This window comes from Pedobacter cryoconitis (assembly GCF_014207135.1).
In the GTDB taxonomy this organism is placed as follows: Bacteria; Bacteroidota; Bacteroidia; order Sphingobacteriales; family Sphingobacteriaceae; genus Pedobacter; species Pedobacter cryoconitis_D.
Genome location: NZ_JACHCC010000002.1, coordinates 230,686 through 288,356 on the forward strand (window position 1 = coordinate 230,686; position 57,671 = coordinate 288,356).

Annotated in this window: 49 protein-coding genes (2 of these 49 only partly in view); 24 read left to right on the forward strand and 25 right to left on the reverse strand. The window is 40.0% G+C overall.

Annotated features, from left to right (window positions below; genetic code table 11):
* The 4 genes from HDF25_RS03985 to HDF25_RS04000 form a co-directional block, all read left to right on the forward strand.
* Window positions 1-1,010: the final stretch of a TonB-dependent receptor gene (locus tag HDF25_RS03985; RefSeq protein ID WP_184623006.1), read on the forward strand. It extends 1,366 nt beyond the left edge of the window; only the last 1,010 of its 2,376 coding nucleotides appear in the window; its start codon lies beyond the left edge, outside the window; the stop codon is at window positions 1,008-1,010.
* A 16-nt stretch (window positions 1,011-1,026) separates the two neighbouring features.
* On the forward strand, window positions 1,027-1,893 hold the full coding sequence (locus HDF25_RS03990; protein ID WP_184623008.1) for a DUF4249 domain-containing protein: 867 nt from the start codon (window positions 1,027-1,029) through the stop codon (window positions 1,891-1,893).
* 470 nt (window positions 1,894-2,363) lie between these two features.
* Window positions 2,364-3,710, forward strand: coding sequence for a PAS domain S-box protein (locus tag HDF25_RS03995; RefSeq protein ID WP_184623010.1), 1,347 nt, complete (start codon window positions 2,364-2,366; stop codon window positions 3,708-3,710).
* A gap of 71 nt (window positions 3,711-3,781) precedes the next feature.
* On the forward strand, window positions 3,782-4,243 hold the full coding sequence (locus HDF25_RS04000) for a GNAT family N-acetyltransferase (RefSeq protein ID WP_184623012.1): 462 nt from the start codon (window positions 3,782-3,784) through the stop codon (window positions 4,241-4,243).
* On the opposite strand, the gene HDF25_RS04005 is transcribed toward HDF25_RS04000, so the two are convergent.
* Together HDF25_RS04005 and HDF25_RS04010 are read right to left on the reverse strand one after the other, a co-directional pair.
* On the reverse strand, window positions 4,238-4,885 hold the full coding sequence (locus HDF25_RS04005) for a phosphatase PAP2 family protein (protein WP_184623014.1): 648 nt from the start codon (window positions 4,883-4,885) through the stop codon (window positions 4,238-4,240). The genes HDF25_RS04000 and HDF25_RS04005 overlap by 6 nt on opposite strands.
* The gene (locus HDF25_RS04010) at window positions 4,886-5,776 is read right to left on the reverse strand and encodes a cation diffusion facilitator family transporter (RefSeq protein WP_184623016.1); all 891 of its coding nucleotides are present in this window, start codon (window positions 5,774-5,776) and stop codon (window positions 4,886-4,888) included.
* A 336-nt stretch (window positions 5,777-6,112) separates the two neighbouring features.
* Here HDF25_RS04010 and HDF25_RS04015 point away from each other — a divergent pair, with 336 nt between their 5' ends.
* Window positions 6,113-6,619, forward strand: coding sequence for a helix-turn-helix domain-containing protein (locus HDF25_RS04015; RefSeq protein ID WP_184623019.1), 507 nt, complete (start codon window positions 6,113-6,115; stop codon window positions 6,617-6,619).
* Window positions 6,620-6,669: 50 nt separating this feature from the next.
* On the opposite strand, the gene HDF25_RS04020 is transcribed toward HDF25_RS04015, so the two are convergent.
* Complete coding sequence (locus HDF25_RS04020; protein WP_184623021.1) at window positions 6,670-7,812, reverse strand: histidine decarboxylase; 1,143 nt, start codon at window positions 7,810-7,812, stop codon at window positions 6,670-6,672.
* Between the two features lie 184 nt (window positions 7,813-7,996).
* On the opposite strand from HDF25_RS04020, the gene HDF25_RS04025 reads away from it, so the two are divergent.
* Window positions 7,997-8,467 carry an Lrp/AsnC family transcriptional regulator gene (locus HDF25_RS04025; RefSeq protein ID WP_184623023.1) on the forward strand — a complete coding sequence of 157 codons (471 nt, stop codon included), beginning with the start codon at window positions 7,997-7,999 and terminating at the stop codon, window positions 8,465-8,467.
* A gap of 5 nt (window positions 8,468-8,472) precedes the next feature.
* Here the strand turns inward: HDF25_RS04025 and HDF25_RS04030 are convergent, their stop codons facing one another.
* A complete protein-coding gene (locus tag HDF25_RS04030; protein WP_184623026.1) occupies window positions 8,473-8,865 on the reverse strand; it encodes a VOC family protein in 393 nt (130 codons plus the stop codon).
* A 189-nt stretch (window positions 8,866-9,054) separates the two neighbouring features.
* On the opposite strand from HDF25_RS04030, the gene HDF25_RS04035 reads away from it, so the two are divergent.
* Together HDF25_RS04035 and HDF25_RS04040 are read left to right on the forward strand one after the other, a co-directional pair.
* Window positions 9,055-10,326, forward strand: coding sequence for an OmpA family protein (locus HDF25_RS04035; protein ID WP_184623028.1), 1,272 nt, complete (start codon window positions 9,055-9,057; stop codon window positions 10,324-10,326).
* Between the two features lie 207 nt (window positions 10,327-10,533).
* Entirely contained in the window at window positions 10,534-11,097 is a 564-nt protein-coding gene (locus HDF25_RS04040; protein ID WP_184623030.1) for a dihydrofolate reductase family protein, read from the forward strand.
* Window positions 11,098-11,254: 157 nt separating this feature from the next.
* Here the strand turns inward: HDF25_RS04040 and HDF25_RS04045 are convergent, their stop codons facing one another.
* Complete coding sequence (locus HDF25_RS04045) at window positions 11,255-12,334, reverse strand: acyltransferase family protein (RefSeq protein ID WP_184623032.1); 1,080 nt, start codon at window positions 12,332-12,334, stop codon at window positions 11,255-11,257.
* A gap of 164 nt (window positions 12,335-12,498) precedes the next feature.
* Here HDF25_RS04045 and HDF25_RS04050 point away from each other — a divergent pair, with 164 nt between their 5' ends.
* Window positions 12,499-13,974, forward strand: a complete 1,476-nt coding sequence (locus HDF25_RS04050; protein WP_184623034.1) for an amino acid permease — start codon at window positions 12,499-12,501, stop codon at window positions 13,972-13,974.
* Window positions 13,975-14,009: 35 nt separating this feature from the next.
* Window positions 14,010-14,471: a YciI family protein gene (locus HDF25_RS04055; protein ID WP_184623036.1), complete on the forward strand. Its 462-nt coding sequence runs from the start codon at window positions 14,010-14,012 to the stop codon at window positions 14,469-14,471.
* Between the two features lie 30 nt (window positions 14,472-14,501).
* Here HDF25_RS04055 and uvrA read toward each other — a convergent pair whose 3' ends face one another.
* Both uvrA and HDF25_RS04065 read right to left on the reverse strand, forming a co-directional pair.
* Window positions 14,502-17,042 (reverse strand): excinuclease ABC subunit UvrA, encoded by a 2,541-nt coding sequence (uvrA, locus tag HDF25_RS04060; protein WP_184623038.1) that lies wholly within the window; start codon window positions 17,040-17,042, stop codon window positions 14,502-14,504.
* A gap of 72 nt (window positions 17,043-17,114) precedes the next feature.
* On the reverse strand, window positions 17,115-19,553 hold the full coding sequence (locus tag HDF25_RS04065; protein ID WP_184623040.1) for an outer membrane beta-barrel family protein: 2,439 nt from the start codon (window positions 19,551-19,553) through the stop codon (window positions 17,115-17,117).
* 180 nt (window positions 19,554-19,733) lie between these two features.
* On the opposite strand from HDF25_RS04065, the gene HDF25_RS04070 reads away from it, so the two are divergent.
* The gene (locus HDF25_RS04070) at window positions 19,734-20,345 is read left to right on the forward strand and encodes a class I SAM-dependent methyltransferase (RefSeq protein ID WP_184623042.1); all 612 of its coding nucleotides are present in this window, start codon (window positions 19,734-19,736) and stop codon (window positions 20,343-20,345) included.
* A gap of 49 nt (window positions 20,346-20,394) precedes the next feature.
* On the opposite strand, the gene HDF25_RS04075 is transcribed toward HDF25_RS04070, so the two are convergent.
* Window positions 20,395-20,976, reverse strand: coding sequence for a hypothetical protein (locus HDF25_RS04075; protein ID WP_184623044.1), 582 nt, complete (start codon window positions 20,974-20,976; stop codon window positions 20,395-20,397).
* A 521-nt stretch (window positions 20,977-21,497) separates the two neighbouring features.
* Here HDF25_RS04075 and HDF25_RS04080 point away from each other — a divergent pair.
* The 4 genes from HDF25_RS04080 (at window position 21,498) to HDF25_RS04095 (ending at window position 24,973) form a co-directional block, all read left to right on the forward strand.
* Window positions 21,498-21,863, forward strand: coding sequence for a hypothetical protein (locus HDF25_RS04080; protein WP_184623046.1), 366 nt, complete (start codon window positions 21,498-21,500; stop codon window positions 21,861-21,863).
* Between the two features lie 5 nt (window positions 21,864-21,868).
* Window positions 21,869-22,945 carry a hypothetical protein gene (locus HDF25_RS04085; RefSeq protein ID WP_184623048.1) on the forward strand — a complete coding sequence of 359 codons (1,077 nt, stop codon included), beginning with the start codon at window positions 21,869-21,871 and terminating at the stop codon, window positions 22,943-22,945.
* Between the two features lie 29 nt (window positions 22,946-22,974).
* Window positions 22,975-23,343: a hypothetical protein gene (locus HDF25_RS04090; protein ID WP_184623050.1), complete on the forward strand. Its 369-nt coding sequence runs from the start codon at window positions 22,975-22,977 to the stop codon at window positions 23,341-23,343.
* Window positions 23,344-23,464: 121 nt separating this feature from the next.
* Window positions 23,465-24,973 (forward strand): S8 family serine peptidase, encoded by a 1,509-nt coding sequence (locus HDF25_RS04095; protein WP_184623052.1) that lies wholly within the window; start codon window positions 23,465-23,467, stop codon window positions 24,971-24,973.
* Window positions 24,974-24,998: 25 nt separating this feature from the next.
* Here HDF25_RS04095 and HDF25_RS04100 read toward each other — a convergent pair whose 3' ends face one another.
* A complete protein-coding gene (locus HDF25_RS04100; protein WP_184623054.1) occupies window positions 24,999-25,253 on the reverse strand; it encodes a hypothetical protein in 255 nt (84 codons plus the stop codon).
* A gap of 198 nt (window positions 25,254-25,451) precedes the next feature.
* On the opposite strand from HDF25_RS04100, the gene HDF25_RS04105 reads away from it, so the two are divergent.
* Complete coding sequence (locus tag HDF25_RS04105; RefSeq protein WP_184623056.1) at window positions 25,452-25,697, forward strand: hypothetical protein; 246 nt, start codon at window positions 25,452-25,454, stop codon at window positions 25,695-25,697.
* A 74-nt stretch (window positions 25,698-25,771) separates the two neighbouring features.
* On the forward strand, window positions 25,772-26,071 hold the full coding sequence (locus HDF25_RS04110; RefSeq protein ID WP_184623058.1) for a hypothetical protein: 300 nt from the start codon (window positions 25,772-25,774) through the stop codon (window positions 26,069-26,071).
* A 12-nt stretch (window positions 26,072-26,083) separates the two neighbouring features.
* On the opposite strand, the gene HDF25_RS04115 is transcribed toward HDF25_RS04110, so the two are convergent.
* From HDF25_RS04115 to HDF25_RS04160, 10 genes are all read right to left on the reverse strand, one after another.
* Window positions 26,084-26,884 carry a DUF475 domain-containing protein gene (locus HDF25_RS04115; RefSeq protein WP_184623060.1) on the reverse strand — a complete coding sequence of 267 codons (801 nt, stop codon included), beginning with the start codon at window positions 26,882-26,884 and terminating at the stop codon, window positions 26,084-26,086.
* A gap of 105 nt (window positions 26,885-26,989) precedes the next feature.
* The gene (locus tag HDF25_RS04120; RefSeq protein ID WP_184623062.1) at window positions 26,990-27,910 is read right to left on the reverse strand and encodes a hydroxypyruvate isomerase family protein; all 921 of its coding nucleotides are present in this window, start codon (window positions 27,908-27,910) and stop codon (window positions 26,990-26,992) included.
* 30 nt (window positions 27,911-27,940) lie between these two features.
* A complete protein-coding gene (locus HDF25_RS04125) occupies window positions 27,941-28,951 on the reverse strand; it encodes an FAD:protein FMN transferase (protein WP_317618181.1) in 1,011 nt (336 codons plus the stop codon).
* Window positions 28,952-28,961: 10 nt separating this feature from the next.
* A complete protein-coding gene (locus HDF25_RS04130; protein ID WP_184623512.1) occupies window positions 28,962-30,281 on the reverse strand; it encodes a Gfo/Idh/MocA family protein in 1,320 nt (439 codons plus the stop codon).
* Between the two features lie 37 nt (window positions 30,282-30,318).
* Window positions 30,319-31,278 (reverse strand): formylglycine-generating enzyme family protein, encoded by a 960-nt coding sequence (locus HDF25_RS04135; protein WP_184623064.1) that lies wholly within the window; start codon window positions 31,276-31,278, stop codon window positions 30,319-30,321.
* 2 nt (window positions 31,279-31,280) lie between these two features.
* A complete protein-coding gene (locus HDF25_RS04140; RefSeq protein ID WP_184623066.1) occupies window positions 31,281-33,158 on the reverse strand; it encodes a RagB/SusD family nutrient uptake outer membrane protein in 1,878 nt (625 codons plus the stop codon).
* Between the two features lie 26 nt (window positions 33,159-33,184).
* Window positions 33,185-36,622, reverse strand: coding sequence for a SusC/RagA family TonB-linked outer membrane protein (locus HDF25_RS04145; RefSeq protein ID WP_184623068.1), 3,438 nt, complete (start codon window positions 36,620-36,622; stop codon window positions 33,185-33,187).
* Between the two features lie 170 nt (window positions 36,623-36,792).
* A complete protein-coding gene (locus HDF25_RS04150; RefSeq protein WP_184623070.1) occupies window positions 36,793-37,836 on the reverse strand; it encodes a FecR family protein in 1,044 nt (347 codons plus the stop codon).
* 92 nt (window positions 37,837-37,928) lie between these two features.
* Window positions 37,929-38,495, reverse strand: coding sequence for an RNA polymerase sigma factor (locus HDF25_RS04155; protein ID WP_184623071.1), 567 nt, complete (start codon window positions 38,493-38,495; stop codon window positions 37,929-37,931).
* Window positions 38,496-38,588: 93 nt separating this feature from the next.
* Complete coding sequence (locus HDF25_RS04160; RefSeq protein WP_184623073.1) at window positions 38,589-39,110, reverse strand: hypothetical protein; 522 nt, start codon at window positions 39,108-39,110, stop codon at window positions 38,589-38,591.
* Between the two features lie 396 nt (window positions 39,111-39,506).
* Between HDF25_RS04160 and HDF25_RS04165 the strand changes: the two genes are divergently transcribed.
* A complete protein-coding gene (locus HDF25_RS04165) occupies window positions 39,507-40,895 on the forward strand; it encodes a DNA/RNA non-specific endonuclease (RefSeq protein ID WP_184623075.1) in 1,389 nt (462 codons plus the stop codon).
* Window positions 40,896-40,938: 43 nt separating this feature from the next.
* On the opposite strand, the gene comJ is transcribed toward HDF25_RS04165, so the two are convergent.
* Window positions 40,939-41,496 (reverse strand): competence protein ComJ, encoded by a 558-nt coding sequence (gene comJ, locus HDF25_RS04170; protein ID WP_184623078.1) that lies wholly within the window; start codon window positions 41,494-41,496, stop codon window positions 40,939-40,941.
* A gap of 168 nt (window positions 41,497-41,664) precedes the next feature.
* Between comJ and dinB the strand changes: the two genes are divergently transcribed.
* Both dinB and HDF25_RS04180 read left to right on the forward strand, forming a co-directional pair.
* Window positions 41,665-42,819: a DNA polymerase IV gene (dinB, locus tag HDF25_RS04175; RefSeq protein WP_184623081.1), complete on the forward strand. Its 1,155-nt coding sequence runs from the start codon at window positions 41,665-41,667 to the stop codon at window positions 42,817-42,819.
* Window positions 42,820-42,823: 4 nt separating this feature from the next.
* Window positions 42,824-45,760: a DNA polymerase III subunit alpha gene (locus tag HDF25_RS04180; protein WP_184623083.1), complete on the forward strand. Its 2,937-nt coding sequence runs from the start codon at window positions 42,824-42,826 to the stop codon at window positions 45,758-45,760.
* A 1-nt stretch (window position 45,761) separates the two neighbouring features.
* On the opposite strand, the gene HDF25_RS04185 is transcribed toward HDF25_RS04180, so the two are convergent.
* A complete protein-coding gene (locus HDF25_RS04185) occupies window positions 45,762-46,658 on the reverse strand; it encodes a retropepsin-like aspartic protease (protein ID WP_184623085.1) in 897 nt (298 codons plus the stop codon).
* Between the two features lie 98 nt (window positions 46,659-46,756).
* Between HDF25_RS04185 and HDF25_RS04190 the strand changes: the two genes are divergently transcribed.
* The 3 genes from HDF25_RS04190 to HDF25_RS04200 are packed head-to-tail and all read left to right on the forward strand — an operon-like array spanning window position 46,757 to window position 50,691.
* The gene (locus HDF25_RS04190) at window positions 46,757-47,434 is read left to right on the forward strand and encodes a hypothetical protein (RefSeq protein WP_184623087.1); all 678 of its coding nucleotides are present in this window, start codon (window positions 46,757-46,759) and stop codon (window positions 47,432-47,434) included.
* Window positions 47,431-49,422, forward strand: a complete 1,992-nt coding sequence (locus HDF25_RS04195; protein ID WP_184623089.1) for a hypothetical protein — start codon at window positions 47,431-47,433, stop codon at window positions 49,420-49,422. Before HDF25_RS04190 ends, HDF25_RS04195 begins: the two co-directional genes overlap by 4 nt.
* Window positions 49,423-50,691, forward strand: a complete 1,269-nt coding sequence (locus tag HDF25_RS04200) for a hypothetical protein (RefSeq protein ID WP_184623091.1) — start codon at window positions 49,423-49,425, stop codon at window positions 50,689-50,691.
* 21 nt (window positions 50,692-50,712) lie between these two features.
* Here HDF25_RS04200 and HDF25_RS04205 read toward each other — a convergent pair whose 3' ends face one another.
* The 4 genes from HDF25_RS04205 to HDF25_RS04220 form a co-directional block, all read right to left on the reverse strand.
* Complete coding sequence (locus tag HDF25_RS04205) at window positions 50,713-51,084, reverse strand: DMT family protein (protein WP_184623093.1); 372 nt, start codon at window positions 51,082-51,084, stop codon at window positions 50,713-50,715.
* A gap of 69 nt (window positions 51,085-51,153) precedes the next feature.
* Window positions 51,154-53,637 (reverse strand): YfhO family protein, encoded by a 2,484-nt coding sequence (locus tag HDF25_RS04210; RefSeq protein ID WP_184623096.1) that lies wholly within the window; start codon window positions 53,635-53,637, stop codon window positions 51,154-51,156.
* A gap of 64 nt (window positions 53,638-53,701) precedes the next feature.
* Window positions 53,702-54,379 (reverse strand): pseudouridine synthase, encoded by a 678-nt coding sequence (locus HDF25_RS04215; RefSeq protein WP_184623098.1) that lies wholly within the window; start codon window positions 54,377-54,379, stop codon window positions 53,702-53,704.
* Between the two features lie 78 nt (window positions 54,380-54,457).
* The gene (locus HDF25_RS04220) at window positions 54,458-56,806 is read right to left on the reverse strand and encodes a glycoside hydrolase family 3 C-terminal domain-containing protein (protein ID WP_221450846.1); all 2,349 of its coding nucleotides are present in this window, start codon (window positions 56,804-56,806) and stop codon (window positions 54,458-54,460) included.
* Window positions 56,807-57,033: 227 nt separating this feature from the next.
* Between HDF25_RS04220 and HDF25_RS04225 the strand changes: the two genes are divergently transcribed.
* Window positions 57,034-57,671, forward strand: the 5' portion of a protein-coding gene (locus HDF25_RS04225; protein WP_184623100.1) for an NUDIX hydrolase. The gene runs 100 nt beyond the window's last position; 638 of the gene's 738 nt are visible here — the first part of the coding sequence; it begins with the start codon at window positions 57,034-57,036; its stop codon lies beyond the right edge, outside the window.

Consider the following 57,671-nt stretch of genomic DNA (forward strand, 5'->3'; position numbering starts at 1 on the left):
CCAGAATCCAGGGGAAAGAGATGGACCTCTATGCAGAGGATGACTGGTCCATTACTGATAAGCTGAAAATTAATATCGGAATACATGCAAGTGGATTTGATGTACAAAACAGGTTCTATGCTTCCCTGCAGCCAAGGCTCAGTGCGCGTTATCTGTTACCCGGAGACTGGGCTTTAAAAGCATCATATGCTAAAATGACTCAGTACATGCATTTACTCGCCAGTAACTCCATCTCCTTACCAACCGATCTCTGGGTGCCAGCTACCAGCAAAGTACTTCCACAACAATCCAATCAGGTTGCTCTGGGGTTATCCCGTAATGTATTCAATGACAAGTTTGAGTTCTCAGCAGAGGTTTATTATAAAACGATGGATCATATCATTGAATATAAAGACGGTGCTGATTACGTAACGACCAGCCAGAATAATGACTGGGAAAATAAAATTACCTCAGGTAAAGGCAAGGCCTATGGTCTGGAACTCTTCCTGCAGAAAAAGACCGGTCGTTTAACGGGTTGGGCAAGTTATGCCCTGGCCAGGACAGACAGGAGCCTGCCTGAGATTAATGGCGGAAAGACTTTCCCTTATAAGTATGACCGAAGACATACCTTAAATCTGGTAGGTATCTATAAACTGAAACCGGGTATAGAGCTTTCAGGTACTTTTGTCTTTCAGAGTGCCTCTCCGTTTACTATGCCTACCACACAATTTGAAAGTGTAAGTCCCGGACAGGAAAATCACGGTAAAAACTCAGGTGGCAGACTGGATTATATAGAGTCAAGAAACAATATACGGATAGAACCGACACACAGACTGGACCTGGGAGTAAGTTTTATCAAACAAAAAAAGAGTGGAACGCTGCGTACCTGGAGTTTCAGTATCTATAATGTATACAACAAGCAAAACCTATTCTATTTTACTGTTAAAGACTACAAAGGTAATACAGCCATTCTCAAAGGCAACAGCCTGCTGCCTTTTATGCCTGGTATATCTTATAGTCTTAAATTCTAATATTAATCTATAAATCATGAAAATGTATTTCAATCTTCCGATATTATCTATATTATTGTTCAGCTCCTGTCAGAAAGAAATCAGGATAAATCTTCCAAAAGATTCAGACAGGCCTGTTTTGAATGTACTCATGACTGAGAACCGTACCCTTAAAGCCCGTCTTACACTCAGTGGCAGATTAACTGAAGGAGAACAGTTTCAGGTCCCTGAACAAGTTGAAACCAGGGTATATGAAAATGATGTTTTCAAAGAAATACTGCAAAACCAGACCATTGACGAAAAAAAATATTTTGTCAGTACGACCAAAGTACAGAGAGATAAGAAATACCGGATAACAGCAACTCTTCCGGGATACGGGCTCGTGGAGGGCAGTGATTCTATTCCGGATATTTCTACTGTGGAGATTAATAATGAATCAATTATCGTAGCCAATAGCAACACCTATAAACTTAAGTTCAATTTCCTCCTGAAAAACAACAGTAAGGAAAAACAATATTACCGGTTCAGGATCCTGTATCAGAATTCAGACTCAAAAAATAACAATTCAGATAAAATCCCTTTGGAATTCAGACCAGTAAATACCTCTGATCTGTTTGGAAGCGGTAATAGTGAAAAGAAATCCTGGTTTATTGAAAAACCACAGTCCGCCGGAGAAACTATATTTTATTCCTTTACAGCAGATTCTAACCCTAAAAAAGCACTGGCGCTGGAAGTAACGATATTAACAGAATCCGCTTATAAATATTTAAAGAGTGTAGCTAAAGCCGAGGATAGCCAGGATAGCCCTTTCGCTGAAAAAGTTATCATATACAGCAATATAAAAAATGGACTGGGAATAGTTGGCGGCCTTTCATTTAAAGAGTTCCCTTTTCCTGCCAAATAAAATCATCCCTTACCGGTAAACGAAAATAGAAAGTTGAGCCCTTCATGCCTTCTTAGAATCCCGGAAGAAATAAAGAAGCCAGGATCAAGCCCCTCAAACCGCATGGCAACTCCTGTTAACAATAAAAATTTTCTATTTCAGAAAATATGAATTCAAATCTTATGCTGTTGTTTTCCAGGCTCTGTAAATCTGGCTGATGTTTTTTTTAAACGTAATTGATTTATGACACAAATAGAAGAAAATAACGTTTTAATCTTAAAAAAATCACTTAAATTAGTCAAAAGATTAATAATCAGCCAAATGAATGGCACATTCATTGATATGTGTCCTGTAACTACTTTATCTAAAAATAACCAGCTTCAATAGTACTGACGTATAAAGACATTTACTAATCAGGAATTGTTACGTCTGTTTAATTGTATTTCCAATACAATTAAACAGAATTTATCTACCTAAACTTTAATAAGATTATGAACGCTCTCAATAACCTTTATAAAGACCTTTTCCAACTTAGTCCGCAATCTATGTGGATTTATGACACTGATACTTTATATTTTATCGATGTTAATGATGCCGCCATTCTTCAGTATGGCTATTCCAGAGAAGAGTTTCTGAAAATGACTATTCAGGAGATTATTCCTGATAAAGATAAAATCAACCAGTCACCGAGGCATGTCAAAAAATCCGGGGAGATTATTGATGTTGAACTCAAGACCAACCTGTTTGACCTGAACAATAAAACAGCCAGATTAGTTATTATTACTGATATTACTGAGCAACTTAGAAGCGCCCATACCGCAAAAAAGCTAAAGGAAGAATTGCTGCTCAGTGAAACCCGTTTTAAAGCTCTGGTACAAGGTGGTTCAGACCTGATCAGTATCATAGATATAGAAGGTAAATATCAATTTATCAGTGAGAGCTGGGACCAGATATTAACTATCAAACCCGAATCCTTACTCCATAAATCAGCATTTGAGTTTATACATCCTGAAGACAGAGAAAGAGTAAAAGAAAAGGTCAGCCGGCTTCGAAAAGTAAAACGCATTACTATCGAGCCTTTTCGCTTTCTGAATGGCAAAAATGAATGGACCTGGTTAGCTACTACCGCTACCAACTTAACAGATGATCCGGCTATTTGCGGCATTGTGACCAATTCAAAAATCATCACCGATGTGATCACAAAAACTGAAGAACTCAGACAAAGTAATGAAAGATATAAACTGGTACTTAAAGCATCTGATGAGGCTATTTGCGACTGGGATATAGAAAATGGCATTGTAGATTGGGGAATTGGTTTTCAGGAAATATTCGGATATGAGTTAAATGTATCAGATAATACCATCTGGTCTGATAATATTCACCCGGATGACAAACAAAGAGTATTAAAAGAGATAGATGAAGCTATTGAAAATCCTGCTACCGAAATTCTGTACTCAGAATATCGTTTCCTCAAAGCGAACCGAGAAATTACGCATATTCAATACAGAGGAATATTTCTTCGGAACAGTGAAGGCCGGGCGACCAGAATTGTAGGTTCATTCAGAGATATTACCACACATAAAAACAGTCTTTATCAATTTAAAAAGCAGAACGAGCGGCTTCAGGAAATTGCCTGGATGCAATCTCACAAAATAAGGGACTCCCTTGCCCGGATTATTGGATTAGTCGACCTTTTTAAAGACGAAGATTTCATCAATGATTCTCAAAAACAACTGTTAGATTATCTTTCCATTTCGGCTACTGAACTGGATGCAGGAATCAGGGAAATTGTAAAAAAAGCCCAGTTATATAAAGCTGATCAAAACGTAACTTTTTAACCGCTGGTTTTTGTTTATTTTTGTCTTTTTCCAATCATAAAGGTATTAGATGAAGAAAAATACAGGTTGCTATGCATGATTTAGTATTTAAGAAAGAACTCAGGCCAGACGGGCAAATAACTGAGCTTCTTTTACTTGCCGATCCGTCAATAGAGGTCATAGAATCATACATCAATCATTCTGAACTGTTTACAGCGTCAATAGCCAATGAAACTATAGGGGTTTTTGTTCTGTTACCAAATGACACCAACACAATTGAGATCAAAAATATAGCGGTCAGAACCGATTACCAGGGCATTGGACTAGGTAAAAGATTACTTGAGAAAGCCTGTGAAGTTTCGGCAGAAATGAGTTTTAATACTATTAAAATTGCTACAGGAAATTCCAGTATCGGGCAACTGGCATTATATCAGAAACAGGGTTTTGAACTGAAAGGGATTACACCAGATTTCTTTATTGATCATTATCCCCTGCCTATTTTTGAAAATGGGATTCAATGTAAACACCTTATTCTTCTGGAAAAGAATTTATAATTGTGGGCGGCTGTCTCTAAGATACAGAAAGCTCAGGCCATACAAATAAATTACACCTAACATAAACCCTCCTAATACATCAGTAAACCAATGGGCTCCCAGATAAATCCTGGAAACAGGAACCAGCAGGATCAGCAAAACTGAGATTACAGCTGTAATTATTCTTACTGCCAGATTGATATGCTTCAGGTTCCACATCAGGATAAGCAAAAAACCAAAGAATATGGTATAAAACAACATATGGCCACTTGGAAAACTTTGCTGTTTGGCGACCTCTACAATCCGAACTAAATTAGCTGTAGGTCTTGGTCTGTTAACCAACATTTTGATAACTGTACTAATCAGTCCCGAGATCAGCGTAAGCAACAGAAAACCCGCTTCACGACGTAATCTGGCAAGATAAAATAGAAGTGAAACCAATAAACATATAAACAAAGGAACAGGAAAAGCCCCAAACCAGCTAATGAACTTCATCACCTGATCAAGACCTGGCCGCTGAGCAGATTGGATAACCTGAGAAATTTTCAAATCAATCGCTGATGGCGGAAACAAGGCAACCATGAAAGTCAGGAATATAAAACCTGAGCACAGAACCAAAAATAAGCCAACCAGCCATCTTTTTGTATTTACAGTATTCGCCATTTAGTTAAGTTTATAATAAGGTTCAATATGGATAAGTGCATTGGCAATCCTCATCTCACTGTCCAGTAACCTCTGTTTGACGATATGAGAAATACGGTGCCCTTCTTCTACAGTTAAACCAGCATCAACCAGGATATGAAGGTCTACATAATAATCAAACCCCATCTTACGCACATAACATTTCTCCACTTCCTGAACTTCTGTGACCTGCTCAGAAATTTCTTTGACCTGGTTTACGATTTCAACACCAGGTGCAGTATCCATAATCTCGGCAATAGCTGGTCTGATCAATACTATAGCGTTATAAAATATAATGACTGATGCGATTAATGCAGCCCAGTCGTCCGCACCTTCATAACCTTTGCCGCCAATGAGTGCAATCACAATTCCTATAAATGCAGCTAAAGAAGTAATTGCATCACTTCTATGATGATAAGCATCCGATTTTACTGCCTGACTATTGATCTCTGTTCCGACTTTATAAACATACCTGAACATTCCTTCTTTAATCAGAATGATGACTGCCAGAATATATAAGGTAAAAGACTTTGGAAGAGAATGTGGCGTAATAATGTAATGAATGGCATGTAAAGCAATCCAGATGGACGCTCCTGCCAGGAATAATGAAATTACTATTCCAGCCAGCGGCTCGGCTTTTCCATGTCCATAAGGATGCTCATTATCTGCGGGCTTTAAGGCGATGCGCAATCCTACCCATAAAAGAACAGAACTTAATACATCTGCACTGGTCTCTGCCCCATCGGCAATCAAAGCATAAGAATGACCAAAATAACCAGCACTGAATTTGACCAGTACCAAACATATACTGATACCTATCCCAATCATCGTCGTGGTCATACCTCTCTGTGACGGGTGTATTAAATCTGCCATAATTTTAAAAAAAACAAAAGTACAAATCCTAATTACAAACCGACTCAATATCTAAATCAAATTTTTGCTATTGACGAATATAAAAATGCGCATAGGGATACAAGACTGGCCTGACTATCTCCTATGCGCCGATCTACCAGAATATTAATCTCCAGCCAGACTCTCCCTATTACCCGGGAGAGATTGCCGGTTTATAGGGGTTACCGAAAAAATCACGTTTTGATTCTATAATCATCATGCGAATAGTATGTATCAAACTTAATAAAATGGATGTATTTATGCAAATACTTTTTATTAAACTAACCATTTACATATATAGATTAATTCATTTTGAATATGGCAAAGCGAGGCGAAATTTATCAGGTCAAAGGTGCAAAACCTGCAATCGGTACATCCTTAAAAACAAAAAGAACCGAGATTGGCTATTCAATAGCTGATATTTCTGATCTTACCGGCTTTCCACAGTCAACTATTATCAATCTCGAGAATGGCCAGGCAACAAACATAGATTACTATATTGCCTATGCGCAAGCTATTAATTTCAAATTAAATAAACTTTTCGAAATCCAGATTGAGTACAAACCGCGTTACGAGCTTTCCGAGAATAAAAAAAACAGGTTATTCTTGTCAAAAAAGGTCAGGGCCTTACTACTTGAAGAAGATTTTTTCAGTAATAAAACCACAGTTGATGATGTAATCAAACGACTGGAAGAAAAAAATGAAGCCAAAAGAAGTACGAAGCTGAGTACAGATGTTTCAAGGATATTATTGAACTGGGCCAATGATGGGATCCTTAAAATAGCAGACAAAACAGGCCGCAAAAATGTTTATCTGAAAGCATAAAGGGCAGAAAACTAAATTTCCTGCCCTTTATATTAATCTTAAAATTTCTGCTATCCGACAAGCTCAGCCTGCTCAATTATTTCGGCCTTTAAGTCAGACACAAAATGATCGATCTGCGCTCTGCTTACTCCAGGCATACAAATGATATGACTGTTTCCATCTTCTGTAGCAATCTGCCATTTCTGTCTTAAAGTAATTGATGGAGCAGGGAATACTACGGTCAGTGCCGATGGATTAGTCCAGGCCTTAACACCGATATCATTTAAACTTTTAACTGTATAAGCAGCAATTTCCAGACATTCCAATGCACGTAATTTCAATCCATCTTTACCTAGCTTTTTAATTGCGTACCACATAAAAATAGGACTATGTCCATTACGGCTTCCTGTGATTGTCGTATCAACCGTACCGATGTAAGGAATTGCCTTGCCAATCCTGTCCTTATAGTTCTTTTTCACCAGAACCACACCACATGGAATCGGTGATCCGATAAATTTGTGCCCGCTTATAGCCATACTATCAGTACCATGTGTAAAATCAAATCCAGGTTTAAGATCTAATAAAGCACTATAAGTACCTGCTAAAGCTGCATCACAATGTATATAATGGTTTTTAATAGCCTGTTTCTTTAAGATTGACTGGATTTGCTGTAAATCATCTTTTGCCTCCATCATCGTTGTACCGATGTTAGCCAGAATAATAACAGGCTGGTCACGGTGCATCTGCACCATTGCATTTAAATCGTCGTAATCCATTTCACCGTTTTTCTGCGTTCTGATCACAATGCTACGCAGATTCAGTAATTGAATATTTTTTTGCACGCTATAATGTGTAGCCTCAGAATAATAAACAATTCCATTCGGGTATAATTCTCTGGCGACGTATAAACCATATAGATTCCCTTCAGAACCACCGTTGGTCACATAACCCCACCAGTTTTTATCTGGCGCATTAAATAATCCGGCAAAAAACTCCAGCACTTCCAGTTCCAGGGAGCGTGAATTCAGATCATAAGTAGATTCTACCCATGGATCTCCAACATTGTTCAAAGGCAATTTCAGCAGCGGGTATAATTCCGAATAATCGAAATCCTGTGCAATCGGATAGCCAATGAAGTATTTCGACCGTTCCTCGGCCATCTGCATATAAGTACTCAGGCGATCATTATCCTGTGTGTTCAATTGAGTTTTCATTGCTATATATTTTTCTAAATGGGTATCTTCTCTGATTATTGGTATTTAATTCTTCAAAATTAGACACATACCATATTATTTTCTTTGATTATATCATATTCAATAAAAAATACTGTTTGAAATAGATCATACAGTAAAAAACACCATATTTGCACCCTGCTGAATCCCATTTCAGTAAAATGCAATGACTGAGAAATTAGATAAACTGGATACCCGTATCCTCAATATTCTTCAAAAAGACTCTTCCCTAAGCACAAAAGATATTGCACATCAGATCGGACTTAGTGTTTCTCCTACCCATGAACGGATAAAAAGACTAAAAGCAGAAGGATATATAGAAAAATATGTCGCGTTGGTCAACCGCGAAAAATTAGGAAAACACTTGCTTGTTCTCTGCACCGTTACCCTGAAAGAACAGTCAATAGAGACATTGAAGAGTTTTGAAGAAGCTGTGATCAGTTTCAAAGAAGTCCTGGAAGTATTATGTATTGCAGGGGGCCAGGATTACTTACTTAAGATTGTAGTCGATGATGTGGATGACTACCATACATTTGTAGTCACCCGCTTATCATCATTATCAAATATATCTACATTGAGCAGCAGTTTTGTACTCAAAGAGATTAAACGCGAAACTGCATTCTATTTCGACATGTAAAATTATTACTTTCCCGGGGGAACTGAATGTAGCGCTACTCTATTACCTTCGGTATCCAGGAAAACAGCCATATGACCGTATTCGGGAGATATCTCAGATTTTGGAACAGTAATCTTACCTCCCGCTGCTTCTATCTTATCTAAAACCAGCTGAACATCCGGATTTGCATTCAGATAAACAAGCGTACCGCTGTTTGAAGATGGCTGATGAAAGTCATCACTTTTTACTAAAGTCCCTCCTACATCCATTGGATCCTCCAATGGAAATAAACGCATTTCATAGCCAGGCATATCCATTGGTATCATCTGGATATCAAAAATAGCTTCGTAAAATTTCTGGGCCCTGTTAATGTCCAGAACTGGTATCTCAAACCAGCTTACGGCATGCTTAAAGTTCATAATGATCAGTTTTGTTTATTTAAATATAACAAAAAATCCAATTCGATCTCTCAACCTTACCAGCCACTTTCATCTACTGGAAACTACATCGGATTAGCTGATAAATAATTCTCTCTGCATACTATAAAATTTCAATAATTTGATTGAAATTAGCACCGAATTTACCTCAGGACAACAATTTTAATTCTAATGAAGAAGATAGCCATAATTTTAATAGCCTGTGCTTTGTGCGGCCAGGCTAAAGCTCAGTTTTTTGAGCGTCTGAAAAATAAAGTTCAGCAAAAAGTAAATGATGCTGTTGATAAAACTATCGATAACACAGGTACAGGGAAGAAGAGTAAAGACACACCTGCCACTGGTACTTCTGCTGACGGGAAAAACACAACTACGGACAGCTCAGTTTCCGGATCAGCACCAGAAGATATCAAAGCCTATTCCAGGTTTGACTTTGTACCAGGGGAAAAGATAATTATAGAGGAAAATTTTGCTGGTGATGCTATTGGTGAATTTCCTGCTAAATGGAATACCAAGACTTCTGCCGAAGTAGTCACGCTGAGTAACCATCCTGGAAAATGGCTGGCGATGAAACAAAACGGAGTTTTCTATCCTGAATATATCCCGAATCTTCCGGACAATTTCACCCTTCAGCTTGATGTACTGGTGAGCAATGGGATCAGTAATATTGGAAGTCTGAGCATCGCACTGGCAGCTTCAAAGAGTGATAATGATAAATTTGACAATGGTTACAGCAACAGCAATATCAGTGTTCCAGGTATAAAAATAGACCTGAGACCACAAAATGGAGATTATACCGGAAGCATGGGCTATTCTACTAATGCGTTGGGTTCATCTAGCATTAATGACATTACAGATATATTCCATGCGCCGAACAAAACAATGGCAACAGTTTCTATCTGGCGCCAGAAGCAAAGAGTAAGAGTATACCTGAACAGCACGAAATTACTGGATCTGCCCCGGGCAATTGAATCAGACGCCATCATCAATTCACTGATTTTCGGTGCTTTCGAGCCAGACTATGATAAAAAAGGCGGAGTATTTTATGTGAGCAATATCAGATTGGCCGTAGGCGCACCTGATACAAGGAACAAATTAATTACCACGGGTAAATTTGTTACACATGGTATTCTGTTCGATTCCAATTCAGACAAGATTAAACCACAGTCAAACGGAGCTTTGCAAGACATTGCCAACGTTTTAAATGAAGATACTAAAATCAAGGTTAAAATTGTAGGCCATACAGACAGTGATGGAGAAGCACAACTTAACCTGGATCTTTCAAAACGCAGAGCGGATGCCGTAAAAGCAATTCTGGCTGCCAACTACGGTGTTGACGGCTCAAGAATTGTAACTGAAGGAAAAGGTAAAACTCAGCCTATCGATAACAATACTACTGCCGTAGGAAAAGCAAATAACAGACGTGTAGAATTTATAAAATTATAAAACACCTATCCTGGAACTGGTTAGAATTATTTAATTAAACCATACCCCCTATCTGTTAAATCAGATAGGGGGTATTTGTTTATATATTCTTACCTGCAATATGACACGAATCACCTCCTGATTTGTCTCAATCATACCCTTTCTATCCTAAACATTCTACAGATATTTAGGATAGAAAGATCCACAATCATTTTTAAAACGATTTCTATGAGAAAATTAAAATTACAGGTACAAATGACCATTGATGGCTTTGTAGCTGGACCGAATGGTGAGCAGGACTGGGTATGGCTTGCCGGACCAGATGAAGTCGGTTTCCGGACAATAATTGAACTCGCCGAAAGCTGTGATACTATTTTACTGGGACGCAAAATGACCCGGGGATTCATTGATCACTGGGAAAATGTAGTGGATAACCAACCCGACAATCCAACACAGCCTTTAGCGCAACTCATGGTAAATATGCGTAAGGTTGTTTTTAGCCATACACAAACAGCCATTACCGGTAGAAACGTAGAAGTTGAAAACGGCGACCTGGCAACTGCAGTACAGGCACTGAAAAAAGAACCAGGTAAAGACATTATGGTTTATGGCGGTGCCAGCTTTGTAAGTTCGCTGATCGACCTGAACCTGATTGATGAATACTTTATTATCAGGAACCCGGTTGCTATCGGGAACGGACTTTCTATTTTTAAGGAAAGAAAAATTCTAAACTTAGAAAGTTCAGTCACTTTTAAAAATGGGAAAGTACTTCATAAATACCTGCCAGTATAAGACAATTGTTCGGGTTGTGTTCGAGTACTGGTCGGGATGAGTGCATGGTGAGTCCATGTATTTTAACTAGTTGAAAAGCATGGACTCACCATGCTCTCAGAGCGTTCTGAGTATGCACATATCACGACCAGTACCCGACTACAACCCGAAGCCTTCTCTATTTTTTGATCATTTCGCTATCCAGTCTGCCGAGGTTGAATTTTCGGACAAGGTAATCCAGGCATGGTTCTGTTACTGCTGTCCTGATTTTTTCGACCATAGTGCCTGCAACAAACAACATTACCGCAATCAAAAGGAAAGTAAAATATACATTTCCAATTTTGTAGGTTGTTGCAAAACTGTTTAAATGATCAGTCAGAAAATCGGCCGACCTCGGATGTTCATGAATCAGGTAAATTGCCAGTACTGAAGACGAGAAAAATGATATTTTAGCGTAAGAAATTCTAAGGTTCTTAAAGAAGAAAAAGAATGAAACTGCCGAAACCATTATCAAAGGATTATTATAAGAAAAGGCTTTCCAGGCCATATCCACAGTCGAGTATTTCAGTCCCGCGTCAAACATGGTAAAGATTAATAAGGAGCAGATCACATAAGAACATAACCAGAATAATTTTCCTTTGTTAAAACTGATATAGGTACTGAAGGCCTGCCCATAAAAATACACACAGATAAAACTCAGCAATGAATATCCGTTTAATACGCCTAATGGTGATGGATCGAGTGTAAAACCTATGATAAAATTGATCAGTGTAAGTACACCAAGGATATATAGAAATTGAAACTTTGTCAGATACTGTTTTGCCAGATTCAGAAAAGGACTGAGCAAATAAAGGAAAAAATAGGCTGTAATAAACCACCATTGCCCATTGGGTACAGATAATAAACCATTCCAAACCGAGTCCATCGTCATCTGTTCACCAGTGAAGAGACAAAAAACGATATCAATCCCAATACTATAAGTAATTGCCTGTATGAGCAAACTTAAGATAGTCTTAACCCTTAATTTAATTCCGTAATAGCCGGAAATAAATACAAAACAGTTCACGGTCATGATCAAAAAACTGTCCATAAAAAGTCCCTGTAATGCATCGTTATTGATATGGGTGCTCCCCGAGGTATACAATAGATGAAGTCCTCTCCCACGCATTAAAAAATGGTGACAGACAATCAGTATCATCAAGACAATTCTCAGTAATTCAATATTAAGCTCTCTGGGTTGCTTAGCTTTATTATTCATCGTGCAATATAATAAAAGAATCTACGCCATAATACAAGACCTGCTGACTAAACTATTCCCTTAAATAAGGAGAAATTGACGATCTGGTAAGCCACACAAATAAAGACTACTTATTTAGTAGTTTATTTTAGAATATTTATACCTTTGACCCCATAAAATTAGATATGCTTTTAAAAAAACCTATTAAACTACTCCTGGAAGAACAAAAAACTGATGGCGAAAACAAGCTAAGCCGTACATTGGGGCCTTATAATCTGATTGCGCTGGGTATTGGTGCAATCGTTGGTGCAGGTATATTTTCACTTACAGGTATCGTCGCTTCAGAAAATGCCGGTCCGGCAGTAATTCTCTCATTTATCCTCGCAGGTATAGCCTGTGCTTTTTGTGCGTTATGTTATGCAGAGTATGCTTCAATGATACCCGTAGCAGGCTCTGCTTATACCTATACTTACGCTACCCTGGGTGAGTTTATGGCATGGATAATTGGTTGGGATCTGGTACTTGAATATGCTCTCGCTTCGGCGACTGTTGCTGTCAGCTGGTCAAGTTATGCCCTTAAATTGCTGGCACAGTTTCATATCCACCTGCCTCCTTCATTAACCAGCTCACCTTTTGATCCTGTAAAACTTGCAGATGGGACAACGCTTAACGGCGGCATCATCAATCTGCCCGCTGTTTTTATAGTTGTGCTCTTATCTCTGGTTCTGGCTAAAGGAACTAAAGAATCTGCAACCATCAATAACTTGCTGGTCATCCTGAAAATCAGCGTAATTATCCTTTTCATTGCATTAGGCTGGTCATTTATAAATACAGATAACTACACTCCTTTTATCCCCGAAAACACAGGAGAATTCGGGCATTTTGGCTGGTCTGGTATTGTCAGGGGTGCGGCAGTTGTCTTTTTTGGTTTCATAGGTTTTGATGCCGTTTCTACGGCTGCACAGGAAGCCAGAAACCCACAGAAAGATATGCCAATAGGAATTATAGGATCCTTAGTTGTTGCAACCATTTTATATGTGGCTTTTTCTTATGTCATGACAGGTCTGGTTTCTTATACTGCGTTTAAGGGAGACGCCAGTCCCGCTGCAACTGCATTCGCGGTTACCGGGTTGCATTTTTTGAATAGTGCCCTGATCGTAGCCATTCTGGCTGGTTATACTTCAGTAATCCTGGTGATGCTGATGGGACAATCCCGTGTTTTCTACAGTATGTCAAAAGACGGACTATTACCAGAGTTTTTCAGTAATATTCATCCCAGGTTTAAAACACCATGGAAAAGCAATCTTTTTTTCCTGGTATTCGTAAGTATACTGGCTGGCCTGGTTCCTATTTCGGATTTAGGACACATGGTCAGTATAGGGACCCTTTTTGCGTTCTCTTTAGTTGCTCTGGGTATTATTATTTTAAGACGTACCAATCCTGAAATTCCAAGATCATTCCGCGTTCCGTTTGTACCTCTCGTTCCCTTATTGGGAATTGGGGTTTGTGTTTGTTTAATGGTTGGTTTACCTATAGAAAGCTGGGAGCGCCTTTTTATATGGATGGCTTTAGGAATAGCTTTTTACTTTCTGTATGGAAAGAAAAACAGCAAATTAAGGAAGCTTCAGGAAATAACTTCGTCAGTTTCTGAAAATAAATAGCTTACTCAGAGATAACAATCTTTATATTTATGTTCATGAACAAACAACTGCTGATTCTGTTACTGTTAACCTTTACCTGCCTGTCTGCTATTGCTCAGGAGCTTAATAAAAGCTACGATGCTAAACTGGCAAAGGAACTTGGGGCCGATGAAAACGGGATGAAAACCTATGTGATGGCGATCCTGAAAACAGGTACAGCAAAGGATTATTCAAGGACAAAACAGGATAGTATTTTTAAAGGTCATATGGCGAATATCACCCGGCTCGTTAAGGAAGGCAAACTGATCGTGGCCGGACCATTTGATCAAAATAATAAAAACTACCGGGGCATCTTTATATTTGATGTGGCCACAATCGAAGAAGCAAAGAAATTAGTAGACACTGATCCGGTTATCCAGAGCAGACTAATGGATGTTGATCTTTTTATCTGGTACGGTTCGGCTGCTTTGAAAGAAACAGTAAAGATCCATCATCTGATAGAAAAGCATAGCCACTAACGGTTATATGCTTTTCTATTTTTAACTTAATTATTGGCTATCTGGCAAAAAACTCTTTAAATAAGGAGCAGTGCGGCTATGGGCTACCTGCGTTATTGCCCAGGGTGTACCTGCAGCGACGACTGTTCCACCATCTTCTCCGGCTCCCGGGCCAATGTCTATGACCCAGTCGCTTGCTGCAATCACCCGCATATCATGTTCTACCACAATAACCGTATTCCCCTGTTCTACTAATTTATCGAGCTGTATCATCAGTTTCTCTACATCAGATGGATGAAGTCCGGTAGTAGGTTCATCCAGTATGTAAAGTGTACTACCATGCTGGACACGCTGTAACTCACTGGCCAGTTTAATCCGCTGTGCTTCTCCACCGGAAAGTTCCGTAGCAGGCTGACCTAACCTCAGATAACCCAGCCCAACCTGTCTGACTACATCCAGCGCACGATATACCTGTGGTTCTGCACTAAAGAAATCGCAGGCAGTATCTACCGTCATTCCTAATACTTCTGCAATATTCTTTTCTTTATATTTTACCTCCAGTGTTTCACTATTGTACCTCGTTCCCTTACAGGTTGGACAAGGAGCATAAACACTTGGCAGAAACAATAACTCGACCATTACAAATCCCTCTCCCTCACAATGCGGACAACGGCCTTTTACGACATTAAAAGAAAAACGACCGGCATCATAACGACGGCTTTTTGCCATTTCTGTACTGGCGAAAAGTTTTCTTACATGATCAAATAAACCAGTATAAGTAGCCAGGTTAGAACGTGGTGTCCGGCCAATCGGTTTCTGATCTACCAATACTAATCTTTTAACTGCCTCCATCCCTGCGGTGATTTTTCCTCCCCTGGTGACAACTGTTGTCGTCTCGAGTGGCGAAGTGTTCTCTTCATCCACAGCAGTTGTGAGCTCCTGCCCCAACTGACTAGCTACCAGTTCAACTAAGGCCTGGCTTACCAGGCTGCTTTTACCGGAACCGGAAATACCCGTTACACTGGTAAATAAACCCAATGGAAATGAAACATCCAGATCGCGAAGGTTATTTCGGCTAAGCTCTTCTACACGAAGCCATTTATCCGGTGTTCTTGCCGGTCTGGCGCTGACCGGCTGATCACTGGAAATATATTTCCTGGTCAGTGAATTTTCTATCTGAAAAATTCCTTCAGGCGGTCCGCTGTATAAAACATGTCCTCCTTTTTCACCAGCAAGCGGACCAACATCTACAATCCAGTCTGCATGACGGATCACATCCACTTCGTGCTCTACAACGAACAACGAATTTCCGGAAGCTTTAAGTCTGTCCAAAGCCCTGAGGAGTGCTTCTGTATCAGCCGGATGAAGCCCTGCAGAAGGTTCATCCAATACATATACTACACCAAAAAGATTAGACCGCACCTGTGTGGCCAGTCTTAAACGCTGCAGTTCCCCTGGTGAAAGTGTTGGTGTACTTCTCTCCAGGGTAAGATAGCCCAATCCCAGATCCAGCATTACTTGCAGTCTTGCGATCAGATCGCAGGCAATACGCTGGGCAACTATAGCTTTCTCCGGATGCTCCTTCTCGTCTCTAGTTAAATGCGATGTTTTTAATTCAGTATAGTTACTAAAAATTGCCTTCAACCGGGATAAAGTAACTCTGGATAAATCAGCGATATCCAAACCGGCGAATTGAACAGCAAGAGATTCCGGACGAAGCCGCTTGCCCTGACATACAGGACATTCACTGCTCAGCATATATTTAGACACCCTCTTTTTCATCAGCTGACTCTGCGTATTGGCAAAGGTTTGCAGGACATATTTTTTCGCTCCTGTAAAAGTCCCCATATAACTGGGTTCCATTTTCTTCTCCAAAGCCTCCTTAACCTGCTCCGGTGTCATTCCTGCATAAACAGGTCTGACTGGGTTTTCTTCAGTAAATAATATCCAGTCCCGGTCTTTTTGAGGAAGGTCCTTCCAGGGGATATCTACATCGTATCCCATTGTCGTCAGAATATCTCTGAAATTTTGCCCGAGCCAGGCTGTAGGCCATGCAGCAATGGCTCTTTCCCGGATTGTCAGGGAATCATCCGGCACCATAGATTTCTCGGTCAGCTCATATACCCTGCCCAGTCCATGACACTCAGTACATGCGCCTTCGGGCGTATTTGGAGAAAATCCTTCTGCATAAATAATAGACTGACCAGCTGGATAATCACCTGCTCTTGAATACAACATCCTTAACAAATTCGACAGTGTAGTCACACTGCCTACCGAAGACCTGGTTGTGCCTGATCCCCTTTGCTGCTGTAATGCAATTGCCGGAGGCAATCCTTCAATCTCCTCAACTTCAGGTATAGCCATCTGATTAAACAACCTCCTGGCATAAGGTGAAACAGATTCAAGGTAACGTCGCTGGGCCTCGGCATAAAGTGTACCGAAAGCCAGCGAAGATTTACCTGAACCCGAAACACCAGTAAATACGACCAGGGCATCTCTTGGAATTTCAAGATCTACATTTTTAAGATTATGCTCACGCGCTCCGCGCACCTTTACAAAGCCTGTAAATACTCGCTCTTTCTTCTCTTTCATCAAAACTATTTTGCCTTTAGCATTTATTAAGGCTGCTTCGGGTAAAGTTAAGATTTCAGAGGCAATTATCTTCTAGCTGCCGGATTTGCCGCTGCTTTTCACATCGTCGTTATTGATACTCCGCTGATTCTTCTTGATTGAGTCTTTTAACTTACCAAAACGCCAGTTTAAGCTTACTCTATAAGAACGGTTAAAGTTTTGATATTTGAAGTTCTGCACAAAATTTGCTCCCTGTGTCAAAGTGGTATAATACCGGAATTTAGAAAAAGGATTGTTTACCCCGGCCGAAAGAGTCAGTTTATCCTTGATAATTTCTTTGCTTCCGCTAAATGAGCTGAAGTTATAAGAACTAGTCTGCCCCTGTAACTGAATATCAGGTGCATTATAACTAAAGCTGGCATTTACTTTCCATTCTTTTTCAAATTTATATCCGGTATTTATGTATCCATAGCCCGTTATACCTGAATTTTTGGCTATCTGACCATCAATCGCTCCCTGTATCCAGATATAACCTATATTTCCATTGACACTGATATCCCATTTTGGTGTTATCGGATAATTGATATTAAAATTGGTGGTCAGCTTTTTATCCTTTCCAATGTTTAAGAAGGTTGAACTGGTTATATTTTCAGCCTGATTGTAAACCGAAACAGTCTGGATCGTGTTATTTGCAAAATAGTAGTTTAAACCAACATTTATAGATCCCTTTTTAAATTTGCTATAGGTTAGTTCTACATTATTGCTCAGTACAGCCTTAAGATCAGGATTTCCTGTAGAAATAGAATTGGGATTAGATCGATCTACAAAAGGATTTAAATTATCAATACCTGGTCTTTCAATCCTTTGCGTATAACCCAGGTTCAGACTGCTCATATCTTTAAATTTACGATTGACTGATATCGTCGGAATAACGTTAAAATAATTGGTATTTACATTTGAACCATTGCTGATAAAATCTGCTTTCACAAAGGTTATTTCAGCACGGACACCGGCCTTAAAACCCCAGTTATCTTTAGTATAAGCATAAGAATTATAAGCACCTACAACATCCTGGTTATTATTAAATTTATTTGTACGGGAAGGATCTATCTGATAATCTCCGGTAAGGTCATTAAAACCTTTGTATTCAAAGTTACTGCTGTTATCCCTTAATATACCTTTAACACCTCCTTCAACACTGATTTTCTTCAGGGGATGTACATAATCCAGCTGAATAGTCTGTTCGCTGGTACGGCTGTCATTGTGCTGAATATAGTTAGGATCCGTAAAATTCACCCTGTTGTCAAAGCTCAGGGTATTATCCATTGGGTTACCCCCAGTACTGTTTTTATAAGAGAAGGTTAACAGACGATCTTTATGTCCTTTAAAACCCAGCTGATAATTTAAGGTAGCTTCAAAACCATTCCACCCATATCTTCTTTTATTCAGCTGGTCATAATTTATGTTTTGAGTACCATCAAATAATCTATACTGTTGTGTAGCAGTTGATTTATTATATCCTCCGTAAGGGTTTAACTCGACAGTAACCAGATTCAGTGTATCAATTTCATAACTCATTTCTACACCACCATAACGGTAATTGTTATTAAATTTACGTAAACCATTACTAACCAGCGTAGTTGGAACCGAACCAGTACCTGTCCTGTCCATGTTGTTTTCTACATTTGGAGAGCTGTAAAACCCGGTTCCACCATATCCCGTGATCCCCAGTTTACCTTGTTTAACTGTCACAAAACCTCCTATACCCGGCCCACCCACTGGTCCCTGGTAACGCAGGTTTAAACTTCCGTTATACCCATTGTCAATTTTTTTTGTTGTAATAATATTGATGATACCAGCTAAGCCTTCACTATCATATTTGGCAGGGGGCGTCGTAATGACTTCAATTTTTTGAATAGAAGATGCAGGCATACTCCGCAATACATCCTTAGGGCTTCTGGCCACCATAGTTGATGGTTTACCATTGATTAATATTTTATAATTTCCACTTCCCTTCAGTTTTATATTATCATCGGCATCCAGGGACAACAGTGGGACCTTACGCATCATATCCAGCGCCGTCAGCGCCTTACTTTCGGGATCTGCCTGAATATCATAACTAATCCTGTCTACTTCCTGTTTGATCAATGGACGATCAGCCGTGACAGATACCTCTTTCAGATTATTGGACTGAGAGACCATCATTATGCTACCTAAATCAATAGCCCCTTTTTCTTTACTGATATCTACAGGGATATTTTTCGCATTGTAGCCTATAGCGATGGCAGTCACTATATATTTTCCGGGAATTATTTTCTCAAAGTTAAAAGCACCTTTCTGATCCACAACCATTGTCTTCACGACAATATTATCCTTCTTAAGGGCGATTGTCATAAAGTCGACAGGCTTACTGGTTGCTGAATCAATTACCATACCTTTAATAATTCCTGTTACAGATTGGGCATGGGCTGATAAATTGAATAAAATTGAAAAGCAGAAGGATAAAATCAGGGTTACATAGTTTTTAATCATCAGGTCGGTTCTGGTTGTTTTGTGTGTTCATAAGACACTAACATGTTTTATTAGTTGCACAAAAACATTTATATATTTATCCGCGATAAAACCACAAACCATTTAAACAATTATTTACCAATAGATTAATCGGGCAAAACAACAAAATAAACTTAATTTAGGGCTTCCAAAAACCGCTACATGTCAAACAATTTGCAACAACTTTATGGTAATATAGATATCTACCTTTTTGATCAGTTACTCAAAGGCCGGTATGCGCATTGTCACCGTGTGCTTGATGTCGGATGCGGTCATGGACGCAATCTTGTTTATTTTCTCAAAAACGGTTTTGAAGTTTACGGCATTGATCCTAATAGTACTGCAATAAACACAACCAGCTCATTATCAGCAATGCTTGCACCTGACAATTCGTTAGAGAACTTTCAGATCTGCACAGCTGAAGATATGCCTTTTGAAAAAGACTATTTTGATTTGGTTATATCCAGTGCAGTACTCCATTTTGCCAAAGATGAAATACAATTCCGGAATATGTTAACTGCAATGTGGGCAGTGATTAGACCTGGCGGTTATTTTTTCTCCAGGTTGGCCTCTGATATAGGTATTGAGCACCTGGTACAGCCATTGGGTAATAGCCGCTATCTGTTACCAGATGGTTCTGAACGTTTTCTGGTTAACGAAAGTATATTGATTAACTATAGTGCTGAATTAAACGGGTATCTGCATGAACCTATCAAAACAACCAATGTCCAGAATCTAAGGTGTATGACTACCTGGTGTCTGCAAAAGGCATAAAAAAGCCCCGTTGTAATACAACAGGGCTTTTTTATGAATGAGTATAAATCTATTTTATATCACTTTTGATTTTGTTAGCTGTGTGCTGTCCTGGTAAATAAATCTGGAAACCAAATGACAAACTTAGCTTGTTCTGGTATCCTGTATTTCCGAAACCTGGAAGCCCCTGATATTTTAATAAGGTTTCAAGACCAATGTTAGGCGTTACAAAATAAGAAAAACCAGGTCCTACACTAAAGGCTAAACCATTGGTTTTCGAACCTCCTTTACCGGTGTTCTCTCCACCAAAACCAACTGTACCTTCAGCAAAGAAACGACCGTGCTTAAGCACTTCAGTATCAGCACCTGTATAATAACGACCTAATGCACCCACACCATAAGTAGTTTGAGTCGGTACACCCTTTGCAGTTTGCAAACCAAAATTCACGTATCCACCTAAAGCTATATTATCCTGAATAAACCAGGCAGCCTTAGGCGTCAAATCGACACTAAAAACTTTAGCTCCATTCAAACCCAGGTTTAAATCGGCAAAGTTACCCCCTATTAATACATTCCCTTTCTGGATCTGAGCATTTGCTGACAAGCCAACTCCAAGTATTGCAGTCAACAGGCATAAAGTAAATTTTTTCATAAGATATTTGTTTAAAATTGTTTATAATTTATCAGGATAATATCACCTGAATACCCTAAAAACCCAATGATTAAGGAAATGTTTTATTTTTTTTCATTTTTTAACATTTGTTTATAAACTTATCAGATGATTTGATCGGGTGTTTTATTAAACTAACTAATAAATTAATTTATATTCTATAAATCACCTTCAAATTAGCCTTAATGGTCTAAAATGCACTAAAAAGAAACACAATATTCATTGACAGTTTATTTTGTTACTCAGTTTTTAATTAAACTACAGCTAATTTCTATTAACCATACTGTATTTTCTTTTACATCCACGAATCATACCGAAAATTCCATTAAAATGACAAACGAGAAAGGATTTAGCAATCATATTGCGTTAACTCGTTTAAACCCCATTCTTACCTGAAAACAAGCATTATCTCCACCCTAAATAATTAAAAAATTTATTTCTAAATAGTTTAATCTGTGCTTATTTTTTCTTAACTTAAGTACTGACCACTAAGCATTTAGTCTATGAAACTTTTTACACTTTCCGCTACCGCCAGGGGCAAAACAGGGAAAATTATCGCTGTAAGCTACAGCTTAAAAAAATCTGCAGGCGTGAGTCTGTCAGACAATGGATTTAATATTGGATACACCAACATAAACCTTGATCAGGATCAGAGTACTGATCCAAATATCTTTTCTACAAAAGGAAAACAAAAGTATCTCTGTCTGATGGAAGAAGAAGGGCTACAAGTCACCTTATACGCAAATGGCATGTCCGGTGATTACTGGACACTGGACATACTGGTAGATGGTGTTCCATTGAATGAAGGTACAATCAAAGTATACACGGATACTAAAGGACATCTGGATTATGATAAACTGATTAAATAAATCATATGAAAAAGACTTATTTCTTATGGATATGTATCATTGTGCTTTGCTTTAGTGCCCAGGCGCAAATCGTTGCAGAAGATGCAAGAGGAGAATCCTCCATCATCACCAAAAACTCAAATATTTCATTTAACCTTAATGAAGCTGCACTTGCTGCTTCCTGGAATAACTTCAGGAAACTGGCTATAGAGAAACCAATACAGCTTGTATGGGGGCTTTCTGCAAGCGGAAGTAACAATGAAGGATTGTCAGATCTGTTTAATGGAGGTAAACTTACTCCAAGATCTAAGATCGGGGCTTTTATTGGATTTAGAAAAAGTTATCAGACCACTACCCTTCAGTTATTAAAAAGGATCAAAGAGATTGAAGATGCCAATCCAGATAAAAATGAAACTTCCATAAATGCGATCAGACAGTTAAACAGCCAGATTCAGGAAAACCGTAATACCAGACATTCCAGATCTCTGACAACCTATATCAATGCCGGTCTCAATGCAGATAATTTCAGACTATATAAAAACCCGGAAGCCCCTTCCCTTTCCGCACGGTTTGAAAAAGTTAATTTCCGTGGTGGCTTTGCCGATTTCGGGCTAAATTATGAATACACCCCGCGTTGGACATTTGGTATCGCTTTAGGTTATGAACGCTATAACAACCTCGATTCCCTTTCAAATACGAATTACACTTTGACCAGCAGCACGACAGTTAACACCACACAATTGACCACTGAATCTAAATTCAGTGCTTATCAGGGTACCTATATAGCTTACAACAGGCTTAACTTAAAAACTGATATTTTATATTTTGCCAGGGTAAGTGAAGACTACCGGCTGGTCTGGAACACTTTGTATACCCGCCTGGTTCTGCCCCTGCAGGAAAAACAAATCCACCAGGTTTTTCAAACAGGTACAGCTGTCAATTTTTACAAAAGCGAGGGTAAATTTGCAGGCGGACTTTATCTGCAGTCTAATGACCTGTTTAACAACCTCCGCAGTACTGACAAATTCCATGAAAGATTAAGTTTTGGCATTGTTGCCAAATATTCATTCAGTTCTATCATGGGCCGTGATTTTACAAACTGATATTTCAATTCACCTTAAACAAAGCTATCATGCAAGAACTTCATTCATCCGGCATTCAGGGAGATTTCTTCACCACAACGAGCCTGGGCACGCTAGCCGGGGCTACTGGAGCAGTATATATAATTTGCAGCACTATCCAGCGTGTATTTAATTTTAATCCGAAATGGTTTGCACTGGTTGTATCCATATTAATTTCTTATGCGGCAGCTTTCATCACCCAATCTCTTGAAAATGATATTTCCAGATATTTTATTGCACTACTAAATGGTTTTCTGATTTATGCAACTGCTACCGGAACAAACCAGGTCTTTGGGGCAAAAGCTGATCAGGGTGTCCCCAAAGCAGATTTCAGACAACAGGTCAAGCCCAAAAGACATTTCAATACCACCTGGTGGTAAAGACATTCTCTTATCCTTTAAATCCTCTTTCTATGAAACCATCATGATTTTTCAAATCACACAACGAAATGCACATAAAATCATGATGGCTTCATAACCATTAAAAAACAAATATATTCCTATGAAAAAGAACAGCAACATATCGAAAAACTACATTTTATTGCCGGTTTTCCGTACAAATCTCAGCGGGCAGGACAATCCCAATATAGCCAGGTTCTTATCCATGCTCAGTAATTCTGCAACACAAACTTCTTCTCTGAACCTGGCCAGCAGAAATATGTATCAGAAAACCAGTGATGATATTCCGGTGGTAGTATTAGACTCTATTGAAACCCAGGGAGCTAAACTCATCACTATAGATACGCAGGAACTGGCTAATTTTCGTTTCTCCTATCCCGGTCTCAGAATTATCGATGAGAAGTTCTACAGGCCTGCTGTTTGCTCGCCACAAAGAATCATGATGCAGGTAGAACAAACCGCTGTAAAAATCACGGTAGCCGTAACAGTTACTGACCTGCAAGGCAAAGCCTTGCCAGACATTACAGTAGTTATTTTCACAGATTTCACTGCTGGTAAAGGGGCATCAGCGGTTACTGATAGCAAAGGTATGCTTAGCCTGAACCTCGACACCAGTGCAGCAGAAAGAATTTACGTTTACGCGGATCATAGTTATTGGGGAAACTTCAAGAAAAACGTTAGCCTGACCAGTTCCCTCAAAATTCAATTAACCCCGATAGCCCTTGATTTCAAAGACAGTCTGAGATATTTCTACGATACCAGTAAATTACCCAGGATAACCCAAAAAGTACGTATAGGAATTATAGACACCGGTGTCGGGCCACACCATGACCTGAAGGTAACCGGTGGTAAAAACATGGTCAGAGGTGAGAATGAGACAGATTATCAGGACAATGGAGAAGGTCACGGAACCCATGTTGGCGGGATTATAGGTGCTTTTGGAGATCTCAACGGAGTAGCTGCTGGCGTAGAAATCATGAGTTACCGCGTATTTCCAAAGGGTAAAGGCGCTTCAAATTTTGACATTATGAAGGCAATCAATGAAGCGATTACAGATCAGTGTGACCTGATTAATATGAGTCTTGGCGAGGCACAGACTGATGAAGGAATTACCAGTTATATCAAGGAGGCTTACAATGCGGGTATTGTTTGTTTTGTAGCCAATGGCAATGACAACAGAGGCCCTGTAAGTTTTCCGGCTAATGATAGTCTTACCATTGCGGTTTCTGCAATGGGCAGACTGAATACTTTTCCACCAGACAGTGTAGAGAGCGGATCAGTTCAGGAGCCATTTGGCACTGATACTGCTAATTTTATCGCCGATTTCTCAAATATAGGTAAGGAAACCGACCTTACTGCCCCGGGTGTAGGAATCATTTCAACTTATCCCAATGATCTTTATGCTGTAATGGATGGCACCAGTATGGCTTGTCCGGCAGCGACAGGAATGGCCGCCAGAATATTAGCCGGGAACCCAAGCCTCCTTAATCTGCCCCGCAACCAGACAAGAGCAGATGAATTTGTCAAATATCTTTCAGTAAATATAAAATCTATGGGCTTTGGAAACCTATATGAGGGTAAAGGTATGTTACAAGTACCAACTCACCAATGAGTCAATAAAAGGGACTGTATGAGATTTAATGAAGATACAGTCCCTTACAGCACAAATCAATCCTGTAAATAAAATCGCCTATCTCTATGGCAAGATCCTGCGTTATCCTGGTGGTACCACTCCAGCTGAGATGATTATCCTCATTAACTTCTTTCACTAGACAACCAACCAGTTTACCGTGTGTAAAAACCTGATAAAGTGGCACAATAGCTGTAGGCGGATTAATTGTCAGCGTAGTTTTCAGCTTATTAACCTCTGTTATATAGGTGTATTTTTGCATGTGGCTAAAGTATCAGTTAGCAATCAACGCATCAACAAGTATAAATACCGTTTTTCATACACGTATTTATTCACGAATCAGATGAATATACTCATCAGACAGAGACATTTGGTTTGAAATTTAATCAGTTTTTTAAGTAAATTTATAAAACCGCATCTGCAGGATGCTAAAAAACGGCAAAAAAGATTATATCAAAAGATGAATTGTATTCTAAAATATCAGGGAACCAGTGAGCCTGACATGCAGGAAATAGATGCTTTCCTGGAAGCACATCATGTCCAGGTTCTGGATAATAGTCTGTGGCCCGAAACTACTTTACTCGAACTGGATGATTCCGGTCTTGAAAATCTAAAGGCAGTCCTGGGCGAGGAATGGGTGATTTATCCGGAAAAACTATACCAGGTTCCTTCTCCCAGAAAGACAATAAAAAAATATCACCGTTAAATAAGTTTGTTACATCAATAGCTTATGAGATAAATATTTAATTATTTATATTTATGCATCTATCTAATCCTCTTATGCATACAGTTAAAATATTAAAACTCTTATTAACCTACCATCTTAGCATTTTTGTCACTACGGTTACCCTGTATATTGCCGGAGCAATCGCCCTCAACTACATGGATACAGGATTCCAACCCTTCATTATCTGGTTTAAAATACTCACCCTTGGAATAGGTGGTTATTTCATAAGCAGTTACAAAAGAAAGGAGTTTTATTATTATCAGAATTTAGGAATGCCAAAAATGTTTTTGTGGATATGTAAATTCTCTTTTGACCTTACCCTTTTCCTGGCTTTACTGTTCTTAATGAGCTAAACCTGATGCCTGTTATGCTTTATTATCAGTAATATGATCATGAACCTTACTTTTCTTTGGATAATTAAATAGCAGAGAAGAAAGAATGGGCAGGATGAAAATAGCCACTGTAAATAAAGACACAAAAAGATCTGTTTTTTCGCTTTCAAGAACATCTGCCACCAATGACCCCGGATAAAAATGAGTAAATAAAGAAGAAGTCAGTTTAATCCCTAAAACTCCGATTACGCTAAAGGCAGCAGTTTCCAGGAACGTGAATTTCTCCATGAGTTTCACAAAAGCCTGTGCGACAAAACGCATGGCCAGTATCCCAATAAATACACCGATATAAATCAGATAAATATGGTTGGTGAAAGCTACTGCTGCAAAAACATTATCAATAGAAAAAGCCAGATCCATGATCTCCACCAGAGCTACAGTTGCCCAAAAAGTGCCTATTAACCCAACAGTTGATCTGTAAAACCAGCTTTTATTCTTGTCTACAACCTCCTCTGTTTCCTTATTGTTTTTCGATCTCTTCTTTCTGAAATAGTCAAAGGCAAGATATAAAAGGTACAATCCCCCCAATGGTTTTAACCACCATATTTTCACCAGCCATGCGGCAAGAAACAAACATACCCCCCTGAAAACATAAGCACCGATAATACCGTATTTCAACGCTCTTTTACGTTGATCCTTAGGTAAATCCATCACCATAGTGGCTAGTACCGCAGCATTATCCACTGAAAGCAGACTTTCTATGACAATTAAATTTAAAATAATCAGTAAGCCTGCCTGGATATCATCTCCCAGGATAGTATGTAAAAATTCCATGTTCTATAGGTGTGTTTAGCCCGCTAATTTACTATTTGTAAATTAATTCCCTGTAGTTTCAGACCGGAATTTCCAAATGGTAATATTTAACCGGAAAAACACCGGCTAAAGAAAAGCATCCGCTTCGCGATAAGCCTGGATTACCCTTAACTCTCCTTCTTTACCTTTGATCACATTACCATGCTCCATTCCCATCACTCCTTTGTATCCCTTTTGATAGAGATGTTTAAACAGGTTTTTATAATTAATCTCCCCGGTTCCAGGTTCATTTCTACCAGGGTTATCGCCAATCTGAAGATAAGCGATTTCATCCCAGCACCGGTCTATATTAATCATCAGATTACCTTCTGTACGCTGCATATGGTAAATATCAAAAAGGATTTTACAAGACGGACTATTCACGGCCTTACAAAGACTATAAGTTTCATGTGTCTGCTGTAAAAACAATTCGGGGGTATCACTCAGGGTTTCCACTACCATAATCAGGTTATGAGGTTCAAAGATTGCTGCCCCTGCCCGCAAAGCATCTACAACATGGGCCATCTGAATTCCATAAGGTAACTTACGCTCATAGAAACCAGGGACTACGGTCAGCCATTTTGCATTACATCGTTTCGCTGCTTCTACCGAACGCCGGCAGGTTTCTACAAAATGATCTTTAAATTCCTTTTTACCAGTAGTTAAAGAAACCTTCCAGTTATCACCTCCATCTACCACAAACACACCCATCCTCATTCCCAGCTTTGCGAGCAGATCCCCTATTTTTGTTTGTTCTGCTATCGGGCGTCCTAAAAACCCATTATCCTCTATAGATCTGAACCCCTGATCATACATATACTGAATCTGATCCAGAAAACTTTTACCTGCTTGCTGTGCAAACATACCTTCATGTGGTGCATAATCAAGGTTAAATGTTTTTCCGGTCTGAACGGCTTTGTCTGGAGCCGCAACCGAGCTTACCGCAGATCCTGTCAGTAAAGCGCCAGTTGCAATTGCACTGTTTTTTATAAACTCTATTCTATTCATAATATATATGTTAGAGGTTCTTAGTTAATTTTAATTTACAATCATTTTTTTAAATCCACTAGTCAGCGTGTCCGTTACGCTCCCATCTTTACGATGGTAAATAATATAAGCTTCCATACCTTTTCTGGCATTTACAAAAGCAAGAGCTTCTTCAATATCCATTGCCATAACTGCATTATCATAACCATCAGCAGTCAGTGCATCCTTCGCATAAATAGTCACACTGATCAGCCGGTTGTCCAGAGGATAACCAGTTTTAGGATTAATCAGATGAGATATCTTTTTCCCGCCGTTCTTCAAATACTTCCTGTAATTTCCGGAAGTAGTTACCGCACCCTCATTAAAGCTGATTACATGTCTGATCTGAGGCTCCGATTGCTCATTTAAAGCAGGTCCTTCAATACCAATCCTCATGGCCGAGCCATCTGGCTTAGGTCCTTTCATCCTGATTTCTCCACCAATTTCCACTACATAGGACGTGACTCCTTTACTGACCAGATAATTAGCTACCACATCAACGCTATAGCCCTGGGCAATCCCATTCAGGTCGATGTGTATACCCGGCTTTTTCTTCAGCAGTCTGTTTCCCTTTAGCTCAAGATAGTTCATTCCCACATTTTGCAACAGCTTCTTAATTTCAGCACTATCAGGAAAGAGATTGATGGGCTTAGGGCCAAAACCCCATGCCTGAACCAGTGGGGCAACAGTCACGTCAAACTTACCCTGGGTGTCTTTGAAGATCTCAAATGACTTATTCATGACTGCCACAAAATAAGCATCTATTGATAAACTATCCATTGAGTTATTAAACCTACTGATCAGAGAATAAGGCTTATATAAAGACATAGAAGAGTCTATTTTCAGCAAAATACTATCTACCGCAGCCTGGGTTACAACTGGTGATTCTGCAAAATATTTAATGGAATAATCAGTTCCCTGCGCATAACCATGCAGACTATATTGCTGCTGATCCTTCCCTTTTAAAAAGAAAGAGATCAGCAGTGATATAGATACAATGAAAGCTTTATTTATAAAAACCACAGCAAACTCATTAAATTACTTTGGTTTTTCCTGGCGTAGCTACGGTATATAAACCATTCGCATCGGGCATAAGCTTTGGATTAGCTGTCCAGCTCAACTGATCCGGAAACAAGCTATTATCAGCTTTTAAAGCCTCATCCCATTTAATGGTCTGCCCCGAATAAGTAGCATATCTACCTATAATAGCCGTAAAACAGCTTTTCGCCCCACGTTCTGCATCGCTGAATTTGTATTCACCTTTTGAAATCGCAGCAAATAACTCATCATGCTCGGTCTGATAGGGGTTCTTATTTCCTTTGGTCGGATGACTGAACAGTTCTTTTCCGCTATGGTCCCAAAGCACACCATGGTTTCCGGCCGATAAATAGGTACGTCCTTTAGTTCCCTGAAAGGACTCATCCACCCTGTTTTCTGTTCCTTCAAAATGACGGCACTGACTATAAATAACTGCTCCGTCTGCATAAGTCAGCTCTACGGCATGGTTATCGTAGATTTCACCATAATCTTTTCCTGTTCTCCATGCCCTGCTCCCGGTACCTTGTACCGAAACAGGATAAGCGCCTTTAACCCAGTTAGCGATATCAATATTATGAACATGCTGCTCAACAATATGGTCCCCGCACAACCAGTTAAAATAGTACCAGTTGCGCATCTGGTATTCCATCTCTGTTTGTTGCGGCTGACGTTTTTTAACCCATACCCCTCCACTGTTCCAGTATACTTGTCCACTATAGATATCACCTATAGCTCCGTCTTGTATTCGTTTCATAGTTTCTCTGTAATTGGTCTGGTATCTACGCTGTAAACCCACTACCACATTCAGTTTTTTCTGCTTCGCTATTTCAGCTGCAGCCAGCACCCTGCGAATTCCCGGAGCATCAACCGCTACAGGTTTTTCCATAAACACATGTTTCCCCTGTTTTACTGCTTCTTCAAAGTGCATAGGTCTGAACCCCGGAGGCGTCACCAGCAAAACTACATCTGCCAGGGCAATCGCTTTCTGATAAGCATCAAATCCGATAAATCTTCGTTCCTTAGGTACATCTACCTTATCTTTGAATTTATCAGAGAGTACCTTATAACTATTATCCATTCTGTCCTGGAAAGCATCGGCCATAGCCACCAGTTTGACATTTGCAGTAGTACTCAGCGCCTGAAAGGCAGCACCAGTCCCCCTGTCTCCGCAACCGATCAGGGCAATTTTAATTGTATCATCTGTCGACGAATGACCGCCGGCAAAAGCAAATTGATTTAACAATACACCTCCGGCAATCAGTGCTGAAGTTTTGATAAATTCACGGCGTTGATCACGCATTTCTTCATTGTTCATAGCAATTGGTTTATATTTAGGTTTATTTGGTTGTTTATTAATAATCAGCAATAACAGGCTGATCGTAGTAGGCATTTATCTCCGCTTTAGAGGGTGTTTTCACTGGCCTGACCAGACGCATCCCAATAAATGGAGCTTCAGGAAACCACCAGTTACTTTTCGGGATCTGTGGATCCAGTTGTTTCCAGGCCGGATCTGATGCCAGCCGGGCAGCAGAACGCAAATCCTTTGGTATATCATCATAAGAACCCCCACGGATTACATGCGCATATAACTTAGCAGGAGCAGCTACAGGATTAATCATTGTTTTTCCCGGCTGACCGGCATAAAAATCAGGTGCATACTGATCATAGGTCCATTCTCCAACGTTGCCATATAAATCGTATATACCCCACTGATTAGGCTTTTTCTGACCTACCGGATGTGTTTTGCCACCACTATTTTCTTTAAACCAGGCATAGTCACCCAAGCTGGCCTCATCCTCTCCAAAAGCATATTCCTGCTGACTTCCAGCCCGACAGGCATACTCCCATTCTGCTTCAGTTGGCAAGCGATAAAACACTCCAGTCCTGGCATATAACCATTTACAATATTGAATAGCATTATAATGAGTCATGGCCAAAGCCGGATGGTTTTCCTTCCCCATCCCAAAGGTCATATCCAGATAAGGTTTAGTGGGCCGTGTAACCGCATCTACATTAACAGGTACTGCTCCTATACTATGGGACACTTCATAATCTTTATACAGAAAAGGTTCATAGAGGTCCCAGGTCAGTTCATAAGTCCCCATCCAGAAAGCATCCAGTTTCACTTTATGCACCGGTTGTTCATCTGCTTTTCCCTTTTTACTTCCCATCAGAAACTCTCCGGCAGGTATAGCCTGCATACTGAAGAACAATTTTGTGCCTTCAATTTGTTGTACATACGACTTCTCCTGAGCGAAAGAAAGAAAATTGCCCATCAGTAGCGGAACGATCATTACTATTTTGAATTTCATTTTTAGTATCCTGGATTCTGTATCAGTTCTTTGTTTTTGAAAATTTCATCACGGCTGAATGGCCTGAAATAAGTTTTATCATCCCATTTGCGGCTTTCCTGCGCAGTCTCTGTAACAGGCGTATAAGTATAATTATAAACCGAAGCGTCATAATGGTAAGGTTCGGACATCGTCTGACCTGATTTAAATTTACCCGTCACTTTAATATAAGTAGTCTGCCGGCCCAGTGTTTCAGCTGCAATCATCCAGCGACGGGCATCGTGATAACGCTGTTCTTCATAGACCATTTCAATTCTGCGCTCATGACGGTAAACAGTCCTTAAATCGCTCTGTGATGATGCCGTAACAGCAGGCATACCGGCACGGAAGCGGATACGGTTTAACCATAACACTGCTTCACCCAGCTGGCCTGTTTCAATACTCGCTTCAATATAATTCAACACAGCTTCGGTATACCTGAAAAATGGCCAGGGAATAAACTGCGGCATCGATGCGTCTACAATATTCGGATCCGGATCTATAAATTTATGTGTATAGTAACCTGTCCAGCTTCCATTCCAGTTTTCAATAGAGCCTCCACGTGTATCCAGTCCTTTGAAACTGATTACCTGACCATTCTGGGCCAGATCGTATTCACCTGTTTGTATCTGATTGGCGGGATCTACATTACCTGAAACTTTATCACGGGGTTTCCATCCAGCGCCATCATATAATACAGTCGCATAGAAACGGGGATCGCGGTTTTGATAAGGAGCATTTTTTTGCAGCGGGTTTGTCCAGCTAAACGGAGTTCCGTCAACCATTTCATAATCATCCACCAAAAGACCAATTGGTGTATTACCAGCCCAGTTATGATAACCATTTGGCCCATTAAATCTGCCATAGCGCATATCGCTTAAGTCTATAAAATATCTGCCGAAAATCAATTCTGAAACAGCTGCGGCGTCAATACCAGGGGCTTTACTTTCACCACCCATAGCTACACTTTTATAGTTAATCCGTCCCTGATCAGCAGATTCTGGAGAGCTGAGATTCAGCTTATAACCTGCCCCCATATTCATTACTGCTTTAGCTGCATCCTGAGCCATTTTCCAGCGCGAATTACGATCACCAGACAGATAGCCAAGGTATTCCGGATTAGCATATCCGGCAATAACCGATGATTTAGCTTTAGCAGTAGGTATATCATGCAGATCGCTGGCTGCGTAAAGCAATATTCTTGATTTCAAAGCCAGTGCAGCCAATGCAGATGTCCGTCCTTTCTGTACAGCCTTCCCCGTAAGCAGTTTAGCTGCATCGTCACAATCTTTAACAATAAAATTCACACATTCCTCGAAAGTATTCCGCTTCACTGCGAAATCATCATTAAGCGTGTAAACTTTAGTGATCAGTGGCACACCACCCTGAAAACGGACCAACTGGTGATAAAAATAACCTCTTAGAAAATGTGCTTCACCCAATAACTGATCCTTCACACTCTGATCTGTAATCCCGTTATCTGTGCCAGACAATTTATCTATTGTAATATTACAGGCCCGGATGCGGTTATACATCTGACTGTAGCCCCAGGTGTCATCTACCCAGCCCAGCGTAGTCGGGTTGATCGTACCAGAATTAATTAAATCTATTCCCCGGTTAGGGTGAGTAAACAAGGATTCATCCGAAACAGAGGATAACATTTGCTCTGAAAATCCCCCATTGCTTAAACCATTGTAAATCTCTGTGACAAAAGCCCGCGCTAATGCCGGGTCTTTCCATACCAGATCGGAAGAAATTTTGTCTGGTGGCGTCACAGCCAGGAAGTCTTTCTTGCATCCACTCACACCTAAAGTACACAAGGCGAGCATAAGTATATATGTATTACTGATTATTCTTTTCATATCGATGTCTTCTAATGTCTATGAGCTTAAAAAGTTACTTTAACACCTGTGTTAATTACCCTCGCCTGTGGATAATACTGCGCACTGGAATTGGTAGATTCAGGATCCCAGATACCTATTTTATCAAATGTGAAGAGGTTTAAAGCGTTTACATAAACCCTTAATCCGTTTACTCCAGCCTTTTTACACCAGGCAGCAGGCAAAGTATAACCCAGTTCCACATTCTTTAACCTGACGTAGTTATTACTCCGTAGCCAGTAGGTATTTCTGCCAGCTATATTAAAATCAGTATAATAGGTCTGTCCGCGGTTCGATAAACGGGGAAACTCACTGCTCGGGTTATCAATACTCCAGCGGTTTTTATAAGACCACTCCAGAAAATTCCCGATATCACCAGATTCAGTCAGCCCTACAATCTGAACGCCTCCGGTAGCCCCCTGGATGAGTGCAGAGAAATCGAAGTTTTTATATTGCAGACTCAGGTTAAAACCGCCGGTAAATGTGGGTGTGCTGGTTTTATCCGATCTGATCTGGTCATTACCATCAATCTTACCATCGCCATTTACATCCATGAATTTCATATCACCAGGTCTGAGTTTACTGGTAAAGGCACTATAATCAATCTTATTGGCATCAATTTCGGCCTGGTCTTTAAATACACCTATATATTGGTAAATCAGGTCTGTACCTGTTGGCATTCCTGTAGACCGCTGCCATGCCGGAGCCCCCGGGGTTTCGTCCCAGAAAACGATCTTATTTTTAGAATATCCGCCATTTACGCTCAGTCCATACCCTAATTCTCCGATACGGTCATTATAACTCAGTTTAAATTCAAAACCTTTATTATTCACTTTACCCAGATTCACTGGTGGCAACTTGTCTGTGATCCCGGAACTACCTGGAATAGAATTACCTCTGCTAATCAGGATTTTGGTTCGTTTATTATAGAAATAATCAAATTCCAGACTCAGTTTACTATTCAGAAAGGAAGCATCCAGACCAATGTTAGCGTTATTGGCTACTTCCCAGCCAAAATCTAAATTAGGTACACGGTTCTCTGAAAGGGTCTGGCTATATTGATTATTGATGACATAATTTCCAAAACCCATGGTACTTAAATACTGGTATTCTGCCAGTGCTGAACCGAAATAAGCTTCAGCTCCCATTTGTCCCCAGGAAGCCCTGATCTTTAAGTTATTGATAAACTTAATATTGTTTTTAAAGAATGGTTCTTCAGATACACGCCATCCAGCTGAAACTCCCGGAAAGAATCCAAACCGCTTATCTTCCGGAAAAATATAAGAACCGTCCAGTCTCCATAAAAATTCAGCAATGTATTTCTCTTTATAATTATAACCAGCTCTTCCAAAATAACTTAGCCTGGCTCTATTAAATAAATTATTTGGACCATCCGTCGGATTGCCAACCGTCTGTTCTTTATCACTGCCTGCCAGTAACTCCTGTAAAGCTGTTGAAAGAAAATATCTCCTGGAAGCAGAGAAACCATCATTCGTAACTTTTTCACGGGTTACCCCGGCCATCAGGTTAAAGGTATGATCACCTATTTTTTTATCATAATTAGCCATTCCCATTAAGTTGACAGCTAACTGTGCTCCAGCCGTTTCAGATAAACTTGCATCTGTACGTGGAGACCGGACAGTTCCAGTCAGAATAGGCGTTACCCCATCCGCTTCAAAAGACTTTTTGTCCCAGTAATACAATGTCCAGGGCGTTTGCCAATTTTTTTGTCTGCCAGCAAACTTATCAATAGAAGCCGTACCCGTAATTTTCAATCCTTCAACACCAGGCACTTTAATATCTATTTTACCCGTTGACTGAAAATAATCTCTCCTGTCTCTGTTATAACCTGTCAGACTTGTGGTAATGACATAAGGGTTGTATCCAAACTCTATATCTGGTCCGGGTAAGCCATTCGGCCATACTTCCTGTTCAGTAGGTTTACCACGCATCAGCATCCTGAAAATATCACCAGCGCCTACAGTAGGATAATTACGGACTTCTTCTCTTCCTGTTACCCCAAGCGTTAAGGTTACATACTTACTTACAGCCGCTTCCAGGTTAATACGCATATCATATTGCTGATAACCCGTGGCCGATTTCTTATAATAACCATCCTGGTCGAGATACCCCAGAGATACCAGGTACTTGATATTTTCCGCTCCGCCGGTAAGCTGTAAATTATGCCTTTGCTGTGGAGACCAGGTTTTCAGGGTAGTCCCGAACCAATCTGTATTGGGATACCGCAGCGGATCAGAACCATCCCTCAGTTTCTGCATCTCATCGGGACGATAGGCAGCGGTTAACACATTTCCATTATCTGTCCGCTGATACGAACCTGTACTTTTGAATCCCTGCCAGGCTGCATTCCATTGGGATGAAGGTAAATCGGCACCAAATATGTTCAGCTCATTCAGGATCTCTGCGTACTGCGATGAACTAGCCATTTTGGGCGTACGTGTAGGTTGTTGTAACCCATAACCAAAATCATAGGAAAGCTGTGGTTTACCAGATTTACCTTGTTTAGTTGTAATCAGGATTACTCCATTGGCTGCACGGGAGCCATATATCGCGGCAGAAGCATCTTTCAGTACAGAAACACTTTCTACATCATTTGGATTAATACGTTCTAAACCACCTGCCCTGTTTGGGACACCGTCAATCACAATCAATGCATCATTATTACCTAATGAATTTACACCACGGATACGGATGGTCGAACCATCATACCCCGGTTCTCCACTGGATTGCAATGCGGTTACTCCCGGCAAACGTCCAGCCAGAGAATTAGAAAGGTTGACCGTAGGTGTTTTAGCCAGCTCCGAGCCTTTTACAGAAGCTACTGCGCCCGATACTACAGCTTTCTTCTGCGTTCCATAACCAACTACGACAATTTCGGAAAGTGCCTGGCTGTTCTCTTTCAGCTTTACATTAATCACAGTCTGGTTATCTACGGCAATTTCCTGACTGATATAACCCAGATAGGAGAATAACAATGTCCCGTTCTCGGGGACTTTAATGCTATATTTTCCGGCCAGGTCGGTCATACTGGCTGTAGTACCATCCTTTAGTTTAACACTTACACCAGGAATACCAAGGCCCTTATCATCTGTCACTGTTCCCTTAACCAGGATAAATGCTTTTTCAGGCCTGATCACGACCAGATTATCATTCATCACCTGGATTTTCATCCCCGTACCTTTTACTAAAATGTTTAAGGCATCATAGACAAAAATTCCTTTCTGAGTCAGTGTAATACTCTTATCCAGTGGAAGATCTTCTTCACTATATAACAAACGGAAATTTCCTTTATTTTCCAGGACAGACAAGGCCTCTTTTAATTTAACTTTCCGAAGATCCAGATCGATCTTTTTGTTTTGGGAGTAGCTGCTTGCAGACACCTGGGTACACAAGATAAAAGACAACACAAAAATCCAGTTTAACATTAATAATAGCTTTTTATTGGAAAAGTGGACGCATAGAACTTTATTGCACAGTCCTTTTTTTTTCATAGATTTGTGAATTTCAAAGTTAAAAATCTGATTTCCGCAGTGTTATACTGCGGCATGAAGGTTGAAAAGGGGGGAAATGTTGGCGCATTTACTCCCTTTTTTTATTAGTAGATGATCACATCATGAGCTTTAAGATTAAAGGTGAAAGGTTTAATTAACTGCATTGCCGTCAGGGCCTCTTTAATATTCTCATTTTTAAAGACACCGGTAAAACGATAAGATTTTGATTGTGCTGAGTGGAAATCGATTTTCACATTAAACCAGCGTTCAAGTCTTGGCTTCAAATCCTCAAAGGATTCATTATGAAAGACAAGCGTGTTATTTTTCCAGGAAACTTCTTCGATGTATTCGTTTCCTCCGATCCTTACGGGTGTAATATGATCGATCATCAAGGTCACATTGGTCTTAAGTACTCCGTTTTCTCCTTCTACCAGTTCAAATTTTTCGGATGGATTTAAGATGATCTTTTGCTGGGGTTGTTCGTTTACAGAAAGTTCAATAGATCCGCGTAATAAGGTCGCTACAGATTTCTTGTCAACAGGGTAAGCTTTGATATTAAATGCAGTTCCCAGCACCCGGACAGAGATCTTTTCTGTGTTTACAATAAAGGGCTGAGACTCGTGGTGGGCCACATCAAAAAAGGCCTCACCTACCAGATGTACTATACGCACATCTTTACCGGCAATATCCGAATTATAAGATAATTTACTATCTGCATTCAGCCAGACCATTGTACCATCCGGCAGTCTGATATTTTTACGCATTCCCTTACCAGCGATAAGTTGTGTATTCAGCGCATTTTTATTGATGCTGTGCAAATAAAACAAACCCATAAAAAAAAGGAAACACGCAGTCAGGGCAATAAAAGAGATTGTTTTGTAGGAATAACCATTTCTGGAAGGAATTTCCATTGCACTGTCGGTCAGCTCATTGTGATACCTGAGTTTATGACATTCATAGATCCGGTCTACATCAGGATAATCAGCAGTTATGTCTTCGGCATTCGGCCAGAGTTGTTTCAGAATTTCTTCGTAATAAACAGAATCCGGATAACGGGCTATAAGCTCATTAAGCTCTTCCAATTCACGTTGGGTAGCTTCACCAGCCATTTTACGGGCTAATAATTCTATAACTCTGCTTCTTTCCATAAGGACGGACGTACTGATTTTATATTGGTTAGTGTATATAAGACAATATATAATCAGAAACTCCCTAGTCCCGATGAAAAAAAATTAACACATTACATCAGATTAAATTCTACTTTAAGGACAGCGGTTAATTTTTTAACGGCAGTTACCAGATGTGCATCTACTGTTTTTGTAGAAATATTAAGGATAGTGGCTGTTTCTTTATAACTCAGCCCATCTTCTTTGATCAGTTTAAAAACCAGTTTACATCTGCTGGGTAATGCATGAGTAGCTTGTTCCAGTTTCTTTTTCAGTTCATCATTAATTAATAATTGTTCCGGATCAAGCGTATCCAGTACCAGCTGAACATCAATATCTTCCAGAAAAACCAACTCTTTTTTCGAGGTCTTATTAATCGCGTTCAAACAAAGATTACGTGCAATAACAAATGAATAAACTTTTATATTTTGTATTTCAGGAAGCTTAATCCTGTTCTTCCAGAGTGTGATCATCACATCATTAGCAATTTCTTCTGCCTGTTCCCTGGATTTCAGTAAACAGTAGCAAAAGCGATATAAGGCAGGAAATAGATACTTAAAAAGCTTCTCATATGCATTTTCGCTATTGTATAGCGCTATATCACAGATCAGGTTCGTTAAGTCTGGTGAAGGTTTAGGCATCAGGATATATTTGGTTAATTCAAATTTAACAATTTAACCATACCATCCAAGTCTCTGTGCCAAACAAGTATTACATAGTGCTTAACCCTTTTATCAATTATAACACGGCTCTTTAAATTCGGATGAATTAGTACGCTGATTAAGCCTGTGCCCGGCACTTTCAAAATAATAAAAAAACATAGCTTTAACATCCTGGCTCATAGGATATATACCCTCAATCCACGAAGTCAGGTTCATTTTATCAACACCTGTATCCCGCTGAAGGTCTGTAATGGTAACCCCCGTCTGGGTCATTTTATCATTCACCCATTCCGGCCCTACATCATCGACGACTGCTGGTATATACGATATAGGATGAACAGTGACAGGTATATCTGTCATAAATCTTTGAAATAGTTCCTGGGTAACCGTGATGAGCTTTGGGATTTCTGCATAATTACCGGATCTGCATTTCCATTGCCGGGTTTTAATCTTTAATGCTGTAGGTTTGGCTGAAAGTATCTCGAAACTAATATTTAGCTGAATCAAATATTGTTTGGCCCCCTCTTCCAGTCTTAACAGATCTATATGCTGAACAATACCCAGTAACTTATAAATATTCTTAATTATTTCCATTTTCCAACTCCCAAAGGGTTTATGACAAGCCCAGGCTCCCCCTTAAACACTCTGTTTACAACAAAAAACCCATTTTCTTTGATATTCGTGGCCGAATTTTAAATATAAATATTCTTTTATTTACACTAGAAATTAATTTTAATTAATAGCAATAAAACCACCAGGCTATTCTAAAACAGCTCCATCTGCTTTTTGTTTTAGTCTTTTTAAACCGGTTTAGTCTTAAAAAGACATTCGACCAGCCAAAAACATCAGATTATATTTTTCTCCGGCTAACTTACAGATAATCTTTTTCTTATCAGAGATATCAATTGATAATTTCATTAATTAAATAATATTTAAATAATATAACTTTAATACGACATCAGTCTCTTTACCTAAATATTAAATCAATCTATGAAAATCAAAAATCTACTATTTGCCAGCTGTATATCACTGGCATTTGCCTCATGCTCAAAAGACGCTATGCAGGAACCAGTTCCGGTAAAACCCAACCAGTCGGCTTTAAGCAGCAGACAAAATGCAGCTGTACAGGCAGCTACTGTAATTACCGAAGATTTCGAAACAGGTAGTAAAAGCGCGTATGCTGCCGCAGATATTACGCTGAGTACCGGCTCCTGGAATCTTGACGATGCGCTGATCGGATCAACTGCATCTGATGTGAAATCAGGCACAAAATCGGTTCGTATCCGTAATACGGGTACACTGAGTATGAACTTTAATGTAAGCAACCCGACTTCAGTAAACATTAAACATGCTGTTTATGGAAGTGACAATTCATCTACCTGGCAATTATGGGTATCAAATGATAATGGTTCTACCTATGCACAGACAGGCTCTACGATTACTACTTCTTCCAGCCAGCTGACTACAGCAACTTTCGCCATCAGTGCAACTGGTAACCTGACTTTTCAGGTACGTAAAGTATCAGGTGGTACCAACCGTATTAACATTGATGATATCAGTTTTAGTACAGGTGGCGGTACGGTCCCTCCTGATCCGGGAACCGGCGGAACCCCTGGTAATACCACAGACAATAATAACTTATTGCTGGGAAACCCGACCAATGCACAACCAAGCATTAACTCGGCTGCCAATTATCTGATGGACCAGACGTATTATACTGAATCGTATAATAGAGATAAAGGAACTCCAAACTGGGTATCATGGCATATCAGCAGCACTGATCTGGGCAGTTCTTCAAGAGCTAACAATTTCAGGGCAGATATCAATTTACCTTCGGGATGGTACCAGGTAAGTAACACCAGCTATTCAGGTTCAGGATTTGACCGTGGTCACAATTGCCCTTCAGGTGACAGAACCTCGGATAATACAGCGAACTCTTCTACATTTTTAATGACCAATATGATTCCGCAGGCCCCTAAAAATAATCAGCAGACATGGGCAGGCCTGGAAAACTACGTTCGTACCCTGGTACAGGCTGGCAGCGAAGTTTATGTGGTGATGGGTTCTTATGGCTCAGGAGGCACAGGAACAAACGGATATCAGACAACTATTGATGGTGGAAATGTCAATGTACCTTCACATATCTGGAAAGTTGTTGTAGTTCTTCCAAATGGTAATAATGATCTTTCCCGTATCTCCACTTCAACCCGTGTAATAGCTGTGGATACACCTAATGATCAGACTACTGTCAGCACAGACTGGAAACAATACCTGACCACAGTAAAATCTATTGAAGCTGCATCAGGTGTCAATCTGATGTCGAATGTAAGTCAGAGTATACAGGACGTACTTAAAAGCCGTACAGATCAGGGTAGCTAAACCCTGTAAAACAGGATGCTGTTTATACAGGTAGCATCCTGTTTTATTCTTTGATCAATGAAGTTGATGAATTCCAGCCATAATCATCATCAATTAATACTTTAAACTCAGGATTGGCTTCTTTAATGAAATCAAAACGATAGTAAACTTCTTCGGTATCCGAATCAAACTCTGCCGACCAGCCTATACAAACCTGGAAATGTAATACATAAGTACCTTCCTCCAGGACAAAATCACTGGCTGTATTTACAGGATAGAACCTGCTCCTCTTTTTTTCTCTTTCCAGATCTACAGTTACATTCCTCGTTAAGAATATAATTTCTGAAACTGTACTGATACAACATTCATTAAGATCTGTTATTTCAAATGGGATTAAAGCTGAACGTTGGGAATTCTGATCAATATGGATCGTATCAGCTTCTTTAATCAAAAAAAAGGCATTGAAACTACCCTCGACCAAAGGATCCAGAACAATATAACCTGGATGCCATATCATCCCCATTTCCCTGTTTTTAGCAGTCCATTGTTCAAATTCCGGCTTCTTTCCAGCAGACCTGATCACAATTTGATTTTGAGACACAAATGTTCTGACAGCAATCATGTTTTAGCTTTATAGTTGTTATTACAATAGTAGTGCCTGATTTCAATTTAACTGGATAATCACATCATATTAAAGATATTTACAGCGACAATAATACTAATATATTTAGTAAAACACTTGTCATACCGTCTTTTTTTAGCATACATTTGTACGATACTAAAACAGTTTATGTCCGAAAAACACATCATCCATATGGATCTGGATTCCTTCTTCGTCTCGGTTGAAGTGCGTAAAGACCCTACCCTGGCCGGCAAACCTGTAATTATAGGTGGAACCTCCGATCGTGGTGTTGTGGCTTCATGCAGTTATGAGGCCAGGAAATTTGGTGTCCATGCGGCAATGTCTTCGCGGATGGCGAAAATGCTCTGTCCTCATGCAATTTTTATCCGGGGTAATATGGATGCTTATTCGGAAGCCTCACAAGAGATCACAACCATTTTAAGAGAACGTGTTCCCCTGATCGAAAAAGCCAGTATCGATGAGCATTATATAGATATGACGGGCATGGATCGTTTTCATGGCACCCTGTTATATGCCCACGAACTCCGTCAGACAGTTATCCGGGAAACCCACCTCCCTATCTCATTCGGGTTGTCAGTGAACAAAACAGTTTCCAAAATGGCTACCAATGAATGTAAGCCTAACGGCGAGCTCAATATAGAACAACAGGAAGTACAACCATTCCTGAACCCACTTTCGATTAAAAAAATTCCGGGACTGGGTGAAAAGACCTTTATCAAACTCAGTGATATGGGGATTAAAAAGATTTTCACGCTGACCCAGATTCACCCTGATCAGATGTATACCCTGCTGGGTAAAAATGGCTTGTCCCTGTTGCAAAAAGCGAAAGGCATTGACCAGTCACCAGTTGTCCCCTATCAGGAACAAAAGAGTATAGGCACCCAATGTACTTTTAAGGCCGATACAATTGATGTCGGAACCATTAATAACCTCATTACTTCGATGGTTATGGACCTGGCTTTCGAACTCCGGCAGAAAAAGAAGCTGACCGCCTGTATTACTGTAACTATCCGCTATTCCAATTTCGAAGATGTGACCAGGCAGGCCGCTATTTCTTATACCTCAATGGATACTGTCCTGATCCGTAAAGCCAAAGATTTGTTTCAGCAGCTTTATCAGAAACGGATGCTGATCCGCCTGGTCGGGGTACGCCTGTCCAGCCTGGTTAATGGTTTCGAACAGATTGATCTTTATGATGCTTCGCAGGAACAGTACAATTTATGCCAGGCCATGGACAAAATCCGTCAGCGGTTTGGACAAAAGTCAATTACCATGGCATCAGCTTTAAACATCAATCTTTAAACCGATGTACCTGAACGTCCACTCCCATTATAGCCTGCGTTATGGCACCCTGTCTATCCCCAAACTGATAGAAGAAGCCATGATGCAGGGAATCACCCAGATGGTCCTGACCGATCTGAATAATTCGACCGGGGTAATGGAATTCTGGAGGGAATGTAACAGCAAAGGGATTAAACCTATCGGAGGAATGGAATTCCGCAGAGATAAACGACTCCTTTATATTGGTATTGCCAGGAACAGGGAAGGCATGCGTGAACTGAATGAATTCCTGACAGACCATAACCTGGCACAAAAAGAACTCCCTGATCAGCCCCCTGTATTTAAAGATTGTTTTATCGTTTATCCCTACACCTCCCGGCAGGAATTGCGGGAATATGAATACCTGGGGATACGTTTTGATGAACTGCACCTGCTTTACGGTAAAGATCTGACCACAATTAAACATAAGCTGGTAGTTTTACAGCCCGTGGTCTTCACCGAAAGAATCGGATACCGGTTGCATGAGTACCTGCGGAGTGTTGACCTGAATACTGTTTTAAGTAAAATAAGTACACAGGACAAATGTACCCCAACAGATACCTTTCTGCCACCAGGCGAACTGGAAGCCAGGTTCAGCAAGTACCCCTTTATTCTGGATAATACCCGTCAGCTGATGAACAATTGTGTGATGGACTATGAACAGCGGAAAATGAACAGGAAGACTTTTACCGGGAGCAAAACCGCAGACAGAGAATTACTGGAAAAACTAACCATGAGGGGCATGACGGAGCGTTATGGCCGGGATCACAAAGAAGCCCTGGATAAAGTACACAAAGAACTTAAAGTGATTTCTGATCTTGATTTCTGTGCCTATTTCCTGATTACCTGGGATATTATCCGCTATGCGATGAGCCAGGGTTATTACCATGTCGGCCGGGGTTCTGGCGCCAACAGTACGGTATCTTACTGCATGAGAATCACAGATGTTGACCCACTTGAGCTAGACCTTTACTTTGAGCGTTTTCTCAATGCCGAACGGACTTCCCCACCCGACTTTGATATTGATTTCTCCTGGGATGAACGGGAAGATGTACAGGACTATATCTTCAAACGTTACGGCGCAAGACACACCGCCCTGCTAGGTACAATGTCTACCTTTAAAGACCGTTCTGTCATCCGTGAAATAGGGAAAGTTATGGGTTTACCTAAAGCAGAAATCGATAGTTATACCGACCGTACACAAGATAGTTCCAACCGGGACAACCCTACTTTCAAAAAGATACTGGCTGTTTTTGAACTGATGGGTAATATGCCTAACCAGCGAAGTATTCATGCAGGAGGAGTACTGATCTCGGAAGAACCAATTACGTATTATACAGCACTCGATTTACCGCCTAAAGGTATGCCTACCGTACAATGGGATATGTACGAAGCAGAGCTGATTGGCTATGACAAATATGATATTTTAAGTCAGCGTGGCATCGGTCATATCAAAGAGGCGGTCAGACTGGTTGCCGAAAACAAGCAGTTGAAAATCAATATCCACCAGGTCAGGGTATTTATGAAAGATCCTCTGCTTAATGAGCGTTTACAATCGGGTAATACTATCGGGTGTTTTTATATTGAGTCTCCCGCTATGCGCCAGCTCCTCACTAAACTCAGATGTGATAACTATCTTACCCTGGTTGCCGCAAGTTCGATCATTCGTCCCGGAGTAGCACAATCCGGTATGATGAAGACCTACATCCAGAACTATCATCGCCCACAGGAGGTCAAATATCTCCACCCGGTAATGGAAGAGCAGATGAAAGAAACCTATGGGGTAATGGTTTACCAGGAAGATGTAATCAAAGTCTGCATCCATTATGGTGGTATGGATGGTACTGATGCCGATATTCTGCGAAGGGGCATGAGTGGTAAATACCGGTCCCGGATGGAATTTGATAAACTGGTAGAGAAATTCTTCGAAGGATCGAAAAAACTTGGCCGCGAGGAAGCCATCACCCAGGAAGTATGGAGACAGGTCTCTTCTTTTGCCGGTTATAGCTTTTCCAAAGCGCATTCCGCCAGTTTTGCAGTAGAAAGTTACCAGAGCCTGTATTTAAAGACTTATTATCCAATGGAATTTATGGTTGCTGTACTCAATAATTACGGTGGATTCTATACCCGCTGGTTATATATCCATGAACTTAAGCAAGCGGGAGCTACTGTACATTTGCCCTGCGTCAACCGGAGTACACCAATTGTTTCCATTAAAGGAACCGATGCTTACCTGGGTTTCATCGGTATCCAGGGATTGACCACGAAACTGATGGAACTGATCCCTGAAGAACGAAAGAAAAACGGAGACTACCTCGACCTGGAAGATTTTGTCAAACGTACAGCCATCAGCCTGGAGCAGACTATTATCCTGATCCGGACCGGTGCCCTGCGTTTTACCGGCCGGAGTAAAAAAGAATTGCTCTGGGACATCCATTCCATGTTAGGTACAAAGATGAAACCAGTTCATCATGCAGAATTGTTTCGTACAGCACCCCGGCATTATCAGCTCCCCGAACTAATCAGTACCAGACTGGAAGATGCTTATCATGAACTGGAGCTATTGGGTTATCCCTTAAGTCTTTCTTATTTCGATCTGCTGCAAACCAGTTATCGTGGTGATATCCGGACTAAAGGGCTAATCAATTATGTAGGGCGGACTGTTAAAATGGTCGGTTTGTATGTCTGTGAGAAAACAGTACATACCAAAAACAATAAAAAGATGTGGTTTGGTACTTTCCTGGATGCTGATGGGAATTTCTTTGACACTACTCATTTTCCAAACAACACCCCTGCTTATCCTTTCCGCGGAACAGGCTGTTACCTGATCCTGGGCAAAGTAGTCGAAGATTTTGGTTTTCCAAGTATAGAGGTCATCAGATTCGCGAAACTGCCTATCCAGGAAAACCCAGTCCTTCAATAAATTAATTGACAATCATTTCCGAATGTTTCAGATCGAGCGTAATCCGTTTACCTATCCAGTTCAGAGAAACTATACCATCGTAAATCAAGCCATCCACAAAGGAAACCCTTTGATTTTCAATTTTAACTGCCGGAGCATCCTGAAGCGTAAGTGACTGAATATTTGCCAGGTATATTTTAGTTTTCAGCTGAGGATTAAATTCACTTGGTTTATAAATGACGGCAACCTTTGAAGTATCTGTACTATCGATTCCTAAATCAGGCATATATTTGGCATTGATACGATACACGTTATTACCTGCCCCGCTATCTATAGAAAATTGCAGGTTAAGCTTATCATTCACCTTGAAATAAGCAAACATATCTAAAGCTTTATCACGCGATACTTCTAATTGCAACTTCACAGTCTTTCCTTTTTTCCTGCGTTGGGCAAAACTTTCAGTGGTTTCAAAAGTCAGCCTTTTATTTTCAAAATCTAGAGTTACAACCTGATTCTTAAAACTCATTAAGGAAATCAGTCCGTCAATTGGTCCAAAATCCACATCGAAAATGGTTAAGACCGGTTTTACTTCAGTATAAGTACCAATTACCAGCGAAGAAGCCTCATAAAGATTGGCATCCAATTTTTCTCCTGTTGCCCGGAAAGCAGTATATCCCCCGTCCTGTTTATGCAATCCTTCCATTTTGGAAGCAAACTTTTTGGTAACCATGGTCAGCCCCCCACCAGTATCAAAAACAAAATTTCCTTCTACTCCGTTAATTTTCGCTTTGACCATAATATGTCCCTGATTGGTTATCGTAACCGGAACACTGGTTTGTGCTTTTGTTATCCCTGTGGTTAACAAAGTCAAGATTAAAAAGATAAAAAAGGCAGAAGAGAGTGTACTTAATTTCAGCATAATCAATTTGGTATTCGAAAAGCGGAAATTACAAAAATGAGTTTGAAAAATATTATAACTTTGAAAAAAGATTAATATTTTTCAAACTACCTTTTTTCATGCCAAAAAAACACCTCGGATATCTTGTATTATTACTCGCTTTATGCTGTTTTTCTTCCTGTTTTCAGATCGTCGAAGAAATTAACCTGGCTGATAATGGTTCAGGTACGGTAAATCTGACGGTAAACCTGAGTGCCAGTAAGACCAAAGTAGCTTCCATTATGCTTTTAGATAGTGTCAACGGATATAAAGTCCCATCCAAACAAACTATTCAAAAAGAAATGGATGAAGTTGTGGCCTACCTAAAGAATTCACATGGCATCAGTAATGTCAAAAAGAAGATAGATTTTGAAAACTATATAGCCAGTATCAGCTTTGCTTTTGAGAATGTGTCCAATATCAACAACATCAATCAGCATGTTCTTAAAAAACTAAAAGTCAATGCAATAAACAACTCTTCTTATACTTACAGTACAACCACTCATATTTTTCAGCGTAACTATACCCATACCAAAGAAGCTATCACACAATACAATAAGCTCAAACCTGAGGTGAAAAATGTATTTAAAGAAGCGACCTATACCAGCATATACCGGTTTGAAAAACCAATCATTAACTATACCAATCCATTGGCTAAGGTCTCCAAAACCAAAAAAGCTATTCTGTTAAATACAGGTATATTAGGCTTGATCAATGGCAAAACTAATCTGACAAACAAAATTATCCTAAGCCCATGAAAAACTTTTATAAATATGTAATAAGTGCAGTCTTTACTTTCAGCACACTGGCAGTCAGCGCTCAAAACCTGGCCAGTAAAATCCCTTCAGATGCACTGATTGTGGTTACCCTTAAAGGAGATAACCTCACCCGGTTAATGTCTGTGAAAGAGTTTAACAACACTTTTGTCGGCAAAGAAATCACGGACAAACTAGCAGGATCTGCAAAAGGTAATTTTAAGACTATAGAAGATTTTGGATTTAACCTATCCTCTACCTTCTATTACTATAACCGGGGAAATGACAGTGTGAGCTATAACTGTGTACTCGCACCAGTTAAAAATGCAGGTCAGCTCGATCAGTTATTCAATGGAGCTGAAAAGTCGTTTACACAAAACGGAAAGTTAAGAACTTTTTACAGCCGTGATTCAACCGAGGTCATGGTCTGGAATGAAGAGATAATGCTTTTTGTGAAAAGTGATGGAAAAGAAAGCTATTTTTCAAGACCTGATGTCAGCAAACGTTTAGGTTTGACTACCCCCTTTGACCCCACAGTCATTGATACAGTACAGGCGGCAACAGCTGCTACTGACAGCGCCGTTGTCATGACAGAACCAGTCATACAGGAACCAGTTGTACCAAAAAAAACAATTACCCGTAAATCACAGCGGATTCATGTTAAAAACAAGAAACGTCATGTTTTAAAAAGAAAACCTGCAAAGAAAAAAACAATTCAGATTGAAGAACCAAGAATAGAACAATATGCACCCGATAGTACTGCTTATGCCACGGCAGACACCGCACGCTATAGTGAGACTATTGACACAGCACTGGCCAACTCTTATCTCAAAAATGACAGGATAAAGAAAGCAGAAACAGCCCGGTGGACAAAAAAGATGATTTCAGGTTATTTTGAAAAAAGTGATCAGTCATCGATATTAACCAATAAAGACTTTATTAAAAGCATAGATCAGAAAGCAGAAGCTACCGTATGGATTTCTAATGCAGTGAAATTAATGAATACCTATGTACCTGGTTCTTATTTAAAAGGTATTAATATCTTAAATGGATACGGAAGTGCCAATATCAAACTTTACCTGGAGAAAAGTGCCATCCGTATGCGTTCTGAAATCACCTTCAGCAATGAAATGGCTGCTGTCTTCAGAAAACTTAACAAAAGAAAATTAAACAGAAAGTTCTTCAATTATATCAATGAAGATAAATTGATTGGGTATATGGGTTATGCGATGGACAGCAAGGCCTACCTGGAAGAATATCCAAAGCTCATGAGCAAAATGTATGATTCTGTCTATAAAGATGAAGTAGCACTGGCCACAGACCTTTTCTCTTTATTGGTAGATGAGGAAGCAGTCAGCAAAGTCATTAAAGGTGATGGTTTATTCGTTTTTAATGGTCTGTCCCAGAAGGACAAAACTTATCAGACATATGAGTACAACGAACAAAATTTCGAGACTAAAACTGTTACCAAAACTAAGAAAGAAACATTACCCGATTTCCTGTTAATGGTCTCGACAGAAGATACCAGGCTGATCAATAAGTTAATTGCATACGGAGTAAAGAAAAATGCAGTGAAGGATCAGCAGAATTATTATGAATTAGCTATTTCTAAAAGCCCGATGCCGCTTTACTTTACCATTCAGGATGGAATCATCTTTTTAGGTACGAATGCAGACGAAATGAAACAGATTGCCAATCATCAATATCACGGAAACCTCTCTGGAAGACATAAAAAAATACTGTCCGGCAGTAATTTTGCTGCTTATTTCAGTGCGAAGAAACTAGCAGGAAAAATACCTGCGGAAGAAATTGGAAATCCTGAAAAATTGGCTAAAACGAATAAAGTTTTAAGTTCACTGGGAGATATTTATATCAAATCTGATCCAATCAACGGTAATGTATTCTCTGGTGAGATCAGTATGGATACTCCTGCACAACAACAAAATGCATTAAAGTATCTCTTTTCAATTATTGATGACACCCGGAAATAAATGATAAAAAAGGCATTCATAGCAGCAGTAATAGGAATTCTATTGCTGCTGCTGGCCGTTTATGGCTACCTGCAATACAGACAATACAGTTCCTACCAGAACAGCATTCCCCGGAATGCCTCCCTGATTTTTAAAATCAATGTCGACAGAATTGTCAAAAGAAAAAGATTAAATCCGTTTAAATCTTCTTCCAGAGGATTTGCAGTACCTGCCAATATTTTCATCTATAACTTAAATAATCAGCCGACAGAGACATTCTTCTGTACTCTACCAGTCACCGATACCGCGCTGTTAAAACAATATCTTAAAAACGAATTCAGAATAAATCAGCTGACCGAAATACAACCTGGCGTAATTACCGGAAAAAGTTCCGATCACAGACTCCGGGTAATCTATAATTCCAGCAGGTTGATCCTCTCCTATGCACTGTTTAAAGAAGATACGAGCCCCGAACTAGAACGCTTACTGAATGAAAAAGACCAGATGATCCCGGGTGATCAAAGGGTTGACAGACTGAAAAACCAAATGGCAGATATCACCTATGATTTCAAAACCTATACCGGAGCAGCAAACTTCAATGATCATATACTTACGTTGAATGGATCATTCCCGCTTGAAGAGCTTGGTGTCCCTGATTCGTCTTATCAACCAGCAAAGCTGCACCAGAACCTCAGCATGAAAATGTGGTTAAATGCAGACCTGAGAAAGGTATTACAAAAAGACATCCGGTTTAAAACCTATTTCCTCGAAAAGGATTCCATCCTGAAATACTACGATGGTTATACAGCTGTAGAATGCGGGACACTGCTCAGTCAATATGAACCAGTAGTCACCTATGAATATAATGATGAATTTGAAAAAGTAGAAAAGAAACAGCTGAAAGAAGTCAAAGTCCCTGAAATCAGCATCACCTGTAAGATAAAATCCCCGGCGTTAATCAACTATTTACAAAAACAGACTATTATCAGTTCTGAGAATAAGTTTAACAAAGAACTATTCCCTTTATATCAGGTTTACAGTATGCACAATTCAAAATTATGGCAACTAAGCACCAATCAAACAAAAAACCTTTCTCCAGCTCTGCAAACCAGTCCGTATTTTGCTTTTGCAGCAATTAACTTTGAGCAGCTCAGGAAGCAGAATCAGTTTCCCTTTTTAAATACTTACACCCGTTATTTGAAACAATTAAAACTAAAAGCTACGAAACAAACACCAACAGACGGAAAAATTGAGCTGGAGCTGCAACTGAGTGAAAAAGCAGCGCTCTGATCCTTATAATGTTTTTGCGGATTACCATTTTTTGAAAATTACAAATACGGCAAGAACTATCAGTGCAAAACCCAGCAGATGGTTCCAGCCTAATTTTTCATCCTTAAAAAATATAAGGGTAAATAACATAAAAATAGTTAGTGTAATAGCCTCTTGTATGGTTTTCAGCTGTACCAAGGTAAAAGGCCCTCCGTTTCCTTTAAAACCTCCTTCATTAGCAGGGACCTGAAAAAGATATTCAAAAAATGCCAAAGCCCAGCTAATCACAATAATCGAAAGCATACCCAGGTTTTTACCCCAGGAAAACTCTTTAAACTTCAGATGTCCATACCAGGCAAAAGTCATAAACAGATTAGAAATCGTTAAAAATAAAATTGTTTTCAGTCCTCTCATGGTGTAAAATTAAAGAAATAATCCAGAGACTATGATTTTCCTGAACACAGATATGAGGTTAAATCCTCTTTATTTTTTCTGAGCTCTCCTGTAATTGACGATTATGCCATTAAAAGCAGCACCGGCCAGAAGCAACACCAGGATAACCGACCCAGCCTTTGAAATGTATTCACCGTACAAATAAGAAACTGGCTGGAATATAAATGCAACCTGGTGATTTCCTGCCGGAATCTGCGCTGCACGCAGCAAATAATCGGCCCTTAGATATGGTCTTTTAATACCATCAATCTCCAGCCTCCAACCCTTATCGTAATAAACCTCCGAAAAGACAGCCAGCTGCGAAACACTGGATTTTGTCTGATAACTTACATAATCCGGTGAATATTCTACCAGCTTTATAGTTGCCAGCGTATCCTTTCCTGCTGACAAGTCCAATGTCTTATACTGCTGATCAACAATGGCCTCATTTCGCGCCGAAAAACTGCTTAGAGACTGCATTTCTTCATCTGCATTCTTTACATATTTAATGGTTTTCACAAACCAGGCATTTCCGCAGGTCTGTTCATTTCTAACTACCTTTAAACTTTTTCCCGCTGAATCCGGCATGATGATATACTTGGTATTCAGCATATTTAAGACCTCCGGATTTACCTGCTTGCCTGTCATCTGGTTATCTATCAATTCATCATATCTTTTCAGACGTGCGGCAGAATAACCACCGATACTTTTATGAAAAAACGGATTCTGGATATCCATTTTCAAATTAGCTGTTGCATCAAATACTTTGAAATTGGGGTCAGTATCCTGCGCAATCTGAACATCTACTTCTCTTGGATTAACCAGGGCCTCCTGCTTTTCTGTAAAGTTTGAAGTCTTCAGATAACGTCTGTCCACAACCCATAAATCGGCAGATATCAACACCAATAAGGCTATAGAAAATAGCTGCAGGTTAATTTTCTGTTTGATAAATGCCCAGACCAGACCAAATGAAATCAGAATAAAGATTAGCGAGCGGATAGCATCACTTCTTTCCAGGTTTGCCCTGTCTGTCATCAGTGCGCGGGCAATATCATTAGCCATTACGCGATCACCTTTTAAAGCTTGTGCAAGTATAGTTATTCCATTTGCTTCATCACCAGGTCTAAAATCTAATAAAAGACCTGGAAGTGCAATTAATAAAAGTGTCAGGCCTCCGGTAATATAGAAGGCGAGTTTGAATTTTTTCAGGATATAGACTTTATCCGGATTAACAGTCAGTTCCTGAACTGCCAGAAAAGCTAAAACCGGAACGCATAAACCAGCAACGGCAAGTATGGATTCAACTGTCCGGAATTTATTATAAAGCGGAAAATAATCAAAAAACAGATCTGAAGCATAGGGCCAATTGCTGCCAAATGACAACATCATGGTTAATATAACTGTTCCGGCCAACCACCATTTAAGCCTGCTTTTCACGACCACTAAACCGAATATAAAAAGAAAACAGATCACCGCACCAAAGTAAAACGGTCCTGCAGTAAAGGGCCTTTTTTCGCCCCAGTACAGAGAAAGTCCCGGAATACTTGAAATCTGGTTTGCATAGGTGATGGCCTCTTCGGTTGAAACACCTTTATTTGTAAATACCCTGGTAATCTCTGATTGTGGATTAATCAGGTCGGCCCCCGAAGCTCCACCATAAGCATTCGGGACTAAAAATGTCAGGGACTCACCTACTCCCTGACTATACTGATAAGCATATTCTTTAGCTAAACCTGTAGCCGGTTCTTTACTGTTATTTGTCAGGTTAGATTTTCCCCGGTAACTATCCTTACTGTATTCATAAGTACTCCACATCAAAGAAGCATTTACGGCCAGGGCTAATAATACTGCAGCTGATAAAAAGGCTATCGATTTAAAAAAGAGAACAGTTTTTTTAGCCTTAACAGCATGGTACAGCTCTATAACGACAAGGATAAGTATGGCAATTAACAAGTAATAGGTCATCTGAATATGATTGGCCTTAATTTCCATAGCCAGAAAAAGTGCTGTTAAAACAGCCCCCACAAAGTACTTCCCTCTGAGTGTCAGAATTATCCCGGCAAGGATCGGTGCGAAAAATGCAATAGCAAATGCCTGATTGGCATGACCGGCAGCTAGTAAAATTATATTATAAGAAGAAAAGGTAAAAGCAATAGCCCCAGCCGCTGCAAGCCAGGGATTAAGCTTTAAGACCAGGAACAGAAAATAAGCTCCTGACAATAATAAAAGTACTGTGCCTACCGGATTTGGGAATAAATAATTAATACCATTGACTACGTGTGTAGTAATATTAGCAGAATAAGGTGCCCAGATCTGGAAAGCCGGCATACCACCAAAAATCTGGTTAGTCCATAAAACGGTTGTTCCTTTAGACCGGTAATCCATGATCTCTTTTTGAGTGGATTGAGCTCCAGTTACATCGCTTTGCCCCAATACTTTCCCATGGAACGAAGGGTTAAAATATAAAAAGCATAATAAAAAGAATATTCCTGCGATAAGCAAGTGAATGCCATAACGTTTAAACCAGTCAGTCATATCTGAAGAAAAATTATTCCTCCAATTTACAAATCTGACTTCATTAAAAGCAATATTATTATTGCTACCAGCCCATTAGCTCCATTACCCGTCTGAATTCTTCGTTCAAAGGGGCCTTCAGATGAATATCCTCTTGTGTAACAGGATGTTTAAACATTAGTTCAGAAGCATGCAATAACATAGTCGTCATTTCCCATTGTTCTTTAAAGAACCTGTTCTGTTTATTACAGCCATGTTTACGATCCCCAATAATCGGATAAAAAATATGTGCAAAATGCTTACGCAGCTGGTGCATCCGGCCCGTAGTTGGGGTGGCTTCTACCAGTGAATAACGGGAAGTTGGATGTTTACCGAAAGCGACATCTAGTTCAGCACGCTTCAGTGTAACAAAAGCTGTAAAAGCCTCTTGAATAGTCCCGTTTTCTTTAGCTAAGGGATAATCAATATCCTGACTATCGGGTGCATACCCCCTTACTACTGCCAGATATTTCTTTTGAACTTCACCCTCCTGAAACTGCATCTGCATCGCAGTTTCAACATCCTTCTCAAAAGCAAATAATAATAAACCACCAGTTTTCCGGTCTAAGCGGTGTACAGGGCTCACCCGTCTGTTTACCTGATCCCTTAAAAGCTGCAAAGCGAACTCTTTAGCATCGTTGGCAATAGAAGAGCGGTGTACTAATAGTCCGTGTGGTTTATTGATCGCGATCAGATGATCATCCTGATATACAATTTCAAGCATTAATTTTTTCCGCGAATATAGGCTTTTTAAGGAATATATGATCAGCAGGAGTAAACAGATCACTCCTGCTGATTGTATCTATTGAACCTTTTTCAAAATATCCTCAAGCATCTGGTTCGAAAATTTACCCCCCGAAAAATTGATCAGTTTATAGACGGGCATATCATTCAGCATGGTCATCATCATCAGGTTAGTCTTCTCTTTTGCCTTCCTTTGCTCAGGACTGAGCTTCTCATCCGGTTTAGCTGTCAGGTCAACCCCAAATGACTTCATTAATACCGGATAAATCAGTTTTCCTTTAGGATGTGCCCGAAAATCTTTCAGCATAGAATTACGTGTTAATGCAGCTAAAACCGTATTCTCTGAACTCACCCTTACTTCCTTTTGCAAAGGAAGTAAATTCGATGCGCCACCAACCCGGATCAGAAAAACTCCTGGTTTAACGGCCCAGTCATGTTGCTGAACATCATAATAAGCAAAATCACGTTTGCCCAGTTTAAATCCAATAGTTTTTTCTTCTCCTGGTTTCAGGTTTAGTTTAGCAAAGGCTTTTAACTCCTTAACAGGATGTACAATGGTAGAATCCGAACCACTGATATACAGCTGTACAATTTCCTTACCGGATACATTGCCAGTGTTTTTCACCCTGAATTGCACCTGTAAACTATCTGCATCTTTTATGCTTTCCGCGCCCAGTTCAAGTCCGGAATAAGCAAAAGACGTATAACTTAAGCCATAACCAAAAGCAAACTGAGGAGTAATCTTTCGTTTATCATAATAACGATACCCAATAAAAATTCCTTCTCCGTAATTCGCCTGCTGATTCAGACCCGGAAACTCCAGAGCCGTCGGCGTATCATCAACAAATTTAGCAAATGTTTCTGCCAGCTTACCCGATGGATTTACTTTCCCGCTCAACACATCGGCAATAGCCCCACCCCCTGCCTGTCCGCCAAGCCAGCCTTCAAGTACTCCTTTTACTTTCCCTAGCCAGGGCATGGTGATCGCCGAACCATTCATCAGCACCACAACCGTATTTTTCTGTACGGCAGCAATAGCTTCGATCAGCTGATTATGAGCAACTGGCATAGCTAATGAGGAACGGTCAAAACCCTCAGATTCATAACTATCCGGAAGTCCGGCAAATATAACCGCTACATCAGCAGCTGCAGCAGTTTTGACTGCCTCGCTGATTAATGCAGCCGAAGTCTGATCCTCATCTCTGTACCCTTGCGCATAAGTAAGCTGTGCATTTCCTGCCAGAAGCTGCATTTCGGTAAAGGCATTGCTGATTTTAATCGGGTTTACCTGTGAACTTCCTGCTCCCTGATATCTTGGAATTTTAGCAAAACCACCTATAAAAGCAATCTTTTGCTTTTTAAGATTTAAAGGCAGAATATGATCCTGATTTTTCAGTAAAACAAGACTTTCCCCACTCGCTTCCCTGGCCAGCAGATTATGCTGATCTGCATCAAATTTAGCTCCAGCCTGATGACTATCTTTAGCCCTTAACAACACAGTTAGTAGCTGAGTTACACTTTCATCTAATGTAGCCACCGGAAGTACCCCACTATTCACCGCCTTGATCAGTTCCTGCTGATTTACCTCACCACTTCCCGGCATTTCCAGGTTCATACCTGCAACAAGTCCGTTTACCCTGTTACTAACCGCTCCCCAGTCGGATACCACAAAACCTTCAAAACCCCAGTTTTTGCGAAGGATACTCCTTAATAATAAAGCATTTTCGGATGCGTAAACACCATTCAGTTTGTTATAGGCACACATGACTGTCCAGGGTTTACCCTCCTTAACTGCAATTTCAAAAGCAGTCAGATAGATTTCATGCAGCGTACGTTCATCCACATTCGAACTATTTGTCATTCTTTCAAATTCCTGATTATTTACTGCAAAATGTTTTAATGAAGTACCCACACCTTTGCTCTGCACACCTCTGATATAAGATGCAGCCATTTTACCAGCCAATACCGGATCCTCAGAAAAATATTCAAAATTCCGGCCTCCAAGCGGAGAACGTTTCATATTCACACCTGGGCCTAAAAGAATCTGGACATCATTGGCCTGGCTCTCCTCTGCTAAGGCAACCCCAACCCGATTAATTAAAGCAGTATTCCAGGATGAGGCTAACGCCGAAGCTGTGGGAAAACAAGTAGCAGGTACAGCCTGGCCTAAAGCCGAACCAATTGCTTTACGTAATCCATGAGGACCATCGGTCATAAAAACTGAAGGAATGCCCAATCGTTTGATTTCATGGGTTTGCCACCAGCCGTCACCACTCAGTAACATAGTCTTTTCTTCCAGTGTCATTTTTGACACCAATCCGGCTGCTTTTGCAGGGTAATCCACCTGTTGTGCTGAAGCATAGGCAGGAATGACCAGCAATAAAAAATAAATAGATTTTAAGTTCATCAGGATAAGGTTTAATATTTGGTAAACGCGCAAATTTTCTCCCAAAAGCCTAACCCTTTTTATATTGCTTCGTTATGAAGCAATGATATATTATTTTCTTTAAACATGCAAATAAAAAAGGCTTGGGCATGACTATATAACACAGAATATCAACGCAATACTATTTAAACAGAGCTTTAGACATCCATTATTAGCTAAATTTTAAACAGATTCTTATATTGCCGGCAATGGGACTAGATCAACGCATCATCGAAAAAAGTAAATTGCTGTGGGAACAATGTTTACCTCATATTTCAGTAGACAGTGTCGTATTTGGTTTTCATGAAAACCAGCTTAAAGTCTTGTTATTAAAAATGACTGCTGCACAGCAATGGCTCCTTCCGGGTGGTTATGTCTACAAAGATGAAAACTTACAGGATGCAGCACAGCGTGTACTTACCGAACGTACAGGTGCGCAAAGAGTTTATTTGCAGGAATTTGGCGTATTTGGTACCCTTAACCGTTCGGAGGGGTTCTTTACAGATTATGAGGATGGTCTCTGGTATAAACAGCGTTTCATTTCCGCAGGCTTTTATGCACTGGTTGATTATACGGCTGTAAATGTAACAGCAGATGAATATAGCGAAACCTGTGAATGGCGAAATATAGATGACCTTCCTGAACTGGCGATGGACCATCAACTGATTTATACTAATGCTTTAACTGTATTAAGACAACAGTTAAGCTATAAGCCTATTGGGATGAGTTTACTTCCAGAAAGATTTACGATTTCGGAGTTACAGAAACTGTATGAAACGATCCTGGGCCGGACTTTGAACAGAGGTAATTTTTACCGCCGGATTATGCGGTTTGGGATCCTGGTTAA

Bases quoted from the DNA above. Each gene is read 5' to 3' on its own strand.
- HDF25_RS04155 (WP_184623071.1), bottom strand. From the start codon at position 38,495: ATGCCTAAACCTTCACCAGACTTAACGAACCTGATCTGTGATATAGCG.
- HDF25_RS04130 (WP_184623512.1), bottom strand. From the start codon at position 30,281: ATGAACAATGAAGAAATGCGTGATCAACGCCGTGAATTTATCAAAACT.
- HDF25_RS04205 (WP_184623093.1), bottom strand. From the start codon at position 51,084: ATGAGAGGACTGAAAACAATTTTATTTTTAACGATTTCTAATCTGTTT.
- HDF25_RS04120 (WP_184623062.1), bottom strand. From the start codon at position 27,910: ATGAATAGAATAGAGTTTATAAAAAACAGTGCAATTGCAACTGGCGCT.
- HDF25_RS04145 (WP_184623068.1), bottom strand. From the start codon at position 36,622: ATGTTAAACTGGATTTTTGTGTTGTCTTTTATCTTGTGTACCCAGGTG.
- HDF25_RS04220 (WP_221450846.1), bottom strand. From the start codon at position 56,806: ATGAACTTAAAATCTATTTATTTTTTATTGCTGGTCATTCCTGCCTAT.
- HDF25_RS04080 (WP_184623046.1), top strand. From the start codon at position 21,498: ATGAAACTTTTTACACTTTCCGCTACCGCCAGGGGCAAAACAGGGAAA.
- HDF25_RS04035 (WP_184623028.1), top strand. From the start codon at position 9,055: ATGAAGAAGATAGCCATAATTTTAATAGCCTGTGCTTTGTGCGGCCAG.
- HDF25_RS04135 (WP_184623064.1), bottom strand. From the start codon at position 31,278: ATGAAATTCAAAATAGTAATGATCGTTCCGCTACTGATGGGCAATTTT.
- HDF25_RS04150 (WP_184623070.1), bottom strand. From the start codon at position 37,836: ATGGAAAGAAGCAGAGTTATAGAATTATTAGCCCGTAAAATGGCTGGT.
- HDF25_RS04210 (WP_184623096.1), bottom strand. From the start codon at position 53,637: ATGACTGACTGGTTTAAACGTTATGGCATTCACTTGCTTATCGCAGGA.
- HDF25_RS03995 (WP_184623010.1), top strand. From the start codon at position 2,364: ATGAACGCTCTCAATAACCTTTATAAAGACCTTTTCCAACTTAGTCCG.
- HDF25_RS04180 (WP_184623083.1), top strand. From the start codon at position 42,824: ATGTACCTGAACGTCCACTCCCATTATAGCCTGCGTTATGGCACCCTG.
- HDF25_RS04090 (WP_184623050.1), top strand. From the start codon at position 22,975: ATGCAAGAACTTCATTCATCCGGCATTCAGGGAGATTTCTTCACCACA.
- uvrA (WP_184623038.1), bottom strand. From the start codon at position 17,042: ATGAAAGAGAAGAAAGAGCGAGTATTTACAGGCTTTGTAAAGGTGCGC.
- HDF25_RS04100 (WP_184623054.1), bottom strand. From the start codon at position 25,253: ATGCAAAAATACACCTATATAACAGAGGTTAATAAGCTGAAAACTACG.
- HDF25_RS04165 (WP_184623075.1), top strand. From the start codon at position 39,507: ATGAAAATCAAAAATCTACTATTTGCCAGCTGTATATCACTGGCATTT.
- HDF25_RS04025 (WP_184623023.1), top strand. From the start codon at position 7,997: ATGACTGAGAAATTAGATAAACTGGATACCCGTATCCTCAATATTCTT.
- HDF25_RS04085 (WP_184623048.1), top strand. From the start codon at position 21,869: ATGAAAAAGACTTATTTCTTATGGATATGTATCATTGTGCTTTGCTTT.
- HDF25_RS04040 (WP_184623030.1), top strand. From the start codon at position 10,534: ATGAGAAAATTAAAATTACAGGTACAAATGACCATTGATGGCTTTGTA.
- HDF25_RS04160 (WP_184623073.1), bottom strand. From the start codon at position 39,110: ATGGAAATAATTAAGAATATTTATAAGTTACTGGGTATTGTTCAGCAT.
- HDF25_RS04055 (WP_184623036.1), top strand. From the start codon at position 14,010: ATGAACAAACAACTGCTGATTCTGTTACTGTTAACCTTTACCTGCCTG.
- HDF25_RS03990 (WP_184623008.1), top strand. From the start codon at position 1,027: ATGAAAATGTATTTCAATCTTCCGATATTATCTATATTATTGTTCAGC.
- HDF25_RS04000 (WP_184623012.1), top strand. From the start codon at position 3,782: ATGCATGATTTAGTATTTAAGAAAGAACTCAGGCCAGACGGGCAAATA.
- HDF25_RS04140 (WP_184623066.1), bottom strand. From the start codon at position 33,158: ATGAAAAGAATAATCAGTAATACATATATACTTATGCTCGCCTTGTGT.
- HDF25_RS04030 (WP_184623026.1), bottom strand. From the start codon at position 8,865: ATGAACTTTAAGCATGCCGTAAGCTGGTTTGAGATACCAGTTCTGGAC.
- HDF25_RS04185 (WP_184623085.1), bottom strand. From the start codon at position 46,658: ATGCTGAAATTAAGTACACTCTCTTCTGCCTTTTTTATCTTTTTAATC.
- HDF25_RS04005 (WP_184623014.1), bottom strand. From the start codon at position 4,885: ATGGCGAATACTGTAAATACAAAAAGATGGCTGGTTGGCTTATTTTTG.
- HDF25_RS04190 (WP_184623087.1), top strand. From the start codon at position 46,757: ATGCCAAAAAAACACCTCGGATATCTTGTATTATTACTCGCTTTATGC.
- HDF25_RS04215 (WP_184623098.1), bottom strand. From the start codon at position 54,379: ATGCTTGAAATTGTATATCAGGATGATCATCTGATCGCGATCAATAAA.
- HDF25_RS04070 (WP_184623042.1), top strand. From the start codon at position 19,734: ATGTCAAACAATTTGCAACAACTTTATGGTAATATAGATATCTACCTT.
- HDF25_RS04020 (WP_184623021.1), bottom strand. From the start codon at position 7,812: ATGAAAACTCAATTGAACACACAGGATAATGATCGCCTGAGTACTTAT.
- HDF25_RS04010 (WP_184623016.1), bottom strand. From the start codon at position 5,776: ATGGCAGATTTAATACACCCGTCACAGAGAGGTATGACCACGACGATG.
- HDF25_RS04110 (WP_184623058.1), top strand. From the start codon at position 25,772: ATGCATACAGTTAAAATATTAAAACTCTTATTAACCTACCATCTTAGC.
- HDF25_RS04095 (WP_184623052.1), top strand. From the start codon at position 23,465: ATGAAAAAGAACAGCAACATATCGAAAAACTACATTTTATTGCCGGTT.
- HDF25_RS04105 (WP_184623056.1), top strand. From the start codon at position 25,452: ATGAATTGTATTCTAAAATATCAGGGAACCAGTGAGCCTGACATGCAG.
- dinB (WP_184623081.1), top strand. From the start codon at position 41,665: ATGTCCGAAAAACACATCATCCATATGGATCTGGATTCCTTCTTCGTC.
- HDF25_RS04115 (WP_184623060.1), bottom strand. From the start codon at position 26,884: ATGGAATTTTTACATACTATCCTGGGAGATGATATCCAGGCAGGCTTA.
- HDF25_RS04195 (WP_184623089.1), top strand. From the start codon at position 47,431: ATGAAAAACTTTTATAAATATGTAATAAGTGCAGTCTTTACTTTCAGC.
- HDF25_RS04075 (WP_184623044.1), bottom strand. From the start codon at position 20,976: ATGAAAAAATTTACTTTATGCCTGTTGACTGCAATACTTGGAGTTGGC.
- HDF25_RS04050 (WP_184623034.1), top strand. From the start codon at position 12,499: ATGCTTTTAAAAAAACCTATTAAACTACTCCTGGAAGAACAAAAAACT.
- HDF25_RS04015 (WP_184623019.1), top strand. From the start codon at position 6,113: ATGGCAAAGCGAGGCGAAATTTATCAGGTCAAAGGTGCAAAACCTGCA.
- HDF25_RS04200 (WP_184623091.1), top strand. From the start codon at position 49,423: ATGATAAAAAAGGCATTCATAGCAGCAGTAATAGGAATTCTATTGCTG.
- comJ (WP_184623078.1), bottom strand. From the start codon at position 41,496: ATGATTGCTGTCAGAACATTTGTGTCTCAAAATCAAATTGTGATCAGG.
- HDF25_RS04065 (WP_184623040.1), bottom strand. From the start codon at position 19,553: ATGATTAAAAACTATGTAACCCTGATTTTATCCTTCTGCTTTTCAATT.
- HDF25_RS04045 (WP_184623032.1), bottom strand. From the start codon at position 12,334: ATGAATAATAAAGCTAAGCAACCCAGAGAGCTTAATATTGAATTACTG.